This window comes from Mesorhizobium sp. NBSH29 (assembly GCF_015500055.1).
In the GTDB taxonomy this organism is placed as follows: domain Bacteria; phylum Pseudomonadota; class Alphaproteobacteria; order Rhizobiales; family Rhizobiaceae; genus Neomesorhizobium.
This window is the reverse complement of the sequence record NZ_CP045492.1, coordinates 3,510,237-3,565,365: the sequence shown is the minus strand read 5'-3', so window position 1 is coordinate 3,565,365 and position 55,129 is coordinate 3,510,237. Positions and strand designations below refer to the sequence as shown.

Sequence of the window (55,129 nt, the reverse complement as noted above, 5' to 3'; positions counted from 1 at the left end):
TCTATTCGTCTGAGTACCGGTTGCTTTTGCCAAGTGGGGAACTGCGCTATGTTCGTAGCCGTGCTGTTATCGTTCAGGATGGCAGCGAACAGCCGAGGATGATTGGTGCGGAGTGGGATGTCACTGCAGACGTCCTCTTGCGCAATGACCTTGAACGCGCCAAGGAACTGGCCGAGCGACGTAATGTCGAACTTGAAACAGCCAAGGCGCGCATCGAGCACAACGCGCTTCACGATTCGCTGACAGGCCTCCCCAACCGCCGCTATCTCGATGAGGTTCTGGAGGGCTTCAAAGCTACACCGGGAGAGGGTGTAGCGTTGCTGCACATGGACCTCGACCGCTTCAAGCAGATCAACGATACGCTCGGACATGCCGCCGGCGATGCCATGCTGGTCCACGCCGCTAACGTGCTGCGGACCAATGTGCGCGCAAATGACTTCGTGGCGCGAATCGGCGGTGATGAGTTCGTGGTATTTTGTGCGACCGGCGGTGGTTCCCACCAGATGGCCGTGCTCGCTGACCGCGTTATTCGCCAGATGTGGAAACCTGTCCTTCATGATGGGCATCTATGTCGCTTCGGCGTGAGCGTGGGCATTGCCACCGAAACAGAAGAAGTGGCCGACCCGAGACAACTTCTGGTCAATGCTGACATTGCGCTCTACCGGGCCAAGGCGCGTGGCCGCAATCGGTTCGAGTTCTTCACCGAGGCGCTGCAGGATGAAATTGTCGTCAACAAGCGGCTCGCCGACGAAATTTTGAATGGTATCGATAAGGGAGAGTTCCGCGCCCATTATCAGCCGCAGTTTGATGCCGTGACACTGGACATCATCGGCGCAGAGGCGTTGGTGCGTTGGTATCATCCCGAGAAGGGCGTGCTTATGCCCGACGTTTTCCTGAAGATCGCTGAAGAACTGAACGTCATGGCTTCAATCGATCGAATGGTCTTGGAGCAGGCCCTGCAGCAACGGAAGGTCTGGCAGGCCGCCGGCATCGACATTCCGCACCTTTCGGTCAACGTGTCGGCGCGTCGCCTGCAAGACGAGGAACTTATCACCAGCTTGCGAAAACTCGACATCGAGCCCGGCGTAATGTCATTCGAACTGGTTGAATCGATCTTCCTGGATGACAATGATGAACTGGTTACTTGGAACATCGAGCAGATCAAGGAACTTGGTATTGATATCGAAATCGATGATTTCGGTACCGGCTATGCCTCTATCGTCAGCCTTTTGAAACTGAAACCGCGCCGTCTGAAGATCGACCGGCAGTTGGTGTCGCCCATTGTCGGTTCCCCGGCCCAGAGGCGACTGGTTGAGTCCATTATCGAAATCGGAAGAACCCTCGGTATCGAAGTCGTCGCCGAGGGTGTGGAAACCATGGAACATGCACGCCTTTTGAAAGATCTTGGCTGCGATATCCTTCAGGGTTATGCCTTTGGTACCGCCATAAGCGGTGCTGCGTTGCAGGAATTCGTCAAGGCGCGCCGCTGGCGTGAAGCTTCCTAGTGGCATATCCCGGAAATCGCCCGAAAAATCCTGTGACTTGCCCATAACGTTGGGATACTTATTGATCTTGGCGCGTTGCGTTTTCAGCGGCTCGCGCCACCGCATCAATTGAACTGCGCCATGAGGTAGATATGCTTTGGAGAGGCCGCCGTCAGAGTGACAATATCGAGGATGCACGCGGTCAGGGCCGCGGCGGCGGCATGTTCGGGCGCGGCGGCGGATTGCCGGGCGGCATCCGCATCGGGCGCGGGGCATCGGGTGGCGGCATGTCGGGCATCATCATTCTCGTCGTAGTGTTTTTCGCGCTGAAGGCCTGCGGCATCGATCCGATGCAGATACTGGCGGGCGGCGACCCAAGCACGCAGGCACCGGGCGGCGGTTCGGTCACACGCACGAATTCCGGCAGTGACGATGAGATGAAGCAGTTCGTTTCAACGGTCCTCGCCGAAACGGAAGACACCTGGAAAGGCATTTTCCAGTCAGAGGGCCAGACTTATGTTGAGCCCAAACTGACGCTGTTTTCCGGCCAGATCCGGTCGGCCTGCGGTTTTGCGTCTGCGGCTTCAGGGCCTTTCTATTGCCCCGGAGATAGCAAGGTTTATCTCGACACGACCTTCTTTCAGCAGCTTGATAAGCAGTTCGGTGCATCAGGCGACTTCGCGCAGGCCTATGTCATCGCGCATGAAGTAGGTCACCATGTGCAGAACCTGATCGGCGTGTTGCCGAAATTCAACCAGATGCGCCGCACCATGGGCGAGGCTGAGGCCAACCAGATGTCTATGCGGGTTGAACTGCAGGCTGATTGCTTTGCGGGCGTCTGGGGGCATTTCACGGCGCAAAAGGGCCTGCTTGAAGAGGGGGACGTGGAAGAGGCGTTGAACGCCGCCCAGAAAATCGGCGACGATACACTGCAGCGGCGCACGCAGGGCTATGTGGTGCCCGAAAGCTTTAACCACGGGACTTCGGCGCAACGCCAAACGTGGTTTGCGCGCGGCTTCAAAACCGGCAAGCTGGCGGATTGCGATACCTTCAACAATAACATCTGAGCGTGTCGGACGCGGGCGGCGCTATTCCTGCCGCAGCTTTTCAAGGTCGAGCCTAGGATAGCCCGAAGCGGCCTTGATTACCGCACCGAGGAGGCCGGGGAAACGCGTTTCCAGATCGTCCCGGCGCAGCGAGATGAAGCGGGCGGGACCTTCGATACGGGTGCGGGTTACGCCCGCCTCGCGCAGCTTGGCGAAATGGTAGCTCAGGTTTGACTTCGAACCGTAGTGCCCAAACGTTCCGCACATGGCTTCGGCCTCGCCATCCTCCGAGAGGTGGCGCACGATCGACAGCCGCGTGGGGTCGCTCAGAGCAGCCAGGACAGCTGGCAGGTCAATCTCTTCAAGGTCTGGGTGGGCCGGTGTCATGAGTATGATTTAAGGCCGTGACGGATGGCGATCAACTGGTTCAGCAAAAGTTGAACTATTCGGCAAGGGCCGGCTCACCCTGCTTTGCGCGGATGAGGTTGACGAAGCGGCGGAACAGATAGTGCGAATCCTGGGGGCCGGGCGAGGCTTCGGGGTGGTGCTGGACTGAAAACACCGGACGGCCTTTGAGCGAAATGCCGCAGTTCGATCCATCGAACAGCGAAACATGAGTCTCTTCAATGTTTTGCGGAAGTGACTTTGCGTCAACTGCGAAGCCGTGGTTCATCGACACGATCTCCACCTTGCCGGTCGTATGGTCCTTTACCGGATGGTTGGCGCCGTGATGACCCTGATGCATTTTCTGCGTCTTGCCGCCAAGCGCCAAAGCCAGCATCTGATGGCCGAGGCAGATACCGAAAATCGGCAGATCCGTCTTCAAAAGGTCCTGGATCACGGGCACGGCATAGACCCCGGTCGCGGCCGGGTCGCCCGGTCCGTTGGAGAGGAAAATGCCGTCGGGCTTCATCGCAATGATGTCTTCGGCCTGGGTGTTTGCGGGAACGACTGTCACCTCAGCGCCAAGGCCGGTCAACAGGCGCAGGATGTTGCGCTTGATCCCATAATCGATGGCCACCACCTGCATGGTGGGTTCTGGCATTTCGCCGAACCCTTCGTTCCACACCCATGGCGCTTCGCGCCAGGTCGAGCTCTGACCGGAGGTTACGACCTTTGCAAGGTCAAGACCTTCAAGACCTGACCAGGCTTTTGCCTGGCGTTTGAGATCATCCACGTCGAACTTGCCATCGGGCGCATGGGCGATAATGGCGTTTGGCGAACCGTTTTCGCGCACCAGCGCGGTCAAGGCACGGGTGTCGACGCCTGACATCGCAACGACGCCGCGCCGCTTCAGCCACTGGTCGAGATGGCCGACCGAACGGTAGTTTGACGGGTTGGTGACATCGGCCTTGAAGACCGCACCGACCGCGCCCGCGCGGGCAGCAGGGGTCAGATCTTCGATGTCCTCATCATTGGTGCCAACATTACCGATGTGGGGGAATGTGAAGGTGACGATCTGTCCAGCATAAGACGGGTCGGTCAGAATTTCCTGGTAGCCCGTCAAGGCCGTGTTGAAACACACCTCGGCAACCGCAGCGCCAACTGCGCCCAATCCGCGTCCCTCAATCACTGTTCCGTCGGCCAGCACCAGCAGCGCGGTGGGGATTTCGGTGGACCAGGGGGCGGTCTTGTTGGCCATGTCGGGCTCCATGCCGTTCTGCCCGCCGCTAGATGCAGGCGTGCAGTGGTGCTTGCGAAAGCCATCCTTCCGCATTTCAAACCAAAGTGTGGTTGCAAGGCTGCTACATAGGCGAGTGGCCGCAAACGGTCAATTGCCGGCCTGCCTGCAGCGACGCTTTGACGTGACTTCTTGCACATCGGCCTAAACTGGTATCAGAAGTGCCAACAAGAGAAGGAGCGTTCCCCATGCGTGAGACAATTTTGGCTGCGTTGAAAACAGCGCTGAAGTCAGGTGACAAGGAGCGTAGCGGTACGCTCCGGCTGGTCAACGCCGCCATTCAGGACCGCGACATCGCCAATCGCGGCACTGGCAAGGATCCGGCAGGAGATGACGAGATCGTTTCGATCCTGACAAAGATGGTGAAACAGCGCGAGGAGTCAGCGAAGGCGTTCGACGATGGGAAGCGACCTGAACTGGCTGCCCAGGAGCGGGCCGAAATCGACATCATCCGCGGCTTTTTACCCGAGCAGATGGACGATGCTGCCCTGGAGCAGGCCGTTAAGGTGGCTCTTGCCGAAACCGGCGCAGCCAGCGTGCGCGATATGGGCAAGGTCATGGCCATGCTGAAGGAAAAGCATGGCGGTGCGATGGATTTCGGCAAGGCAAGTGGGCTGGTCAAAAAGCTGCTGAGCTAGGAACTGCGACTTTCGCTGCGGAATATTGCCGGGCGAAACAAAGTGTCAGGGAAACTTTCCCCGGTGCCAGCACGTTTATAGTTCTGGAGAACGCCCCCATGCATCGCTTGCCTATCGCCTTTGCCCTCATCGTTTCGCTTATTGCGGGAACCATCGTCGCGTGCAGTGTCGATGGGGATGCGAGCCCCTCTATTGCAAATTATGTCGTGCTCCCGTTGGGCAACGAATAAGCGGTCATTGCGTGGGAGGGGCTGCCGGAGCCGGCTTCCTTCCATACGGAATACGCAGCCAAGCGCGCTCATGGGCGTAATACAGCAAAGATTTTGTCAAAACTTCTGTCAGACCGATTGCTGCAGCCAGCTTAAAACTGCGGGTAATCAGCAGCGAAATAAGCATGGTGTCTATCGTTCCGGTGACGCGCCAACTGACCGCTTTGGCGATGCTTCGCGCATGCGTTTCCATAGATACCCCCGTTTTGACAAACGCGAACCATACGCATCGGCGTGTCGATGGTGAAAGCAAAATATTTCAATTGTGCGCCCATCGTGGATAATGGACGGGTCGCTTACCGCGCGGCTGGCTATCCGGCTGCGGGCTGAGGCTGGGTGGCGCTGCTGCGTAGTTCTGCCCCATAGGACATGGCTGCCACTGCCGCCGCGACGACCATCGCCACCACGCCAACAAGCGGAAGACTGCGAAACGAATATCCGGTGCTCAGCATCAACGCGCCGAGGGATGCGGCAATGGCGATGCCAAAATTGAAGCCGGAGGGGATGAGCGACGACGCGAGATTGGGGGCATCGGCGGTCCAGGCGAGGATGCGGGTCTGGATCGGTGTGCCTACCGCGAAGTTCAGGCCGCCCCACACGGTGATGGCGGCTATCATAGGCCATTGATAGGGGCTGACAAAATAAAGTGTGACCATCACAACCGCCTGGAGGACAAGCATGGTGATCAGCGCAGGCATCAGCTGCCGGTCTGCGAACTTTCCACCGATGAAGACGCCGGCGGTCGCGCCGATGCCGTTCAGAAGCAGCACGAAGGGGATCATTGCTGCATCAAGCCCCGTAACCTGGCTGAGCAAGGGTACGATATAGGTGTAGGGCACGAACTGGCACAACATTAACATCAACATGAGGATGAGCGAGGTCCAGACCTGCTGACGACCGAGCACTTTTACCTCGCTTTTCAGGCTGCCAGTTTTTGCCGGGCGACCCGCTGCCCGCGGCAGCAGGATGGCCATTGCCAGGATTGCCAGAACTCCCAGCCCGAACATCGTCCAGAAGGTGGCGCGCCAGCCCCACAGATGGCCGATTGCCGTGCCTGCCGGCACGCCGATAATGTTGGAGACTGTCAGTCCAGCAAGAATAAGAGCAACGGCCATACCTCGCTGATCGGAACGCACCATCCCGACCGCAACCACCATGGCGACACCAAAATACGTGCCATGAGCAATCGCAACCGTCACGCGAATGGACATCATCGAGCCAAAATCGGGCGCCAAGGCACAGGCAGCCTGTCCCACTGTAAAAGCCAGAAGCAGCGCGATGAGTAGCGTCTTACGGGGCAATCTTGCCGTGGCGAGCGTCAGCAACGGTCCACCAATGGCGATCCCTATGGCGTAGCCAGAGACCAGATAACCGGCGGTTGGAACGGAGATACCAAGTCCTTCCGCCAGTTGCGGCAAAACGCCTGCAACAACGAATTCCGTCGTGCCAAAGGCGAAAGCGGCGATGAACAGGGCGATCAGTGGGAGTGGCATGGTGATATCCGGCGTGACGTGAATTGAAGATCACAGTCCGCGCGTGCGAACAATAAAGAGTTTGCTGCCGGCGATGCAGTTTTTCTATACCGGCAGCTATCCGGCGTTGAGCCGGGAGCTTCTCAGCAGGCCGCTCTCTTCGAGAACCGGATAGGCGATCGAAGCCAGCAGCGAGTTGATCTCCTTCAGGTCGCGGATGGTGTCCAGATGGATAGAGCTGGTTTCAATCGAGCGTTCTGAGCCGTCGCGCAGCCGTTTGAAATGGCTTTGGCTCGCCTGCTTTTCGAGTTCGCGGATGCGGTCCTTTTCCTCGACCAGTTGGCGTGCCGTTTCGGTATCGCGCGAAACCAGCAAATTGAAAGCCAGGCGCGCATTGGTGAGTACCGAGGCATGAAAGCTGGTCAGTTCGCGCCACCCTTCGTCGGTGAACTCCAGACCCCGATCCAGCTTCTTTTGCACATGGGCCAGCATGTTGCGCACGATGATGTCGCCGACCTGTTCGAGCTTGACGCAGGCACCGATCAGTTCCTGGTGGCGCAATGCTTCAGACTCGCTCAACTGATGGGTGCTGATCTTGGCCAGATAGAGTTTTATCGCAGCGTGACGGCGGTCGACCCGGTCATCCAGAGCAGCCAGCGCCTGGATTTTTGCAGCATCGGCGCTTTCATAGAGCTCCATGATGGATTTCAGCATGATCTCGACCGTCTCGCAGACGCGCACCACTTCACGGGTAGCGTTGGCGAGCGCTTGAGATGGGACATCAAGGGCGCCCTCATTCAACGCGCTGAGTTCGGCATTGGCCAGGGTGCCGCTTGGATCGGCAGGCGTCGCAAGGGCAACGATCTTTTCGGACGCGCGATAGACGAGGCGGGCAAGCGGCATACCCGCCAGCAGGATGATGCAGTTGAACAAGATATGCGCATTGATGATCTGGGCGGCTTCATTGGCTCCGAGATAATCAATCGGAGGTTTTGTCCAGGTGAAGGCGATCATCAGAATTACCGACCCGGCGCCCCGCATCAAAAGATTGCCAATTGGCACGACGCGCACCGCCGGATCAGAGTTACGGGTCAGGATCGGCGCGATCACCGAGCTTCCCAGGTTCACCCCCAGAACCAGGACGATGCCCAGTTCAGGCGGGATCAAGCCGCGCGCGGCCAGTGTGACGAGCAGCAGCACGGCTGCGATACTGGAGTGGAAAAGCCATGTGACCAGAGCCGCGAGCAGGAACGCGGTCACCGGGTCGCCCGAGAAATATTCGATGATGACGGGCAATGCCGTGCTTTGACGCAGCGGCTCGGAGGCCTCACCGATCATTTCAAGAGACAGTAGAAGCAGGCCGATGCCAACAAGAATGCGGCCCATCTGCCGCCATTCGCGGCGCTCCGTCATCATGAACATGGCGGTGCCGGCGGCAAGACAGATCGGCACCAGAAGGCTCAGATCATGCGCCAGCAGCTTGACCACCAGTGCGGAGCCAATTTCGGCGCCCCGCACCGCGAGTTGTCCGGAAATGCCACTGACAATGCCCGACCCTGCAAATGATGCGACAAGAAGTGTCACAGCGGTGGAACTTTGCAGCGCAATCGAAAGGCCTGCACCGCTCAGCACTGCCATCAGAGGATTTCTCATCGTGCTGCGCAGTCTATGGCGCAGCACGTCACCATAGGCGCGCTCGACGCCTGTGCGCACCATGCGTGTTGCCCACAACAAAAGTGCGACCGCACCAGCCAGATGAAGAAGAACGACCGAGCCGCTCATGGATTAATCCGTCACGTGTTGGGGCACCGGGAACAGACCGGTGTTTTGGGGTGCGAGGAAAATCAAACTACGAATCCTTTGAATTCAATGCAAACAGCTTAGCCGAATATATACCTTTGACGACCGATGAACTGTCCTGACCGACGCGGAATCGTCGGTATTGGGAATATCGCCAGCATGCTACCGCCGTGTGTCAGAAATGCCGGGCTTCATTGCGCTGTTAAAACCTGCGATTAGCGTCGCGGGCCAAGGGCTGTGAATACCGGGTATGGCCCGGATTAGGGGTCGTCGTCGCGCAGTGCTGTGATTATATGGAGAGGAAACGAGCTTTATTATGCGCTTTGCCCCCTCTTTCCTGGATGAAATCCGCGACCGGGTGTCGATATCGTCGGTTATCGGCGCGCGCGTGACGTGGGACAAGCGCAAGACCAACGCTTCGCGCGGCGATTATTGGGCATGCTGCCCGTTCCACGGCGAAAAATCTCCCTCCTTCCACTGCGAAGACCGCAAGGGGCGCTACCACTGCTTTGGCTGTGGGGTTTCGGGCGATCATTTCAAGTTTCTCACCGAACTCGACGGGATGAACTTTCCAGAGGCGGTGGAAAAGATTGCTGATATGGCCGGCGTGCCGATGCCGGCGCGCGATGAACGTGAGGAAGTGCGCGAGAAGGAGCGCGCCTCGCTTCAGGACGTCATGGAACTGGCAACGCAGTTTTTTCAGGATCAGCTGCAATCAGCAGCAGGCGCCAAGGCGCGTTCCTATTTACGCGAGCGCGGGCTGACGCCGGCTACGCAAGAAGCCTTCCGGCTGGGCTTTGCGCCCGAAAGCCGCAATGCACTCAAGACTTATCTTGCCGGAAAAGGGATAGAGAAAACCCAGATCGAGGCCTGCGGTCTGGTGCGGCACGGCGATGACATCCCGGTCTCCTACGATTATTTCCGCGACCGTATCATGTTTCCGATCCCCAATTCGCGTGGCCGGATCATCGCTTTCGGGGGTAGGGCGCTGGCACCGGATGCGCTGGCCAAATACATGAACTCGCCTGACACTGAGCTCTTCCACAAGGGCAATGTGCTCTACAATTTCGTACGCGCACGCAGAGCACAGCAAAGAGACGGCACGGTTATTGCCGTCGAAGGCTACATGGATGTCATCGCGCTGGCGCAGGCCGGTTTTGACAATACAGTGGCTCCGCTCGGCACGGCCCTGACCGAAACCCAGCTTGATCTTTTGTGGCGGATGACCGGCGAGCCGGTGCTGTGTTTTGATGGCGACAAGGCTGGGTTGAAGGCCGCCTGGCGGGCGGCAGATATGGCGCTCCCGCTCATTCAGGCAGGCAAGACAGTGCGCTTTGCACTGTTGCCGGAGGGCAAGGACCCCGACGATCTGGTCAAGAGTGAGGGACCGGAAGCATTCCGGCAGGTTCTGGCCGACGCAAGACCTCTGGCTGATCTTTTGTGGTTGCGCGAGACATCAGGCGGCGTCTTCGAGACACCGGAAAAGCGCGCCGAGCTTGAAAAAACGTTGAGAGAGCTGGTCTCGCGCATTCGCGACGAAAGCGTGCGCTATCACTATTCGCAAGAGATGCGCGAGCGGGTGCTGGCGTTCTTTGGCAATCAGCGTGCCAAACCGCAGCGCAATGGCCAGTGGAACAACAAGGCGCCCGCTGCCGGTGGGCAATTTGCCAAGCCGGGCTCCGCGGGAGGGCGCATCGCCGTCTCGGAAAGCCTGGCAAGATCGGCGCTCGTAAAAAAGGCGAGTGGTGTGTTGCCCTTGCGAGAGACTGTCATGCTCGTTGCGCTGGTGAACCATCCTCGCCTTGTTGAAGAACATTTTGATGCGGTAGAATGCCTGGATCTCGTCCATCCGGACCTCAGGCAGCTTCTCAGCGCGCTGATTGATGTGATCGCACATGATCATGCTCATGACCGTGCAGCTGCGATCCAGGCTTTCGAGGCTGCGGGGTTGATTGAGGCTTGGGAGCGCGCGGTGCTGCTGGTGCGTAGGGGGCGGATGTGGCCGGCCCTGGAAGACGCAGCACTTGACGATGCGCGCGAGGCCTTTGCCCAGTCGCTGCACTTGCACCGCAGCGCGCGCACCCTACATACTGAACTGAAGGCGGCCGAGGTGGCGCTGGCGTCCGATCCGACCGACGAGAACTATCGTCACATGCTGGAAATCCAGACTCAGTTTCGGGACGCGCAGGCAACTGAAGCGCTGATTGAAGGCTTCGGCATTCTGTCTGGTAGGGTGAGTCGGTGATTTTAAGCAATTGATTCGCTTTTTTGGCGCGAATCGTGCGAAGCCGCTTGACCTTCCGCTGGAATGACGGAATCAGGTCGAATCGAAAAGTTAACTGGCGGGATTTTTCCCGCACCCAATACAGGGAACCGAGCACTGGTTCATGGACGGGCGAAAAACCGTCGTAACAATCAGGGTTAATCGGGTTTTAACGCAGGGCGGGTACTCGCTTCTTAGAGTGGGTAGCGAGATTCGCTTTGCCTGACCGATTACGGGAGCACCGGCTCCGCTCGAAAACTCCGGCCGCTTGGAGAAAGCAAAGAATGGCGACAAAGGAAAAGGAAGAGGTCGAGACCGAACGCGAGGCCACGACAGATGGGCCCTTGCTCGACCTTTCCGATGATGCTGTCAAGAAGATGATCAAGGTCGCCAAGAAGCGCGGCTATGTGACCATGGACGAGTTGAACGCGGTGCTGCCGTCGGAGGAAGTGACCTCCGAGCAGATCGAGGACACCATGTCCATGCTTTCGGATATGGGCATTAATGTCGTCGAGGACGACGAGGCCAACGAAGAAACCGAGAACGAGCCTTCGCAGGCCGAAGCTGAGGAAGATGCCAACGAACTGGCGGAGCGTACCGGCACCGCCGTTGCGGCCACCACCACGAAAAAAGAGCCGACCGACCGCACCGACGATCCGGTGCGGATGTATTTGCGCGAGATGGGCTCGGTGGAGCTTTTGTCGCGCGAGGGCGAAATCGCCATTGCCAAGCGCATCGAAGCCGGCCGCGAGACGATGATTGCTGGCCTGTGCGAAAGCCCGCTGACCTTCCAGGCCATTATCATCTGGCGCGAGGAGCTTAACGAGGCGCGCATTCTGCTGCGCGAGATCATCGATCTCGAAACCACTTATGCTGGCCCTGAGGCCAAGCAGGTGCCTTCCGTTGAACGGCTGACCGAAGACAAGACCAAACATGAGGATCGCGGCCGGCGCTCCAGCGCACCGCGTGAGGAAGAAGACATCACCAATGTGGGCGGCGAAGGCCAGTCCGAAGAAGACGACGATGATGATGATGAGGCCAGCCTGTCGTTGGCTGCTATGGAAGCGGAACTGCGTCCGCAGGTCATGGAAACGATTGATCTCATCGCAGATACCTACAAGAAGCTGCGTAAGCTGCAGGACCAGCAGGTCGAGAATCGTCTCGCCGCCGCTGGCACGCTGTCGCCTAGTCAGGACCGCCGCCTCAAGGAGCTGAAAGATCAGCTGATTACGGCTGTGAAGTCATTGTCGCTGAACCAGAACCGTATCGAATCTCTGGTCGAGCAGCTCTACGACATCAATAAGCGTCTTGTGCAGAACGAGGGCAAATTGCTGCGTCTGGCTGAAAGCTATGGCGTGCGCCGTGAGGACTTCCTCAAGGAGTATCAGGGCTCAGAACTTGATCCGAACTGGATGAAGTCTATTGCGAACCTTACAAGCCGTGGCTGGAAAGAATTCACCAAGCGCGAGAAAGAGGCGATCAAGGATCTGCGGGCCGAAATTCAGGGTCTCGCTACCGAGACCGCAATTTCGATCCTAGAATTCCGCAAGATCGTCAACCAGGTCCAGAAAGGCGAGCGCGAAGCAGCGATTGCCAAGAAGGAAATGGTCGAGGCCAATCTGCGCCTCGTGATCTCGATTGCCAAGAAGTACACAAACCGTGGCCTGCAATTCCTTGACCTTATTCAGGAAGGCAATATCGGCCTGATGAAGGCTGTCGATAAGTTCGAATATCGCCGTGGCTATAAGTTCTCGACCTATGCCACATGGTGGATCCGTCAGGCCATTACACGCTCGATTGCCGATCAGGCGCGCACGATCCGTATTCCGGTGCATATGATCGAGACGATCAACAAGATCGTTCGGACATCGCGCCAGATGCTGCACGAGATCGGCCGTGAGCCGACGCCGGAAGAACTGGCTGAAAAGCTAGCCATGCCGCTCGAAAAAGTGCGCAAGGTCTTGAAGATCGCAAAAGAGCCGATCTCGCTCGAAACGCCGGTTGGCGACGAGGAAGATTCGCATCTGGGCGATTTCATCGAGGACAAGATGGCTATCTTGCCCATTGATGCTGCCATTCAGGCCAATCTGCGCGAAACCACGACGCGTGTTCTGGCTTCGTTGACACCACGTGAAGAGCGCGTGCTGCGCATGCGTTTCGGCATTGGCATGAACACCGACCATACGCTTGAAGAAGTCGGCCAGCAGTTCTCGGTTACCCGCGAGCGTATCCGTCAGATCGAGGCGAAGGCCCTGCGCAAGCTGAAGCACCCGAGCCGGTCACGGAAGCTCAGAAGCTTCCTCGACAGCTGACATCACCTCTCTATGGTAGCAGGCCATGAGCTGGGACGCTTCCAACCTCTATCTGCTCTCCAACTCTTCTGCTGGGTATCCCCGGCTGAAGGGCAGAAGGCTCTTACCTGCGCCGAATGCCTCTGGCGGTTATAGCCACCGAATTGCCGCCAGTTATGTCCTGATATGACGGAGGTTGATCATATGGAGGCGGGCCCCCCCTGATGAGTTGATGGGATTCATAAGGGGGCGGTGCCACTGAAAAGGCTGAGTTTTCAGGAGGGGGCGGGGCCCAGCGACGAACCACCTTTCGGTCCGTCAAGCTATACAGACCCTTTGTAGATGCGCGAAACTCCGCAGGATTGAGCTTGTTGAGCTTGATCCAGTTCGCTGCGTCAACAGCAGCAGATTTTATTCCAGTTGCAGCGAGGTCATCCAATCGGGTGTACCCTCTCGCTTTCGCCAACCGCTGTGCATCAAGTGATCTAAACAGATTGCGGTGAAGCTCAGGTTGCTTCCAGTGGTGCTGGATACTTTGGGTTAACGCGGATTTGGACACCCGCATGTTTGTATTTGCCAAGAAGGCCATCTTTCGCAGCCGGTCCACCATAAAAAAGTCAGCCGCTGCGTTGCGGGTGAGTTGTCCAGAAGATAGCTGCGCAAAGATGGTCATGGTCGCGGAAAGCGGATTCAGCATGGGTCCTCGGCTTCCTTTCGAGATTGAACTTTCTCGGATATGCTCTTTTAGAGTGCATTTTTAAAAAATGCAACCAATGATCCAGCGGTGTGAGGTGAGACGCCGTTTTCCCATAGGGGGATAGCGAAGTGAATGCCGGGCGATGGCCCGGCATGGTATGTTGAGCGACGCCTACTTTGCACTGGCGGGAAACGCTGGCAGTTTGGCGATGTCGGTGGCGTCGTGCTGGACTACCAGTGTCGCCTTCAGCGTCTCGGCCGCCTGCTGGAGGCGCTGCATTGAAGCCAGTGTTTCAGCGCGGTCGTCGTTGAAGGGCGGGACGCCGTTGTTGGCGAACTGCTCTTCGAAATGGACGACATCACCGCTGAGGAAAACCGGCCCCATCTCTGCCAGCTGCACCAGAAGCGCGTAGCTGCCTGCGGTATGGCCGGGCATGGACAGCATGGTCACCGAGCCATCGCCGAAGACATCCTTGTCGCCGGTCACCGGCTCGACTTCTGAACCTCCTGCCAACCAGGGCTCGACGAGGCTTGCGTCCACACCAAAAGCTGGCTGTACAGCCTTTAACCCTTCGAGGTCTTCCTTGCCGATCAGCATTTTCGCCTTCGCGAAATGCGCTGCCTGGCCAATATGGTCGAAGTGGTTGTGGCTGATGCCCACCAAGCTGATGCTTTCAGGCTTCACGGCGATCTCCCCAAGCTGGTCGACAAGGGTTTTGGCCAGGGTCGGGGCGAGGGGCGCATTGGCATCCTGAGGGGCCCCGAGCAGGGCAGCCGGGAGGCCTGTATCCCAGAGCATATAGGTCGTGTCGTGACGGATAAGGTAGCAGCTGTCGGTGAGGGTACGGCTTTCGTTCCTATATCCGAACGTGTCGGAAAATAACGCCATGTCCTTGACCGAGATCGAACCACAATCGAGCCGCCAAAGCTCAACATCGGCTCCCTGCGATGCCGAAGCTGCTGCCGACATCGCGGTAGCCAACAGAAGCATTTTGTATTTCATCTTCATCTCCTCATTGGGCGCGCTCTCAGCGCCTGCGGAGCAAACATCGGCCAGGCAGCGAAGGACCGTGCGCCTGAAAGGCATGCTCATTGTGCCCGAAACGCTCGAACTGTGGTTGCGCGCGATCAGTTCGGGAGTAGGATGGGCGCATGCTTACCAACGGAAAAGAAACCGAGCGGGCATTGGCGCGGCTTTTGCTGGAGCGCCTTAAGCCGCTGGCTACACGTCTTGAGACGTTCGATCCCAGCCACGGGATGAGGATGCGCGGACGCCAATTGTTTGGCTATTGTTGCGTAAGGCGCGAGCGGCTGGCGCGAATTTCTGCTGAAAAGCCGCTCATCGGAATTGTGCTTAGCGGCGAGAAGGAATTCTGGCTGGGCGACACCGGTCAGAGTTTTGGCGCCGGCGATGTCTTTATCCTGCCGGCGGCCACCGAACTCGACGTCGTCAATTTACCTTCGGATGCAAACGGACTTTATGAATCGTTGCTGGTCGAGATCGAACAGGTGCCTGCGGCCCTGCGCAGTGTCGCCGCAACCTCACGTTCGGCGCGAGGGCTCGACCTGCGTGTAACGCTTACGCCCGAACTCGTCGATGCGCTCAGCCATGCGGCCATCCTGTTGAGTGACACCGAAAACGCGACGGCTCTTTCAGAGCATCGGCTTGCTGAGGTGCTGTTGCTTCTGGCGCGCCAGCCTGCCGCGGCTGGGCTGTTTTCGCGATCCTTGCCGGAGCGCATTTCCTGGCTGGTTGTCGCTGACCCCTCGAGACGGTGGACGGCCACGACACTCGGGCAGGAACTTGGCATGGCGGGGTCGACCTTGCGGCGCAAGCTCGAGGATCATGGCACCTCGATGCGGGAGACGCTGTCTGCGGCGCGGATGCAGGTTGCGCATGCCCTGCTTTCCACCGGAGACGCAACCATAACCGATGCCGTCGCTGCTGCTGGCTATGCTTCGCGCTCGCACTTTGCGCGCCGCTTCCAGGCAATTTACGGGCTTCCGCCTGCAGAGGTGCGCCCGGCGCAATCGACCCGCGGCTGATATTGCCTTTTAGCATTCAAATGGGCAGGCTCTGCGGGTGACCTTCGAGAGGGCTCGTCATGTCGATTGAATTTCTGCTCACCACGCTCATCATTGTTGCTTCGCCGGGCACGGGTGTCGTCTACACGCTTGCCGCCGGGCTTTCGCGTGGTGGCAGAGCCAGTGTGCTTGCCGCGTTTGCCTGTACGCTGGGCATCGTGCCGCATCTGATTGCTGCGCTCACCGGGCTTGCGGCGCTGCTGCATGCAAGCGCCACCGCCTTTGACGTGGTCAAATATGCGGGTGTTGCCTACCTCCTCTACATGGCCTGGCAGACGCTGCGCGAGCATGGTGCGCTGAAGGTCGACGACAAGCCCGACAGCCGCAGCATCCGACAGGTGCTGGTCGATGGCATTCTGATCAATGTATTAAACCCGAAACTCTCGATCTTCTTCGTCGCGTTCCTGCCGCAGTTTATCGCGCCCGGCGAACCAAATGTGCTTGTGCGGATGCTGGAACTCTCGGGCATCTTCATGCTCGCAACCTTTGTTATCTTCTCGCTTTACGGCCTGTGTGCGGCAGCGACGCGCGACCGGGTCGTTTCAAGCCCGCGCGTGATGGCGTGGCTGCGCCGCAGCTTTGCGGCAGCCTTCGTCGGGCTGAGCGCCAAGCTTGCTTACACCCAGCAGTAGGATCCGTTTCCTGGCGACGCGACAACACCGTCTGACGATCACAACCCGCGGGCAGGGACTTTACGAGTTCACGCAGGAGGCTGCGGCTTTTGTGCACGAGTCTTACATGGAGGTAGGGCTGCTTACGATGTTCGTGCGGCACACCTCATGCTCGCTCACCATCCAGGAAAACGCGGACCCCGATGTCTTGCACGATCTCAATGCGTTTTTTCGCCGACTGGTGCCGCCAGCGGATGATGCGTCGATGGGCTATCTGGTGCACCGTGCCGAAGGGCCCGACGACATGCCGGCCCACATCAGGGCAGCGCTGACACAGACTTCGATCGGTATTCCGGTCGCTGGCGGTGCGTTGTTGCTCGGTACCTGGCAGGGCATCTATCTGTTCGAACACCGCGAACGGCAGCATCGACGCGAGGTGGTACTACACCTCAGTGCCTAAGTTTCGGAGGTTAGTCCTGTTCGCTATCGGGCAACGACACGTAGATCAGCACCGCAATGATGGTGATGAAGAAGCGGAAGGCATCCGGCACGCCGTTCCAGGTTTTCGACATCCACATGCCGAACCACTCGCCGCCTACCGACATGAAGCCGACCTGCCAGACGAGGAAACCGAGCGTCAGGCCGGCAATGGCCAATGTCTTGGAGCGGTTGAAATCGCGGTCACTCGCCCCGACACGGCCCAGCATCGCAAAAGCGCCGACCCAGCAGAGAATGGCGACTGCGGTTTCGGCTAGGATGACCAAGATATAGGCAATGTTGTGCACCGCTGGGCTGGCGATCGAGCGATATTTGATAGTTGCATCGGGGAAGATCGTGTCCATCATCAGAACGTGCTGGACGAAGGCGAAGTTTGTGCCGTAGTCGGTGATATTTCCGAAGGCCACGAGGCTGGAGAACAGCGCGATAGCGGCCACGAGTGCTGTCTTGCTCAGGCGGGTAATAATCATGTCGGCAAATCCTTTCGCGCCCCGTTGGATGACAGTGTCGGCGTTCTCCGGTTAAGATTGGCTTAGCTGACAAACCTCCGCGGCTCGGCGCGGAACACCATGGGGTTAGACATGTCATTTCTGAAAAGACTTTTCGGTGGAGGCGCAAGTGCCGGCGACAGTCAGCCGGCTGTTGCGGCCCAGACCGAGCACAAGGGTTTTACCGTCCGCGCCACGCCTTTCAAAAACGGCGGTGAGTTCCAGACTTGCGGCGTGATCTCCAAGGAAATCGACGGCGTGGTGAAAGAACAGAAATTCATTCGCGCCGACAAGTTTTCCTCGATCGACGACGCCAGTTCGGTTGCCCTGAGAAAAGGCGTGCAGATGATCAATGAGCAGGGCGAGCGGCTGTTCGAGTAAATGCGTTTGTTGAGACTTTGATTTGCAGCGGCGAATTTCCGGGCAGGCGCAATTACCTGACATTATTGAGAATTGACGCTGCGGGTCGCAATTCAGCAGGATGCACAAGCGCTGTTGGCCAGCGCTGAGCGCATCGTGCTGCGCTTGGGTGATCAGCCCAGCTGCAGATCTCGGTTCTGATGTTCCGGAAATCAGCGACGTGGCTGCCTAGCACGTAAAAAAACCGGCCGGGCAGAAATGCCCGGCCGGTCCAGTTGACACTTCGATAGTTACTGCGCGCTAGCTACAGGAGCTACCAGGGCCGTGATGCGACGGATCGCGACACGACGGTTTTCGCGCTCGCGCACCTGAGTGTTCACCTTCAGGTACTGTTCGCCATAACCCTGTGGTGCCAGGTTTTCAGGCTGGATACCAAACACGTTGGTAAGCGCTTCCGCAACTGCTGTGGCGCGGCGGTCAGACAAGGCCAGATTAGCTTCATCCGAGCCGACTGCATCCGTGTGACCTTCGATAAGGAAGGTTTCAGCAGGATTTTTCTTCAGCATCTTTTCCATAGCGCCGGCCACGCCCTCAAGCTTTGCCACTTCTGCCTCGGAAACCTCGGCGGAACCGAATGCAAAGTTGATCGTGTCCATATCGACGCGGCGAACCTTGTCACGGATACGGGCAGATCGTTTCACCTCGTCAACCGAATAGATGCGCTCGACGCGTTCTACTGGAGGCTGGTTGAGGAACGTGTAGTACCGGTCCACGTCCTGGACGCTTTCGGCGTCAAGAATGTATTCCTCATACGGGATGGTCAGACGCATCGGAGGCAGGTCAAGTCCTGGATCACGCCAGTCGAGCACCTCGTCGTAACGCTCTTCATCAACGTAATAGAGGACGTATTCCCGGTCGTCGGGGGCCACTCGCGAACGACGGACGATGTCGCCATAACGGTTGCGCACTGTGATGACGCGGCTGCCGTCAGCGCGCACGATCACTTCACGCGTCCGACCCCGTGGAAGCTCTTCGTAATAGACCTCCTCGGATCCATGCCGAAGCCGCTCGCGATCGTCGCTCTGAACGATGATCTGATTGTTGATCTGGATGATCGTGCGATCGCCAACTTCGCGCACCACTTGGACATCCTGTGGCCGCTCGCGGCGCGTCGTTTCAGGGGCGACTTCAAGCCGCTTGCCCTCCTCGGCTGCAACGGGCTGCACCTCAACTGGCTTCATGTCCTTCTGCGCAGCTGTATCATCTGCTGGCGGAGGGCCAGCTGGTTCGGCTGGTGCGACTGCTTCTGCCGGAGCCTCGCCCTGCGGACGCTGACGACCACCTTTTGACTGCTTCTGGCTATCAAGCAGCGGTGCCTGGCCTTCTGGAGCCGGCGTTGAGCCTTCAGGCACCACCGGCTGGTCGGCAGCTGGCGCGGCACCTTCTGCTGGAGCTGTAGTCACAGGTGCTGCAGGATCCACCGGTGCGGCTTCGGGTGCAGCAGGATCGGCTGATACAGCAGGATCGGCTGGTACAGCAGGATCGGCTGGTACAGCAGGATCTGCGGGTGCAACAGGTGCGGCGGGGGCGACAGCTTCAGGCGTTGCAGGATCAGCGGGAACCACTGGCGCTGCCTCAGGTGTTGCCGGCTCTTCGACGGCTGGTGCTGCCGGCTCTGGAGCGGGTGCTACTTCGGGCTCTACTGCCGTAGGCGCTTCTGGGACAGGCTCGACGGCTGGCGCCTCGCGCACTGCCGGCACTTCGGGCACACTCTCTTCAGCCTTAGGCTCAACAGCTGGAACTTCTGGCTCTGGCATTGCCTCGGGGGCAGGTGCCGCTTCTGGCTGAGCTTCCGGGGCTGGTTCTGGAGTCGGTGCTGCCTCAGGCGCAGGCGCGGGCTCAGGCGCTGCCTCGGGAGCAGGTTCAGGTGCAGGTGCAGGTTCGGGAGCTGGCTCGGCCTTTGGTTCCTCGGCGGCGGGCGCTGCCTCCTCGAGCTTTTTCTTCAGCAGAAGCTCTTCTTCGGTCAAAGGCGGTTCTGCCTGGGCGAGAAGGTAAGGTACATCTGTCGATGGCAGCAATTCGATTGCGGGAGCCGCGAACGGCGCGGACGCCATCAGCAGGCCGAGTGCCGTGCCTGCAAGAATCCGGGATTGGCGTTTCATCAATACATACTCCTGTCGTAGGGGGTCCCAACTCGCTTAAAACTGCTTGCGGGGGTGATTGGTTCCATCGATGGCTCGATTCAGCACATAGGCCACCTCAATTCAGGCGCAACCGTGTCGTGTTTGAACAATGTGGGAAGCCAAGCTTGACCGGACCGTCCGGCAGCGTCACACCACCTCCATGCAAGCACCGTTCTGGAAAACCAAGACGCTGGATGAGATGAGCGGCCCCGAATGGGAGTCGCTTTGCGATGGCTGTGGCAAATGCTGCATGTCCAAGCTGGAAGACGAAGATAGCGGCGCAATTTACTATACTACTGTTGCCTGTCGCCTGTTCGAGGAGGGCTCCTGCCGCTGTAGCGACTATCCCAATCGGCTTGCCACGGTTGACGACTGCGTAAAGCTCACCCCTGCCAATGTGCAGACAATCAGCTGGCTCCCCTATAGCTGCGCCTACCGACTTGTTGCCGAGGGACAGGACCTCTACTGGTGGCATCCGCTGGTTTCGGGGGATCCTGACAGCGTGCATGCAGCCGGAATTTCAGTGCGCGGACGGGTGACCGCCTCCGAGCGGGACATGGGAAGCCCCGAGGACTATTTTGATCACATGATCGAAGATGAGTTGTAGCCGGTGATATGCTGACGCTCGGGTGAATGCGCCTATAGTTCGGTCGCTAGAGTGATACCGGCACAAGCGGCAGTGTTCTGAATGTGCTCGCGCATCGACACCGTTGCGGCTGCAGCATCATGGGAACGCAGTGCAGCGATGATACGCCGGTGTTCGTTGATGGAGGCTTTCATACGCTCTGGTTCGGTGACCGGGATGGGTTGCATCTGCGTTTGCGTAAGCTGTCCCCGGACGAAGTGGTAAAAGTCCGCAAGCATCGTGTTGGGGCAGGCGGCAGCGATATTTCCGTGAAACTCCATGTCTGCCTCGACATTGGCCAACAGGTCGCCTTCTGCCCAGCTCGAGGCCATTACATCGGTGGCCGCATCGAGTGCATCATGCTGGGCCGCGTCCATCACAGCGGCTGACAGTCCCACGATGGTGCTCTCCAGCATCAAACGCGTTTCATATACATTTGCAAGCTGGTAGACGCCGGCATACGGCCAGCGCGCCATGTGTCGCGAAGCGGGTAGCCCCAGCTCCGTCACAAAGGTTCCGCGCCCGGGTTCCGTGCGCAGCATTCCAAGCGTCTCCAGTGTGAGCAATGCCTCTCGCAGCGATGCGCGGCTTAGCCCCAGCGTTTGTGAAAACTCCCGCTGGGAAGGCATCTTTTGACCGGGTGCGAGCACGCCAGAGGTGATCATCTCCTGGATTTTCCGTGCAGCTGATTGAGGCACCGGTGTGCGCGAAAGCATATTAAGTCCCCGGTCGACGGTAATGTGACAGCTTTGAAGACCACTTTTGCGACTGACCCGCAAGCAGGCTTGCATTCGCAGATGACCCATGGTTGGTTACGGTGTCAACTGGTCAGACCGGTCTAACCGCAAAAGAAGTCCAGCAAAAATGGGGAACTCCAAATGAAAATTGCAACAATCTTCAAAGCCCTGTCCATGGCAGGCGTCCTGGCACTTTCACCGCTTGCCGCCGCCCAGGCGGAGACAATCAATGTGGGCGCCAATATCGGCAATGTGCCCTGGGAATTCGAAAATGCAGAAGGCAAGATTGTCGGATTTGAAATTGATCTGATGAGTGAAGTCGGCAAACGGCTGGGAATGGATGTTAAGTTCACCAACATTCCATTCGCGGGCCTCTTTGCCGCTGTTCAGTCGGGCCAGATCGATGCTGCCGTGTCATCGATCACCATCACCAAGAAGCGACTTGAATCCGTTACCTTCGCCCAGCCCTATTACGACAGTGACCAGTCTCTGACGGTGAAGGCAGACAGCGGCATCGAAAACCTTGCTGGAATGGAAGGCAAGATTGTTGGTGTCGATACCGGCTCGACCGGCGACATCTGGGTCACCGAGCATCAGGGCGAGACGAAGATCGCCACCGTCAACAAGTATGAGGGCTTGCAGCCCGCAATGCTTGATCTCCAGGCCGGGCGTATCGCTGGCTACATCTCGGATATCCCGGCCTTGCTTTACTACGTGAAGGACAAGCCGCAGTTCAAGGTGGTCGAGCGCATCAAGACCACTGAACAGTACTCAGTGATGTTCGCCAAGGATGCTCCGCTGGCCGGCAAGGTCAATGAAGCGATCACGGCGATGAAGCAGGACGGCACGCTCGCCACGATCCACGAAAATTGGTTCGGCGCAAAGCCTGATGACGGCCTTGCCACCTCGACTGTGCTGGATATGCCAAAACTCTAGCCTTTGAACGGGTGCATCTTTCGCAACAGGTGCGCCCGTTCTTCCCAAACGGAGTTCCGTGAAGCGCTCAATGCGGCTTCCCTCCCTTCGGCGCGAGGCCTGAATTCATGTCCATGCTTGATACATTCCTGAACTACAGAGTGTTTGTCGATACATTGCCGCTAATCCTTAGCGGCCTGTCGACGACGCTTCTGCTTGGCATCACCTGCATCGTGATCGGATTCGTCGCGGGTATCGTGCTGGCAATCCTCAGGCTCTACGCGCCGCAGCCGCTAAAATTCATCACGGTTGCCTATATCGACGTTTTCCGTTCAATCCCTGTGCTGGTGCTGCTCTTTATCGTCTATTACGCGCTGCCGTTCGCAGGCATACGCCTGACCTCTTTCACGGCTGCCGCGTCAGCCATTTCGATGATTTCCGCGGCCTATTCGGCCGAGATCATCCGTGCCGGCATCGAGGCGATTCCGCGCGGGCAGTTCGAGGCGGCACGGGCGCTGGGGCTGCATTTTTATTCCACCATGGCAAAGGTTATCCTGCCTCAGGCCATCAAGATCGTCGTGCCGCCGCTTACATCCAACGCCATCAACGTGGTGAAGGACACCGCGCTGGCGTCGGTGGTGGCCATGCCGGACTTGCTCAAGCAGGCCAACCAAGCTCAGGCGCTGGCTGCAAACCCCACCCCGCTCATCACGGCGGCGATCATCTATCTTTTGATCCTGCTTCCTCTGGTCCGGCTCGTCGGCGTGCTCGAAAAGCACATGGCGCGCACCGTTCGCTGACACTCACATTCGAGGTTCCACCATGGCGCTAGATATTGACTTCGTACGCTCCCAGTTTCCGGCGCTTGCTTCCGGCTGGGCCTTTCTAGACAATGCCGGCGGATCGCAGGTTTTGAAGTCGGTAGCTGATCGGGTATCGGACTATCTTCTGACGACAAGCGTCCAGACTGGAGCCTCTTACGAAACTTCGCAAAGGGCCGGTGACCGGGTGGCAGAGGCGCGCGCGCGGATGGCCATGCTGGTGGGTGCGCGGCAGCCGGAAGAAATCGTGTTCGGCCATTCCACCACCGTGTTGATGCGTTTTCTGGCGACCGCTATGGCCAGTCAGTTTCAGCCCGGCGATGAGATAATCGTCACCGATTTCGACCATGAATCAAATATCGGACCGTGGCTGACCCTGCAGGAGCGGGGCGTGGTCTTTAAATTCTGGCCGATTGACCGTGACACGCTGAAGCCTGATCTGGACACGCTTGAGAGACTGATGGGGCCGCGCACGAAACTGGTCTGCGTGACACATGCGTCGAATATTCTCGGCACCATCAATCCCATTCGCGCGATTTCCGACTTCGTTCATGAGCGCGGCGCCAAGCTGTGTGTCGATGGCGTTGCATTTGCACCGCACCGGGCTCTGGACGTCGTCGCTCTGGGTGCCGACTTCTACGTCTTCTCGCTCTACAAGACCTATGGGCCGCATCTTGGCGTGCTTTACGGTAGAAGCGATCTGCTGCTCGAACTCGATGGGCTCTATCACTACTTTTATGGCAAGGAGAAAATCTCCGCCAAGATGGAGCCTGGAAACCCCAATTACGAGTTAGCTTGGGGTAGTGGTGGGATTTCGGATTATCTTGAACAGCTCGGCCGGGGCGAAGGCCGCCCGGCGATCGAGCGGGCTTTTGACGATATTGCAGCCCACGAAGCAGAAATCGGCGAACAGTTTCTTGCCTGGCTGCGTGGGCGCAACGATGTCACCATCCTGGGCGAGCGATCCTCGGACGCGACCCTGCGGGTGCCCACCATTTCTTTTACCGTCCAGGGCAAGGCGCCGGCTGACATTATCGCCCATGTTGACCCCGAAAAGATCGGCATCCGCCATGGTGATTTTCATTCACGGCGCCTGATAGAGGCTCTGGATCTGGCCCCAGCCGGCGTCATCCGTGTGTCGATGGTGCATTACAATACGGCTGAGGAAGTCTCACGGGTCATCGCGGCACTCGACAGGGCTATCGCTGCATAGTTTCCGGGAGGGGCTGGATGAACCCTGGATGAATGCCCGATTGGCGGAACGTTCAGCTTTGTTCACGCATTGTTAGCCCATCGCATCAGCGACGCGGGATCGTGGATCCCTAACCCTGGAGAATACCCATGTTTCACACCCTCAAGGCTGCCGCTGTCTCGGCACTTATCGGCTTTTCAGCGCTGACGGCGATGCCGGTGGCCGCCCAAGCCCAGGAAGACGGCATCTACCTGCAGTTCGGCAATGGCCATCGCGGCGGCGCTCAGGTGGAAGTCTATTCGGATGATGACAATGTTGAATATCGCGGTGGTCGCCGCCATCGTGAGGAGCGCCGCGACTGGCGTGAGGATCGCCGCGGCAATGGCTGGCGCCATGCCTGCTCGCCCGACCGTGCGCTCGACAAGGCAGAACGTATGGGCCTGCGCCGCGTGCGCATCGTGGATGTGAACCGCCGCACCATTAGCGTTGCCGGTCGCAGCTATCGCGGTCGTCAGGTGGTGACCTTCGCACGTGCACCGCGCTGCCCTGTCGTCGGCTGATACTCTTGATCAGAACCGCATAAAAAAAGGCCGGAACGGTTCGTTCCGGCCTTTTTCGTTTCCAAATTGCGCTGCTTAGCGCAAAGGGCGTTCAGTTGATCTCGAACGTCACGTTGACCTGGATGCGGTAGGCATTTTCGCCGGCCTGCACCGGGACTGAATCGGCTGCACCCCCACGCATCTCATACTTCTGCATCATCGGCATGGGCGGCTGCGCATAGGAGGTTTCGGAAATCTCCAGCACTTTTCCAAGCTTCACGCCGGCAGCCTCGGTCAGTTCGCGCGCCTTGGCTACCGCATCGGCTACGGCCAGCTTGCGGGCTTCGCTCTTGACTGAAGACGCGTCTTCGTTGGTGAACGAGATGCCACCGCCTTGGTTGATCCCCAGCGAGACAGCCTTGTCGAGAATTTCGCCTGTCTTGGCCAGATCGCGCACCCGAACCGAAAGCGTGTTGGTGACCTGATAAGCGACAAGCTTTGCTTCCTGCGAGCCATCGGGTTTTGGCGTATAGTCATAGCGCGGATTGATCTGGATACCGGCGGTCTGCAAATCGCGCTCGGCAATGCCGGCAGTCTGCATGGCGGCGATGACAGAGGCCATGGCATCATTGTTGGATGTCAGGGCTTCGCGTGCAGTGGCCGCCTCGCGCATGACCGAAAGCGACAGCAGCGCCATGTCGGGCGCGATAGAGCTTTCGCCTTCGCCCACCACCATGATGCGCGGCGGCGGCGGCTGGTCGGCGGCAGTTGCAAGTGCGGGTGCGGCAACAGAAAGCGCCAGCGCCAAGGGCAGGAAAGTGCGGTTCATTTCGTTCTCCGTGTTGGAACGGTCCCTTACCACCCACCGTTGCGGCGACATTGTGGCGAAAGCGACAGCGCCATCTTGTGTCCGCGGAAAAAAGCAACTATCCCACCCCTCAGGTGGGGCCTGTAGCTCAATGGTTAGAGCCGGCGGCTCATAACCGCTTGGTTGGGGGTTCGAGTCCCTCCGGGCCCACCATTTCGTCTTCGGACGTTGTTTTTCCATCGTTTTTTCCTCGATTTGTCTCACCGGAATTCCGGCTCGATGAAAGTGGGACATTATTGCGGGCCACGTAGGTTTTGCGGCGCTCGAAACCGGCATCGATGATGCGCTTGGATTGGGCGGCTTTCGTGTAGTGCTGCGCCATCTTGGAATCAGACCAGCCAAAGATCGCCATCAACTGATGTTCAGTCGCGCCGGCCTCGGCGAGGATCGTCGCGGACGCCTTTCGGAGGCCATGCGACGAGCATTCTGGCAAATCAGCATCATTGCACCACTGACGCATCTTGTTGCCGAACCCGTTCCCGCTGAACGCCTTGCCATATTCGGTGATAAGGAAAGTCGGCTGATCATGCGTGACCGCGTCCAGGGCCTCGCCAAGCTCGTCTGTGACAGGCAGGCTGAGGGACTGCGCATATTTTCCGGAACCCTTCTCCGGCATGAACTCAATGCGGTCGCCGACCAAGTTGCGCCAGCCGAGCTTGACGAGGTCCGACCGGCGGACGCCCAAATTCAGCATCAGTTCCATTGCAAGCCGGGCCATTGAGCCCAGCGGATAGGCTGCGCGATAGTGCGCCAGTTCCGCTTCACTCTAGGTATGGAAACCGGGAGATTTATGGATTTTGGTGACGCCGTTCGCGGGATTGAAGGTGGCCAGTTCGGCACTGATGGCCCAATTGAACAGAGCCTTCAGGTACTTCACCAGCTTGTCAGCCGCGCCGGGCGTGACGCTACGCTTCATCTGACTGGCTTCGATGTCAGATTTGCGAATCTTTTTGAAGGGCAGTTCGCCCACATTGCTGCAATAGCGATTGAGAACGCTCTTCTTGTCTTTCTGCGTGGCCGGAGACTGGCTTTGAAACGCCTTGGACCGATAATATGTCTCGACAAGCCAGCGAACGGAGCCGGGTTCCAGTCGTGAAATCGGAACGGTCTTTTCACCACGATCGCCAGCCAGCACGCGGTGATATTCCTCGGTAAACGCCTGGGTGACGCTGCCCGCCTCGTCCAGATAGACGGACGTCATGCGATATTTCGGCAATCCTGGCAGGCGGAGATAGAAGCGCTCGTTGCCGTGCCGGTCGATATCCCGCGAGCAATATTTGAAGGGGACGCGCTGGCTACCCAACCGCGTGATCAAACGGGTTTTCGCCATCGTCTTCGTCTCCGCTCAAGCCCTGTTCTTTGATGTCGTACCAGGACGCCCGGATTTCCTCCGTATCCCAACGGCGCAACGCGCCGATCTTCACGCCTTTCGGCATAAGTCCACGCAGAACCCAGTCGTCAAAGGTGTCTGTCGAGACGTCTAGAAGTTCCGCCGCACGGACGCGGCTGACCGCGACCTTGTAAATGGGGCGTGGGGCCAGCGCTTCAGCTTGCTGCTTCATGTGCCGCTCCTCACGCTCTGGAGGCGCTATCAGCGAGCGCCAAGGCCTTCTGCTTGGGCTCAACCATGTTTGCCGCAAGATACTTATCCACGGCGTTTTCCGGCAGGAACAAGCTTCCGCCAATCCGGACATGACGGATTTCCTGTTTGGCTATGAGGTTCCGGATGCGTGCGACCGGCCATCCAGAGCGGTCAGCGAGTTGTTTGGGGGACAGGAGTTGCGCCTGCATTGGAAATTCACCTCCAACTGATGATAGAATGATATGAAGGACGGCGGGAGGCTTTCAGAGATGGATTTTTTGAGCAGTCTCATTGGTACTTCCGTTGTTGTGGTCGTCGCCATCAATCAGCCAGACAAAAATTTGTGGCCTTTGATGGCTGCAAGATTTTTCAGAACGTTCAAAACTCAAGGGCGATGACGACTTCCAGCTGCAACCTATAATTCTTGCTGAACGGTGCTGTCTAGATCATACCTCGCTGGAAGAAGCCGACAAAAGACGAGATACTGGCAAACCGGCGTGAAATTGCCGAAAAGCTCTTTCTGCAAAAATGACAATTGGATGAGATTGAAGCTGGAAAGGCAAATCCGACGCTCGCGACGTTAAAACGATTGGCAGGCTGTTCGGTTTGGAGGTTGGCTTTGTCCCTCGAAGCCCCGATGGTCTTCCGAGATAGCCCCCCCCCCCCGGACTAAGCTGAAAATCGTCTTCGCGGCGTATGCAAATGGCCTACTTTGTCGGGCGTAGCGAATCAATGGACCGCCAGGCCGTGTCTGAAGGACGGCGGCATTCCCAAAATCGCCAGCCATTTACGTGGTTGCCTGTGATGCTGTAGGCGGCTTCGGAGGGGCTATTCTGCACTCTGCCATTCTCGTCAACCCAAACACCGCCCTTGATCGCTCCTGTATATGTCTGTCCTTTATACGTTGCACGGAATTGCGTCCCTTCGGGGAACTCAGCACCCTTGAAAACCAGGGCTCCAAGGTTCTCGGTGACGTTTTCGGAACTCTTTTGTTCGCCGAGACTCAACAACTGTCTGAGGACGTCATTGTACGTCATTTCCTCTGTTTCACGCCGAATGGTGAGGGCCTTGTAGACTTCAAAGTCCACGTCGATAGTAGCCATTATTGCCTCCTGTTTTCACGTTAAGCAAAAATAGTAGTTTTATGAGGAAGAATCAAGGCTGCTCTTTGCCTCGATGCTCTGAAGCTATGTCTGGTTTTACGAGGTTTCACCGCAAGCCGGTCGCGCGCGCTGCGACCGGGGCTACAACTCAATATTTGGGTTATGTCGGCGGAGATGGTTGGTGCTATTGAGTTAGATGTTCATGGCCGCGAGTTTGGCACGGTCTGCGATCAAAGCCGCTACGTGATTTAACGTCGCAGAATCTGCGGCAAGTGGGGACATATTTTCTGATAATCGGGGAATCGCGTCCCCTGTGGCATCAGTTAGTTCTTTCACCCGACGGCGTACTAAGAGTAAGCCGACGCCTGTCTCCTTCGAGAAAGCCTGCCAACCATCAGCGTCCATATCGGCAAGCGTTGCGCGCTTGCCGATCCGCATAGCCATTTTCGGTGAAAGATCTGGATAGGTCACCGTGGAGAGCAGGTCGTACAACGGAGCCATTCTCGGCCCCTGGTCGTCATATAGAATTGAGAAGTTCTTTCCGTGGGCGTCTGCGTTTCCGACAATGAGGTTGAAAATCACAGCGTCTAAGAGCTTGGCGATGTCCGTGCTCGGCCGCTCTGAGACCCGACGCAACAGCTCGAAGCAATCCTTAAAGGTCGGCCCGCCCTCGCTGGCATACTTCGTTTCGGGTGGCACACCAAGTGCTTGGCAGAAGTCCTCTTGGTGGATGCGGCGAACCAGACCTTCGGCATCTCGATAGCGATCATAACGCTCGACCAAAAGAAATGGGCGCCCATTCGCCGATCTGGGTTCGACAGGCGCAACATCAAGGCCGATCGCTGCTGCGAGCATCATCACAAAGGCTTCGTTCTCAGTTGTCCCTGGAAAGCGCGCGATTGGCGGCTTCAGAATATGCGTTGTTGCCTGGCCCGACACTGGAAGCGCCAGCTGGCCGTCTATCAGAATAAGCGGCACCTTGGATTGCGCGCCGGCTAGCGAAAGCCTGAGGCCTTCTTGACCGGCCAATAGCGGCCGCGTCGGAAGTGCGTCCAGTATCCGAACAATTCCGGCCTCATCAAGAGGCGCCTGATGCTGGTCCTTCATCGGTCCTGCTGTTATCGGCTCCTGATCTTCCGGCAACAGCTGAAGCGCGCCGGCGACGTCGCCGCCCAGGCGATCAAGAAGCGCGAAGTCGTTTGCAGGCGAAACCCCCAATGCTTGCGCCGCAACAAGGCGTTGGCTCTCCTCGGGCAACAGGCCGCCGAAAAATGGTCGGCATTCACGGCGAGAGAAACGCGTCGGGCGCTTTGGGAGGGAGGCAGAAAGCGGAAGAGCCTTTTCGTCATCAAGCCAAGCTTCGGTGTAGGCAAAGCCGATATCGCCATGTCTGTCTTGGGTGAATTGTCCGACAATGCGACCATCCCACCAGACATTGAGAACCCTTACCGTCATTTTCTACGTTCCCCAGGAGCCAAAATATCGATCGAACAACCGAGCGTTTGCAGAACCTGCAAGACTTTTCCGATCTGTGCTGTCGGCTTGCCTGCTTCGAGATCGACGATAAACCGAAGGCCTACACCCGAAACGCCGGCAAGCTCATCCTGCCGCAAGTTTTGCTCCTTGCGTGTGCTGCGGACCAGGGTGCCAATATCGGCTGGACTTCTAACTTGTTTTGCCATTTTATTTCCCGATCGGGAAAATAGCAGCATACCAGCCGCCTTGTCGAGAAAAATTTCCCGAGCGGGAAAATCAATGCGGAAAGGTGGTCATTGATGAAAAAATTTCCCGAGCGGGAAGACCATTCGACTCTCAACTGGCAAACTGACCCTCGGCAGATTGGGAGTTGTCGCCCCGCCAATTGGAAGTCGCAACGATACCGATCAAGCGCCTTGCAAACCAACTAGACCATCGGGTTCCGATCCAGCTTCCCCCGATACACCGGATGCCTGTGCGAAACAATCGCGTCAACCAACGCTGGCGGCTTCGACCCTGCCAGCAGCAGTATCTTTCCTGTCTTCATTTCCAGGATCTGATCAGCGGTCAAGAGCTTCTGGCGTTGCTCGGCTGTCGAGGTCTTGCGGCTCTCGCCGAACTTTGCGGCTGTTTGCTTTGTGCGCGTCAACACCGTCTGATCGCCGAGCGCGTTCGCGGCCCAATTGGCGGTTTCGAATTCGGCGCGACCGAGGCCGAAAATGCGGGTGGTGACGCAGGAGCCCAGGATGCTGGCGGTGTCGCCCTTGCCATAGACGCTTTCGATCTGGCCCTTGTCCTGGGTGATGAACAGCGCCTCGACGCCGCAGCCGGCGGCGACGTTGGCGATGTTGATCAGCTTTTCCATCCGGCCGAGACGGACAAACTCGTCCAGCACCAAAAGCACGTTCTTTTTCGGCTTCTTGGCACCCTCCAGGCGCACGGCCATGCCGAGAATGATGTTTGTTAGCAGCCTGAGAAAGACGGCCTGGGCGTCCACCTGGTCGAGTGGTACGACCATGAAGTGGTCGGCGCGGCCCTCGAACATGTTTTCGAGTGAGCATGTGGAGGTGCTGAGGAAACTACGCAGTTCGTCGGAGCGTGCCCAATCGAATGCCTTCTTAATGGTCGTTTTGATCGCGCCGCGCTCGTTCTCGCCGGCTGCGAGGAAAGTTGCAGCGGCGGCGGCCGGGCGGGTGCCGAAGGTTTCCGGCGCGCTGGCCCATTCCGTCAGTGTCTTTTCAAAGCCGGCGGAAAACAACAGGTCCATGACGGTGATGAGGTTGCGATCGGCTTCCACGCGCTTGGTCATGACGACCTCGATCACAGCGGCAATCATGGATTTCGCCATTTCGGCAAAGTGCGAGCCGTTTCCGCCTTCCGGTCGAACAAGCCCCTCGGCAATGACTTCGATGTCGCGGACCAGGTGCGCTTGCCGGATATAGTCGAGCGGATTGAAGTTGTCCTTCGACGGCTCGATGACGCCGAATGGATTGAGAACCACGACCTGACGGCCGAGCGATCGGCGATAGCGACGCGTTACGGCGAAGTTCTCGCCCTTGATGTCGAGGACTGCGACTGGCCCGTCATGGTCGATGATGGCGGGAATGACGACGGACACGCCTTTTCCGGCGCGGGTGCCGGCAATGGCGACATGGTGGCCGGCGCGCCATCCGGTCTTCGGGTTGGGGCGATAGCGCAGCATTGCCCTGCCGGAAAGACCGAGTGGCAAGCCGGTATCGTTGTGCCGGAGCTGGCGCAGTTCGCTCCGGTTCATCCACCGAGCGCGCCATGGGCCTTGTTTGGAAATCCGGTTGGACGATGCCGGCGCGTTGATCATGATCGCCCGCAGAATGAGAAACAGCGGCACAGGCAGACCGATGGCAAGGCTGGTTTGCAGACCCAGCTTTTGGGCCTCGGTGAAGCGATCCCAAGTCGATACCATACCCCGTATGCTGTCGATTCCGGAATAGCCTGCATTTCGCCAAGCTTTGAAGCTGTCGAGCAGAACGCCTGCCGCAATAGTGGGGTCGGTAAGGGCGAGAGCAGACGCGGCAAGGAGGGCAGCCCCCACAGCTAAGCCCGACGCGCTGCGGATGCGGCCCTGGGTGTCTCCCGCCAAGGTCAACAGCGCAAACCCGCAGAACATGACCTGAATCGCGGCGCGGGAATTTTGGTAGCTGGGTGGCCAGAACAGCGGCGCGGTTTCCATCAGCAGGAAACTGGCTGCCACGACGGCAATGGAAAGGGCATAGCGGTAGGGCTGAATGATCAAATTCATGGATCGAAACTCCGGACGGGAATGAAAATTAATTGCGGCCGCGACTTGGCGCAGGCGGTCGGCCTGTCATGTGTGCGGCGCGACCGCCTCCAGCATCGCTTCGGCTTGCTCCAGCAGGGCGAATGCTTCCGCCAGCTCGGTCGAGGTCGTGTCGCTGGAATGATTGCCGGAGGCGAGCCAGGCGTTCATGAAGGTAGCCTGTGACGCGATGAGCGATTTCAGCGATCCTTCCAAAGCCGCTTGCCGGTTTTCGATCATGTCGGTCGAGCGTTTCTCCAGCGCCTCGAATTGCGCGGTCCCGCTTTGCAAGGTGTTCATCAACGTCTCGACGTAACCCAGCAATTCGCGCTCCAGCGGCGACAGGGTCTCGGGCATCGGTGGTCTGGTGGTTCCGGTCATCGGTCAATCTCCCTGGACGATCTTCAGGCATGGTGTTTTGTCCGTCCCGGTCTGGCAGGTGATCAGCTGAAGGCGGTTGACGTCCCAGGTCAGGACTTTGCCGTTGCTGGTCGTCTGGTTGATCTGCAAGCCCATCTGCCAGAGGCTGGCGCTCTGGGCGCGGTCGATCATCAGCCCCGCCCATAACCAGCTCGCGGTGAAGCTCAACAGGACGATCAGCAGTGCCAACGCGCCCATGGTCAGGAAGAATGGCTGCACCATCGACCGGAGCCGGTTCACGTCCGCCTCGGTCGTCGCCAGTGCCTCGCTCAAGTGCTGTCGGTTCGCGTCCGTGAAGCTGCGGATATCGGTCTCGATTGTAGCTTGCGCGCGCTTCAAGGCTTCGCTCCAATCGGTCTCGAAGCTCATCGGGAGCGATGGCGTCGAGCCGGCTTCCGGAGCGGCTGGGCTCGCCAGCCGATCTTTCAAGCGCTCGCTCAAGGGTATTCTCTCGGGTCCAGTTTTCACGGAACAGGTCTCCTTTCAGACGCCAGCGCTCGTCCGTCTCCGGATCGCGCACGGTGATGTAGTTTTTGCCGGCGCGCGGCAGGTCGAAACCCGCCGCCGTCAGGGCTTCGGTCATGCTCGGGCGGTCACGGATTTGGCCGGTCTCGATGCGCTGGACGATCCAGTCATGGATCAGCTCGCGGGCATCGCCGCGCCTGACGCTTTCGATGAGACTGACGGTCTCGCGGGAGCGCTCCGGTGCCATCGGATCGTTCCAGCCGCGTTCCTTGTTCAGAACATCGCGCAAGGCGTCGTATTGCTTCTGGTAGCCGGGTGGCGCGATATTGAGGCTGCGCCCGCTCACAAGCTCCATGCGTGGCGTCACGAAATGCAGCTCGACGCGGCCCTCGTGGGTATGGCGTACCCAAAGCATATCGCGCTGGTCGGCTTCGAGACCGGCAAAGGCAAGGTTTTCGAAGGCGTCCATCACCTGCCGTTGTTGGCCAGGGCTCGGAGCGTCCTCTGCGGTGAAGGCGATGACGCCGGCGCGATAGGTCCACTGGTGCGGGCAGGCGTCGATCAGCGCGCGCATGCGGTCTGCGTCGCCGCGCAGCACCTCCGGCAGAGGCTCGCGGGCAAACAGCATGACGTCGCCGCGCTCATCGCGGATCGCGTTGCGGTTCTGGTCGTAGGCGACGACGTCGCGCTCGACCAGGTAGTCAACCGGTCCCGATCCGCCGCCCTGACCGTTTCGGAAAAACTTGATCAGCACGGCGCGCCATCCTTTGCCGTGAACTGATCAAGCGTTTCCGAAAGCGCGCGCTCGATGGCGACCAGGCGGGCGGCAACCGTGATTGCGTCGATGGCGGACAACTGGCCCTGAACTTGGGCCGTGTTCAGCCATCGCGCGATCTGGTTGAGGTTGCCGCCGATCCGCGCGACGGCGCGCACCAGCTCCGGGTCCACCTTGGGGACCGGACGGCGGCGGCGCGCCTCGGTGAGGCCAAGCGCTTCCCGCATCAGCGTGGCAAAGGGCAAGCCAACCCGCGCCGCGCGTGCGGTCAGCGCCTGCTTTTCCGATGCTGTGCAGCGGAAAACCACGACGGCATTGAGGTCACCTTTGGGCGATCGCCGCGTGCTCTTGGTGGGTTTTGAAGGGGAGGCTTGCTTCCCCTCACAAGGCTCCCTGTCAGACGGCTCGCCGTATGACAGGGGTCGCCTTGCTCCCTTCAAATCGCCAGCCGTCATGACGCCCTCCGGACTGTGGTCTGCCGGGCGGTTTCATCGGCGATGTGGTCACGGCGGTGGCTGAAGAAAGCGATCCAATCGAGCGCGCTCGGGCTTGCTTCATCCGGTGGCCAATAGCTGGGCAGGGCATAGCCTGCTTTCCCGGTTTTCACCGTCCGCATGCCCAAAGCGTCGATCGATGGAAAACCGTGACGACGCAACCAATCGCGCCATTGCTCGACCTGATCCGCTTTGGTCTCGGCCACGAAAACGAGCGGGACGGCTCGCCGCGTCTCGACGCGCGGCGGGGCGTCCTCGCGCGGGTTAGGTTTATTTATTTTTTCTTTCTCTAAGTTTGGTGGACATATTTGTCCCCCTTTGCCGGACAAATCTGACCGCCTTTCCGGACGAATTTGACCGCCTTTGTCAGGGTAAAGGGTGACAACTTTGTCCGTCTTTTCGGGGCGTCCGATGCGCGTAAAATCGATGCCGCTGAGGGACGATATTCTGTGTTGTGCCCGACGCCATTTCCGCGCTGGACCTCGAACCATCCTTTGACCTCAAGTTCACGGACGGCGCGCTGAATGGTTTTGACGCTCTTGCCGGTCGCGTCGGCAATCGTTTGATAGGACGGCCACGCCTTTTCGGTGTGGCCGTTCAAATGTGTGGTGATGATGTAGAGCGCCACAGACCGCGCGCTGTCGCTCAAACCCTTGTCGCAGCTCAACTGCTGAAGCCATTGCAGCTTCAGGTCCCGAAATGGCCGCATCCCGCTCATGCGCGCCTCCCTGGCCGCAATGCAACCGGGAAAGAAGGGGCGGAAACGGCCGGAAAAAGTGGGACGGCGGCTTTACTAAGCCATTGATTTTTATAAAATGGGGTCTTCGTCCCACACGGGGTTAAGCTGCTGATTTTCCTGGAATTCGGCAGGCCCTCCGGGCCCACCATTTGACTGAGCACGCAACGACTGTAGGGCTGGGAAGCCGGGCTGCTCGCCAGTATCCGTCTCGCACAAACGTTGCAGGTTCTTTCAGCTGGCCACTTTAGCCACCGTGCTTCTACCAAAATCCACCCGAGTTTTTCAGACGATTGGTAATGTGCGGCGGTTCCTTGCGGTTGCTGTTCTCGGACAAATCCATGAACTTGGAGCCCTCCAGTTGGAACAAGGACTGACGCATGGACACCCGAAGCCAGCATCCTGCACATATACTGACGAGCGCGCTTGAACGTCCGGCATTCACGCTGATGATCGTTTGCCAGATGCTGGTCGGCCTGGGGTTGGCGTTCGCGCTCGTGCTGAAGGTCTATATGCTGATTTTTACCAATCAGGTTTGCGTGGCAGACGGCACGACGCTCGGCAATATGATCCGTTGTGCGCAGACGCTGGAGCTGATGGCGCAGTTTTTGATCCTGGTTGCGGGCTTCCGGTTTGCGGCGCTGATGTTCACGATGGAACCATATCAGTTGCTGGGGTCGCTGCTTTTGGCGCTGACGGGTGTCTTCCTGTTGTTCCTGTCTGAACTGAGTATTGCGACGGCTACATGGTATTTTTCGCTGATTATATTGGTCCTGTTTGGTGCAATCAGCGGCGTTTTTATAGCGCTGCGGATCTGGGGAGCCTCTGATCGCGTGCAAGAAAGCGGCGCAGACCCCAAAAAATAAGACGAATGGGTACACTGGCGCACTGGCGGAGATCGGGGATAGGCACCTCATCCGCCAATCTCTCCCGACCCCCGTCGGTAGTCCTGTTGGACTTGATTGGGAGATCTTAATTGGGAGGAATACATGAAAAAATTACTTTTGGGGTCACTGTCCATGCTTGCGCTGGCCGCCGCCACGGCGACCACCGCATCGGCTGACGATAAATCCGGCGTTCTCAAAATTGGCGTTCTGGCAACGCTTGAAGGAACCTACACCGCGCTCGGCGAAGATGGCGTTCGCGGCATCAAGACAGCCCTTATCGGAGCCGGCAACAAGGCAGCCGGCCGGGAAATCGAGTTGATCATCCAGTCCACGGATACCACGCCCGATAGCGCCTTGCGCGGTGCGCGCAAGCTGGTTGAGCAGGACGGTGTCTCCATTGTCATCGGTCCGCTTTCAGGGTCGGAAGGTATCGCTATCCGCGACTATTCCAAAACCCAGCCGCAGACGACATTCATCAATGGCGCTTCCGGCGCCATGGAAACTACCTATGTGGAGCCTTCTGAGAACTTCTTCCGTTTCAACACGGATGGTGCGCAGTGGTCGGTTGGCCTCGGCAACTACATCTACAATGAGAAAGGCTACAAGAAAATCGCCACGGTGGGTGAAGACTATTCGTTCATCTACACGCAGGTTTTCGGCCTTGTCACCGAATTCTGCGCCGCTGGCGGCGAAGTCTCCGAGCGCCTGTGGGTACCGCTTGGCACCAAGGATTTTGGTTCGATCATCGCCGCCTTGCCGGATGATGTGGATGCCATCTATCTCGGCCTCGGCGGCGGCGATGCCGTCAACTTCCTGAACCAGTATCAGCAGGCCGGCGGCGACGCCCATCTGATCGGTGGCTCGATCATGGTTGATGGAACGGTTCTGTCTTCCAAAGGTTCGGCCAAGCAGGCCCTGATCGGTACCCCGTCATCAGGTCCGCAGGCTGATACCTGGGACGACCCGAAGTGGCAGGCTTATGTGAAGGCCTATCAGGATGCGTTCCCGCCCGAACAGCGTTTTCCGTCGCCTTCTCTTTTGGGTACCGGATATTACAACGCGACAAATGCAATGTTGCAGTGTGTCGGTGAAGTGGGTGGTGACCTGTCTGACGGACAGGCTGCGTTCCGCACCTGCCTGACCAATCTCAAGCTTGATGCCCCCAACGGAACCATCACACTTGATGCGAACCGCCAGGCAATCGGTAAGAACTTCATCTCCGAAGTTGTTGAACTGCCCGACGGTAACCTGGCGACCAAAATGGTTGCCATCGTGGAAAATGTGAATCAGACTCTGGGTATTGATCCGGCAGCCTTTGCCAAGATCGGTTTGCCGAGCCGTGACACTCCGGCCTGTAAATCCTCTTACTGATCTGACATTCGCTCCGGGCGTCGCAGTTTGCGACGCCCGGTTTTTCCCTGAAGATCTTCGGTTCAAGCCATGACACTCATCACGTTTCCGACGCGAGTGCACTTTGCCGACGATATTGTGGAGGTGGCGCTGCATTCAGAGTTGCAGCAGTTTGGGTGTACCTCCGCTCTCCTGATTTGCGAAGCCTCTTTGGTTGACTCTGAATTTTTCGAGCGGGTCATGGGTGGCCTGACGCCATCGTTCCAACCCAGTTTCCTTTACCTTGAAGAAGGAGCGGTGCTCTCCGAAACGGGGAGGAGTCTGCCCGGATTGTACGATACGTCGACCCTTGATGCTGTGATTGCGTTCGGCAGCGCCCGGGCACTTGAGATGGGCCGCAAGGCAAGGCGCTCGCTGCAGGATGCGACCGGCCGCCGCCCGGTTCTTTACGCGCTGCCAGGGGTCGAGGGCTTGCCGGATCCGTGCATGAGAAACATTGAAACCTGGCGTCAGGGATTGCCTTCAGTCCTGATTTTTGACCCCGCACTCATCCGGTTGGCAACGCCCAGGCAGGCCATTTCCTCGGCGACTGTAAGCCTGGTGCGGTGTATTGAAAGTTACCTCAGCGATGCCTTCAATCCCCCTGCCGACGGGATGGCGCTGGATGGACTGATCCGCGCCATTTCGGTCTTGGGCGCCCCGGAATTTGGCAGCGATATAATCTGGCGGCGAGATCTGATGGCCGCTTGCCTGAATGCGGCGATCGCTCAGGAGAAAGGTGTCGGTCCGACGCAACGTCTCTCTGCAGCACTGGCGTCGGAATGCGATACAGTGAATATTGCCGATGCGCAGCGGCTTCTGTTGCCCGGGGTCATTAAAGTAACCGAGCACGACAAAAGGAAAGAAGCGATGCTGAAGCGCATCATAGCTCCGGACGCACCAAACCTGAACCAGGCGCTCAGGCAGGTCCTGGAGCATATCCCGCTTCCATCCCGGCTTTCGGATATGGGCGCTGACCCGCGACATCTGCATCAAGCCCTGAAGGCTATTGCGGGCCGCGATGATATAACCGAAACCGCAGCGGCGACCGCACTCGAAAACGTATTTTGAAGGACATTTCCATGAAACCAATGCTGATCGGTGGCGAATGGGTCACCACGTCTCACGGTATCGAGAACATCAATCCCTCGGATATTCACGACATTGTTGATGTCTACGCCCAGGCTGGGAGGGCCGAGACGCAACAGGCTATTGCTGCTGCAGCAGCGGCAGCTCCGAAATGGGCTCTGAGCGGACCGCAGGAGAGGCACGATATTCTTCACCGCGCCGGTGACGAAATTCTGGCGCGGAAGCAGGAGCTTGGGGAGCTTCTGGCCCGCGAGGAGGGTAAGGTGTTGCCCGAAGCGATCGGCGAGGTCGCGCGAGCAGGGCAGATATTCCTGTTCTTCGCAGCTGAGGCATTGCGTCAGCGGGGCGACGTTGTGGCGTCGGTGCGTCCAGGGGTCGGCGTCGAAGTCACCCGCGAACCCGTCGGCGTGGTTGGCATCATCGCCCCCTGGAACTTCCCGATTGCAATCCCCGCCTGGAAGATCGCGCCTGCCCTTTGCTATGGCAACACTGTCGTGTTCAAGCCGGCAGAACTGGTGCCGGGTTCTGCTTGGGCCCTAGCTGATATTTTGCACCGCGCCGGCGTGCCGGCAGGCGTGTTCAACATGGTCGTGGGTCCGGGCTCCGTGGTTGGACAAACCATGCTGGATGATCCGCGCATCGACGCGATCAGCTTCACCGGTTCGCAGGCTACCGGCGCGCGAGTGGCCAGTGCCAGTTTGCCGTTCCTGCGCAAGATTCAGCTGGAGATGGGTGGAAAGAATCCGCTGGTAGTTCTCGATGATGCCGATCTGGATAATGCCGTATTCTGTGCTGTCAACGGCGCATTCTTCTCGACCGGTCAGCGTTGCACCGCATCGTCACGTTTGATTGTCACAGAAGCAATTCACGACAGGTTTGTGAGTGCGGTTGCAGACCGGCTGGCTGCATTGCGGATAGGGCACGCAATGAACGCTGAGACGGACATTGGTCCGGTGGTTGATGCCACCCAGTTGGCGCAAAATCAGGACTACATCGCGATCGCACGGTCACAGGGTGCACATTTGCGGGCTGGCGGGGACCTTGTCCGCCGTGAGACGGAAGGTTACTTTTTGGCCCCTGCATTGCTGACCGAAACCGTCCCCGATATGCGGATCAACCGCGAGGAGGTCTTTGGACCTGTCGCATCGGTCATCAGGGTGAGGGACTATGAGGAGGCTCTGTCTGTTGCCAATGACACTGAGTTCGGTCTGAGTGCGGGCATCTGCACGACAAGCCTGAAATATGCTAGCGATTTCAAGCGCAAGGCGCAGGTTGGCATGGTCATGGTCAACGTCCCGACAGCGGGCGTCGACTATCATGTGCCGTTCGGCGGGCGTAAGTCATCAAGCTATGGGGCACGTGAGCAGGGTAGCTATGCAGCTGAGTTTTTCACCATCGTAAAGACTGCCTATACCGCCGCCTATTGAATGTCCGGAGATGGTGGCCAACCTGCACTGGGGCGGGCCGGATTGGAGCACCCTATATCTGTGCGCCACGACCTCGCTCTATTCAGTTCAGACCAAAACACACGGGCAGCAGGAGGTTTTCATGGCCAGCCAAGGCCGCACCGAGAGGCCCTCGATGTCAGCGCCCTCGGCGGCACCGGTAGTGTTTCCACTGATCATCAAGCACCGGCTTGATTTCCGGATTGACCCGTCCCGCACGGCCCTTCAACATCTGCAGAACGAACGGGCCCTAGTGCGCGATACCTGGGGCGTCAAGCCGGCCCAGGGTCTTGAACCGAGAGCCGGCGATCTGGTGGTGGAGAAAATGAGTATGAGCGCCTGGGAAACGTCGCGGCTGGAATCCTACCTTAACCATGGAGGCCGCGACACCATCATCAACTGCGGCAGCTGGACCAATATGAGCGTTGAACACACCGCTCGCACCGGCGCTGACAAGGGTTTTCACATGATTGTTCCAGAGGATGCATGTTCGACCATGAACGCTGACTGGCATCTGGCTTCCATCAACTATGCAATGCAAAATGTGACAACAGTGACCCGGACGGATGCGGTGATAACCGCGCTGAGCTAAACTTCCATTCTCGCCAGAGGCGTTGGAAATTGTCCGGTTGCGGCCATCTATGTGGTGACCTAAACCCTGAGATCAACGGTGTCCGGTCACATAATTCAAGCAGGAGATGACGATGAAGTTTCTACGATTTGGTGAGCGTGGTTCTGAAAAGCCTGGCGTTCTGGATGCCGACGGCCGGGTTCGTGACCTTTCGGGGATGGTTGACGATTTGAGCGGCGACGTCCTCACTCGGCTTTCATCACTCGGCGTCACAGCAGAATCTTTGCCGCTGGTTGACGGTGAACCACGCATCGGCGCCTGCGTCGCGGGAACCGGGAAATTCATCTGCATTGGCCTTAATTATTCCGACCATGCAGCAGAATCCGGTCTTCCAGTGCCACCTGAACCAGTGATATTCATGAAGGCAACCAGCGCTATTTGCGGACCAAATGACCCGATCATTATCCCCCGCAATTCGAAAAAAACCGACTGGGAGGTAGAGCTGGGAGTGGTGATCGGGAAGCCCGCGAAATACGTGTCGGAGGCCGAGGCTCTCGACCATGTTGCAGGTTACTGTGTCATCAACGACGTTTCTGAACGGGAATTCCAGACGGAACGGGCCGGCCAGTGGACCAAAGGAAAGTCATGCGATAATTTTGGTCAGATGGGCCCCTTGCTGGTGACCCCAGACGAAATATCGGACCCTCAAAAGCTCGGCATGTGGCTCGACGTGAATGGTCAGCGCAGACAGGATGGCTCCAGCTCGACCATGGTTTACAGCGTCGCTCATATCATCAGCTATCTCAGCCAGTTTTTCACGTTGCATCCTGGCGACGTCATTTCTACGGGCACCCCCCCTGGTGTGGGCATGGGCATGAAGCCTCAGCAATTCCTCAAGGCCGGCGATGTTGTGGAGCTTGGGATTCAAGGCCTTGGTACCCAGCGACAGGACGTGATTGCCGACGAATAGGCCCGTCACACGGGGTCCAGATGGGACTGCTTGATCTCAAAGGTTCTCTTTCAGGAGAATTTCGATGCGGATTTTCTCCTGAGAAGCCAAGGGGGTGCGCTGATCAATGCGCGCCTTCAGAATTCTGATCGCGCTTCTGACCAGATGCCCGGAATTTTGGGCGATTACAGCATCTATGGCGCCGCTCTGCAGGGCAGATTCTGTAAACGGGGTACGCTCGTGGACGATTTTCACCAAGGGCATTTGTGCGACCCTGGATATTTCCCCGACAGGGATACGTGCCTCAGCACTCATGACGTAAAGGCCCAATATATCTGGATGGTTGGCAAATACGTTCTCGAAAATGCGCCGGGTTTTTTCTGTATCACCGCGGGTTTCGACTGAAGGCAGGGTTTGTAGTCCGGAATATTCCCGATTGATCACTTCATCGAAACCAAGTCTGCGTTCAATGCTGTCGCGCGCCTGCATGGTCTCGGAAACAACGATAATCTTGCCCTTTCGGCCTGCCAGAAACCGCCCGATCAACTGGGCTGCTGTGGCGCCGGCAGCGTGGTTGTTGATCCCGACGAAGTCATTGCTGCCGGCCTTGGGTTGGCCGGCAATAAACTGGACAACCTCAATGCCGCGCTCCAGCAGGCGGTTGATCGCATCGCGAACCTGGGGCGATTCCGGTGCCATAATGGCGATGCCTTGCGTCGTTGCTGTGTCGAGCCCGCCGAGATAGGCTGCCAGTTTGTAGGGGTCCTCGACGGGCAAACGGATGGCTGCGACATCTGCCATTTCATCTGCAAATGGCTTTCTCGCTTCCTCGATATGCCGGACCAGGACTTCTAGAAACTGATCGCCATGATCGGGGAGCAGAAAGCGAAACTGGTAGCTCTTTTTCCGGGCAAGGTTGACCGCCGACAGGTTGCGAACGAACCCGATTTTCTCAATTGCCTCGTTTACCTTGATGACCGTGCGCGGCTTTACGCCCGGGCGACTGTTGAGAACGCGGTCAATGGTCGCGAGGCTGACGCCGGCTTCTGCCGCCAGATCTTTTGCTGTGGGTCTCATCAACGTCGCATGTTCCATCTCATCGGAATCGCCATGAAGTGCTCAGTTGATTTGTCCAACAAAACAAACAGGAAATCAACTTTTGAGGTGCGCACCTCAAAAAGACCTTGCAATGAGGGGCGCACCTCAATACGGTTCAGGGCAGGAGAGGGCCCGTCATTTTGGCGGGCGTTTAAAAAAGGGAGGAACACAGTCATGAAAAACAGGATGATGAATTCTGCTTCCGCCATTGGTCTGCTTGTTGGAGCAGGCCTTGCCGGGGCAACGCTTACCGCAACGTCGGCGCACGCTGCGGATCTGACGCTATGCTGGGCAGCCTGGGACCCGGCCAACGCTCTTGTCGAGATGAGCAAGGATTTCGAGGCTCAGTCCGGACACAAGATGAGCTTTGAATTTGTTCCATGGCCCAATTTTGCCGACCGCATGCTCAATGAGTTGAATTCGGGCGGCAAGCTTTGTGATCTTCTGATTGGCGACAGCCAGTGGATTGGTGGCGCTGCCGAGAACGGTCAGTACGTCAAGTTGAATGACTTCTTCGACAAGGAAGGCATCAAGATGGATGATTTCCTGCCCGCAACCGTCACCGGCTATGCGGAGTGGCCGAAGAACTCGCCCAACTATTATGCCTTGCCCGCCTACGCAGACGTTGTGGGCTGGACCTACCGCAAGGACTGGTTCTCGCGTCCGGAACTGCAAGCTGAATTCAAGGAAAAATACGGCCGCGATCTCGACGTTCCCAAAACGCTTGCGGAGCTCAAGGATATTGGAACATTTTTCCAGGGTCGCGATATCGACGGCAAGACTGTGTATGGGGCGGCGATATACACCGAGCGTGGGTCGGAAGGCATCACCATGGGCGTGACCAACGCGCTCTATAATTATGGATTCAAGTATGAGAACCCCGACAAGCCTTACGATCTCGAAGGCTTCGTAAATTCTGCAGGCGCCGTCGAAGCTCTGGAATATTACAAGGCCTTGTATGATTGCTGCACGCCTCCTGGTGCGTCTGATGCCTACATGTCCCAGAATATCGATGCCTATAAATCAGGGCAGGTAGCCATGCAGATGAACTTCGCCTTCATCTGGCCAGGCGTGGAAAACGACCCGAATGTCGGCGGTGGCAAATCAGGCTATTTTGCCAATCCTGCAGGCCCTGCCGGCCAGTTCGCGCAGCTCGGCGGTCAGGGCATCTCCGTTGTCGCCAACTCTGACAACAAGGATGCAGCGCTTGAGTACATCAAGTGGTTTTCTCAAAAGGATGTCCAGCAGAAGTGGTGGGACGTGGGCGGTGCATCAGCCATGCGTTCGGTTGTCGAAGCCCCAAGCTTTGCCAGCAGCCAGCCGTATGCCCAGACATTCCTCGACTCGATGGCGATCGTGAAAGACTTCTGGGCCGAGCCATCCTACGCTTCCCTGCTGCTGCCGATGCAAGAGCGCGTCCACAACTACGTAGTTGCAGGCAAGGGCACAGCCAAGGAAGCCCTCGATGGGCTGGTCAAGGATTGGGATGAAGTCTTTGAAGATGAAGGCAAAAAGTAAGCCTTAGCCCCGTTGCTCCTCCCGCTGGCGGCAAGGCCGGATCGACATTGTCCGGCCTTGCCTTCGGGAACCAGGTAAAGCGCATGTCAGAATCTTTCATCGACCGTGCAGCCCGGGCTGCGCCGCCCGTCTTTGCGCAAAAGGTAAAGGGTCTGTCCGACAGGGCGATAGCCTGGATATTTGTCGCACCGACAATTTTCATTTTGCTGGCGATCAACATTTTCCCGCTGATATGGACCATCTATCTGAGCTTCACCAATTTTCGGGTGAACCGTCCGAATAATCCGGTCGAGTGGGTCGGACTGCAGAATTACCAGCGCATTCTGGGTGATGCGGATGTGTGGATCACAATGCAGGCTACTGCCCATTTTCTGATCTGGACGATCGTCTGCCAGGTTTTGATCGGCTTTACCCTTGCCTACCTGATCAACAAGAAATTCCGAGGAAATGATCTCTGGACCACCATCATCGTACTGCCAATGATGCTGTCGCCGGCAGTTGTCGGCAACTTCTGGACCTTCCTGTATCAACCGCAAATCGGTTTGTTCAACTACATCGTCGGTTCAGTCACAGGCGCTGACCCTTCCAGCTTTTCAATGATCGGTGAGGTATCGCTCGCGCCGTGGGCGATCGTCATTGTCGACACCTGGATGTGGACGCCATTTGTCATGCTGATCTGTCTCGCAGGGCTGCGATCGATTCCAGAGAGCATCTATGAGGCTGCCGAGTGCGACCGCGCCAGTAAATGGCGCCAGTTCTGGACGATCACCATTCCCATGATCCTTCCATTCCTGATGCTAGCGGTCCTTTTCCGCGGCATAGAGAACTTCAAGATGTTTGATCTGGTCGTGCAATTGACCGGGGGCGGGCCTGGCAACACCACCACGCTGACCTCCATCGATCTCAAGCGCGAAGCTTTCGAGAAATGGCGAACCGGCTACTCATCTGCCTACGCGGTCATTCTCTTCGTCACCGTGTTCGGATTGGCATCCATCTATGTGAAGGCGCTTAACAAGGTGAAACAGCGATGAGCTTTTCAGTCACCGAGCCGTCCCTGCGGCAAAAATGGTTCGCCGGCGTCATGGTCGTTGGGTATGCACTGATTACCATGCTGCCACTGCTTTGGATCGTTGCAACAGGCTTCAAATCGTCTGCCGATTCCATCGCCTACCCGCCAAAGATCCTTTTTGAGCCGACGGTCGAGGGCTATGTGAATGTTTTCACCACCCAGACCCGGCTCAGCACGCAGCTGGCCAGTGAGCCGCGGGAAAACCTGCCCTGGTATGAGCAGCTCGTGCGCGAGAAGGGCAATACGATTGTCGGCCAGTCGCGCTACACCGAGCGGTTTTTCAATTCCGTCATCATCGGGTTTGGCTCGACGTTTTTTGCAATCGTTCTGGGAACAGCTGCAGCCTACGCCTTCTCAAGATTCAAGGTTCCTCTCAAAGACGATCTGCTGTTTTTCATTCTTTCGACCAGGATGATGCCGCCCATTGCGGTCGCCATCCCAATCTTCCTGATGTTCAGGAATCTGGGGCTCAACGACACCCACGCTGGCATGATCCTGCTTTATACCGCGATCAATCTTTCGCTGGCCGTGTGGCTGATCAACGGGTTCATCGATGAGATACCGATTGAATATGAAGAAGCCGCGCTGATCGATGGCTACACAAGGTTCCAGGCGTTTTACAAAGTCGTTCTGCCACAAGCCGCAACCGGCATCGCCTCAACGGCCATCTTCTGCCTGATCTTCTCATGGAATGAATATGCGCTGGCCGTTCTTTTGACTTCTGGAACAGCCCAGACCGCACCGCCCTTCATTCCCACCATCATAGGCGTTGGCGGCCAGGACTGGCCGGCGGTTGCTGCAGGCGCAACCATCTTCCTGGTGCCGGTGATGGTCTTCACGATCCTTCTGCGCAAGCATCTTCTGCGCGGGATCACGTTTGGCGCGGTGCGCAAATGACAGATTTTTTCAAAGGGTTAATCCACTTCAGACGTGGCTCCTGGGAGATGCTGGCGTCGATTTTAATCGCTCTGGGGGTGTCCATGCTGATGCAGCCTTTCGTGCTGTCGCTGTTCACCTATTCCTTCATCACCACACTGGTCGGGACGGTGATGTTCATCATCGTCAGCCATTTTCCGGAGTAATCCATGGCGCAGATAATGATCAGGAATGTGCGCAAGGATTTCGGGACGTTTACCGCAGTGCAGTCTTCGACATTCACCGTCGAGGACGGTGAGTTTTTCATGCTCCTCGGTCCTTCTGGATGCGGAAAAACTACGACATTGCGGATGATGGCCGGGCTTGAACTTCCCACCAGCGGCGAAATTTTTATCGACGGTGAAGAGGTGGGCATGAAGCCCGCCAGCCAGCGGGATATCGCATTTGTTTTTCAGATGTTTGCGCTCTATCCGCACATGAATGTCGGCAAGAACATTTCGTACCCACTTTTGAGCCAGGGGATGCCGCGAGACCAGGTCAGGAAGAAGGTCGCAGAGGTGGCAGAGATATTGGGGATCTCGGGAATTCTCAACCGCCCTGTCGGCGGGTTGTCTGGTGGTGACCGCCAGCGGGTAGCGCTCGGTCGGGCCATTGTGCGCAATCCCAAGGCCTTCTTCATGGATGAGCCTCTCGGGGCGCTGGATGCCGAATTCCGCGAGCACATGTCGGAAGAACTGCGCGCGCTGCATGACCGGATGGGCGCGACAACGGTTTATGTGACCCATGATCAGCTCGAAGCCATGCAGATGGGCGACAAGATCGTGGTCATGAACCACGGCGTGGTCGAACAATTTGGCAAGCCACAGGAGATCTATGACTGGCCTTCGACCATGTTCGTCGCCAGCTTCCTGGGGTCGCCCGCCATGAACTTTCTGCACTTCGAGGGCGCGCTTGAGGGCAACCACAGCAGCGTCGTGATGCATGGGACCGACTTTCAGATACCCCCTTCACTTGAAGGTGCGAGGGGCAGGCTCGCTCTCGGTGTCCGGCCCGAACATGTGCGGTTCTCCGATACCAGTAGATACAAGGGGGAAGTCCTCGCGACCGAGTATCTGGGCACCACGCAGATTGTCACACTGGCGACGCCGAACGGAACGATAAAGTCACGCGCGAGCGCGGCCCAGCCGATAAAAGTTGGTGAAACGCCGGGGCTCGAATTTGATGCCCGCACAATATCGATCTTCAATGTCGAGACGGGCAGAGCTTTGGTGTCGCTGGCCAATCAGGAGGTCTTGCGCCATGGCTGAGGTGGTTCTGAATAACGTCACCAAGCGCTTCGGTGCCGATGTCGCGCTTGACAATGTGAGCATGACGATTCCCGATGGCTCCTTTGTCGTCCTTCTGGGACCAACCGGCGCAGGCAAGACCACTACCCTGCGGATGATATCCGGTCTCGACAATCCGGACTCTGGCGCAGTGACGATCGATGGACGCGCGATGGCCGGGCTCACGCCTGCGCAGCGCAACGTAGCCATGGTCTTTCAGCAGTACTCCCTGTATCCGCACCTGACTGTGCGCGAAAACCTCGCCTTTCCGCTCAAGTCACCCCTTCTCAAGACGCCTGCCGCAGAGATCGCCCGCAAGATCAAGGAAGTGGCCGAAGTCCTGCAGATATCGCATAAGCTCGAAAACAAGGCGACGGCCCTGTCAGGCGGTGAGATGCAGCGTGTGTCGATCGGCCGTGCGCTGGTCAGAAGCCCGAACATCTATTTAATGGATGAACCCCTGAGTTCACTCGACGCCAAACTGCGCGCCGATTTGCGCATCGAGTTGAAGCGCATTCAGTCAAGCACCGGCGCTACGCTTTTATACGTCACTCATGATCAGATTGAGGCGATGACGATGGCAACGCATGTCGGCGTTCTCGACCAGGGAAAGCTTGTGCAGTTTGGCAGCCCTCGGGAAATTTATGAAAACCCGGTCAGCATCTACGCCGCAAGCAGGCTCGGCCAGCCCCGAGTCAATATCCTACCAGCTTCGCTGTTCGGTGGGGCACCGGTCAATGCGGACAAGATCGGCCTGCGGCCTGAACACATCATGCAAGGCGCGGGGGAAGACAGCCGCGTGATCCGGGTAGAGCGTCTGGGCGATCAGACGCGACTGCATCTCACGTTCAAGAACCACGATCTGGTGACGGTGACCGACGCACACACACATTTGAGCGAAGGGGACACCGTGAAAATACGACCCGAAAAGCCGTTCTATTTCGACGCGCAAGGTGGCCGGATTGCCTAGAGCTGTTTTGCGCTGCTGCAACGAAATTGCCTTTCATTTTTGCCTGAAATAACTCGCTGAGGACTGTTCCATGACCCAGTTTATGAACCAGAAGGAAAGCATCGTCACTGATGCCGTCGATGGGATTATCGCGACATCCGCAGGCAAACTTGCTCGACTGAATGGGTATCCGCACATCCGGGTCGTGGTACGAAACGATTGGGACAAGTCCAAGGTGGCACTTGTCTCGGGTGGCGGTTCCGGCCACGAACCCGCTCATGCGGGATTTGTCGGGGCGGGAATGCTGACCGCCGCGGTGTGTGGCGATGTGTTTGCCTCACCCTCTGTTGACGCAGTGCTGGCTGGTATCCTGGCGGTTACCGGACCTGCCGGATGTCTTCTCATCGTCAAGAACTATACTGGCGACCGATTGAATTTCGGCCTGGCAGCCGAGCGCGCCAAGGCGTTTGGCCTCAATGTCAGTATGGTCGTTGTTGATGATGATGTTGCGCTGCCGGACCTGCCTCAAGCCCGCGGCGTGGCCGGAACCCTGTTTGTGCACAAGATTGCCGGAGCGTTGGCAGAGTGTGGCGCCACCCTTGCCGAGATTACCGCGCGCGTCGAGACTGTGATTGCAGGCACCAAAACCATCGGTATGTCGCTGGATACCTGCACGGTTCCGGGCTCCCCGAAAGAAGCCCGCATCCCCGAGGGCATGGCTGAACTGGGCCTCGGAATCCATGGTGAGGCCGGTGTCGAGCAAATTCCATACACCAGTGCGAGGCAGGCAATGGGTGCCGTCGTTGCCAAGCTCGCCCCGCATCTTGCTGACGGCAATCATGTTGCGTTGCTCAACAATCTAGGCGGCGCGTCCGTTCTGGAGATGGCGGTGCTGGCCAACGAACTGGTCAAATCGGAAATCGGCGGGAAGCTGAAATGGGTGGTCGGTCCGGCTGCGATGATGACATCGCTGGATATGCGCGGCTTTTCGGTGTCGGTCTATCCAGCGACGGCTGAGGATCTGGAAGCGTTGTCGCATCCAACCCCGCTTTCGGCGTGGCCGGGGATTTCGGAGATATCCCCACTAACGGTGGTCAATCTGCCGGATGGACTGGCACCCATCAAACCGCTGCCATCTGAACACAAGGAAACGCGGGCGTTTCTGGTCAAATGCTGCGAAATCCTGATTGCTGCAGAACGCGATCTCAATATGCTGGACGCTAAATCCGGAGACGGAGATACCGGCTCAACCCTTGCCGGCGCTGCCCGCGCCCTGATTGCCTCCATGGACACACTTCCATTGGCTGATCATACGCAGCTCTACCGGGCTATCGGGCAGGAACTTAGCCAGACGATGGGTGGATCATCCGGCGTGTTGCTGGCAATCTTTTTTGCTGCCGCCGGCGACGCTGCCTCAACCGGGCTCTCCATGACCGGTGCGCTGAAGGCCGGGCTGGCGCGTATGCAGGAAATCGGCGGCGCCAACCTTGGCGACCGAACGATGGTAGATGCGCTTCATCCTGCCCTGGACGGGTTAGAAGAAAGCCTGGCAAAGGCTGCGCGGGCAGCGCGCGCAGGTGCAGACCACACCGCAACTTTGGTCAAGGCCAATGCGGGCCGGGCAGCCTATATCAACGCGCAGCAGCTTGAGGGCCACATCGATCCCGGTGCGGAGGCGGTAGCACGGCTGTTTGAGCAATTGGACGGCGGCTGAAACGGTAACATTTCTGGTTGGTCGCGCATCCTCGGCCAGTTTTAACTGGTGAACTGCAGTTTCAGATTTTGGCCAAGTCAGCAGGCTTGCGCACCCTTGAAAACCGCCAGTTGCGCGGCGAAGGCGCGTTGGTAGGCGGGGCGGGATGCGGCGCGGGTGGTGTAGGGGGAGAGGTTTGGGAATTCCTCCAGGATGCCCGATGATTTCAGTCTGAGCAGCGCCGATACCATCACAAGGTCGGCTGCGCTGAAGTCGCCATCCAGCCAGTCGGCGTTGCCGAGGTGGCGTGAAAGGATTGTCAAGTGTGCCCGCACCCGCTCATCTACCAAAGGCTGGCGCTGTGCAAACCAGTCTTTGTCTGATTCAGAATACTGGGCAGTTTCGCGCTCGACGATCACCGGCTCTATGGTGCCGGCTGCCGTAAACATCCATGTCATTGCGCGGGCGCGGGCGTTTTGATCCTGTGGCAAAAGTCCGGCGTGGCGCTGGGCAATGTGCAGGATGATGGCGCCGGATTCAAACAGGGCGAGATCGCCTTCCTCATAGGTCGGGATCTGGCCGAAGGGCTGCAGCGCCAGATGCGCCGGCTGCTTCATCTCGGAAAAGGTCAGCAGGCGTACCTGATAGGGCTGTTCCACTTCCTCAAGCGCCCAGCGCACACGCATGTCGCGCGCTAGCCCCCTGCCGCGGTCAGGCGCGTTTTTGAAGGCTGTGATGGTGGGGATCATAAGAGGGCTCCGCAGGGTGGGTCTGTCGACACTCAGAACGAATGGCTCCGACAGTTTCCGACAAATTGCGCCTGCGTGCGCAATGGGCAGATGGCTGGGCGTCTCTCAACGTTCAGCCATCTTAGCTGTATCACATTCCTGCAAACACGCTTTTCACCGCGTCGGCGGTCTCGGACACGACTGTGTCTGCCTCCTCGCGGGTCAGGCATAGTGGCGGGGCGAAGCCCAGAATGTCGCCTTGCGGCATGGCGCGACCGATGACGCCGCGTTCGGCAAGTGCTGCCGATATCTGCGGGCCGATCTTTTGCGAGGCTTCGAAGAATTTTCGGTCGTCGCGGTCGGCGACGAATTCTATTGCAGCCATCAGGCCATCACCGCGCACATCGCCGACATGTTTGTGGGTGCCTACGGCTTTGGCGAGTTCGGCGCGGAAATAGGCGCCGGTTTCGCCCGCGTTCGTCACCAGATCCATCTCGTCGATCAGTTCAAGATTGGCAATGCCGGCCGCAACGCAGATCGGGTGCGCCGAATAGGTCCAGCCATGGCCGAGCGCACCGAGCTTGTCAGAACCCTCTACCAGCACTTTCCAGACGCGGTCTGCGACGATGACGCCCGACAGTGGCGCATAGGCCGAGGTAAGACCCTTGGCGATGGTGATCAGGTCAGGCTCGATGCCATAGTGATCGGAGCCGAACATGGTGCCAAGCCGGCCAAAGCCGGTCACCACTTCGTCGGCGACGAGAAGCACGTCATATTTCTTAAGCACCGCTTGGATTTTCTGCCAGTAGCCGGCGGGGGGCGGCACGATGCCACCGGTGCCGAGGATAGGCTCGCCGATAAAAGCGGCAATCGTGTCTGGGCCCTCAGAAAGGATCATTTCCTCGAGCTTGTCGGCACAATGCTGGGAGAATTGCTCCTCGCTCATCGAGCGGTCTTCACGACGGAAATAGTAGGGCGCCTCGGTGTGCAGGATCGGCGCGCGCGGCAGGTCGAACGCGTTGTGGAACAATTCCAGCCCTGTCAGCGAACCGGTCATCACACCCGAGCCGTGGTAACCGCGCCAGCGCGAGATGATCTTCTTCTTATCCGGACGGCCGAGAACATTGTTGTAATACCAAATCAGCTTGATGTTGGTCTCGTTGGCGTCGGAACCCGAAAGGCCAAAATAGACGCGCGACATGCCCTTTGGGGCGCGGTCAATGATCATCTTGGAAAGCGTGATCGAGGCTTCCGTGCCGTGGCCGACGTAAGAATGGTAGTAGGCGAGATTGCTGGCCTGCGCGGCGATTGCATCGGCAATCTTCTGGCGGCCATAGCCGACATTGACGCAGTAGAGCCCGGCAAAGGCATCGAGGCTTTTGCGGCCATTATTGTCCCAGACGGTGACGCCTTCGCCACCGGCCATGATCCGGGTCGGCGTTTCGCCGCGCGCGTGCATGCCCATATGGGTCGAGGGATGGAAAAAGTGATCGCGATCCCAGGCGGCGAGTTCGTTGGACTGATCGAGCATTTTTTATCTCCTTGGGTCTGGCCGGGTTTGCCTAAGCGGCATCCAGGCACAGATATTTGAGGTCGGTGAAAGCTTCGAGGCCGTGGCGCGAGCCTTCGCGGCCCATGCCGGACTGCTTGACGCCACCGAAAGGAATGGGCGCGCCGGTGATCTTGACGCGGTTGATCGCGACCATGCCGTAGTCGAGTGCCCGACCCATGCGTTGCTGGCGTGCCCCGTTTTCGGTGACAATATAGGCAACCAGCCCATATTCGGTGTCGTTGGCACGGGCGATGATTTCCGCCTCGCTGTCGAAGGGCGATACGGCGGCGACCGGGCCAAAAGTTTCCTCACGCATGATCAACGCATCGTCGGGTACGTCGCTCAGAAGGGTGGGCTGGTAGAACAACGGGCCGGCTTTGTGGCGACTGCCACCAGTCAGGCAGCGCGCACCTTTTTGTAGCGCGTCGGCCACTTGCTCCTCGACCTTTTCGACGGCGCGCTCATGCATCAACGGGCCTATGTCAGTGTCGGAGGCCAGGCCGTCGCCGGAGCGCAGCGCACCGATGCGTTTGGCGTAGGTGGCGCAGAAACGGTCGTAGATCGGGCGCTCGACATAGATGCGGTTGGCGGCGAGGCAATCTTGGCCGGAGGTGGCAAATTTGGCGTCGATGGCGATGGACACGGCTTTTTCGAGGTCGGCATCGGCGAACACAATCAGCGGTGCGTGGCCACCCAGTTCCATCACCAGCCGCTTCATGGTGGGTGCGCATTGGGCGGCGATCAGCCTGCCGATTTCCGTAGAGCCGGTGAAGCTCATGGCGCGGATACGCCTGTCCTGGCACATGGTGCCGACGATGGTCGATGCCTCACCTGTAACAACGTTGAAGACACCGGCAGGCAGCCCGGCGCGTTCACCCAGTTCCGCCAGTGCGAGCGCTGAAAGCGGTGTGTGAGAGGACGGATGCGCAACTATGGTGCAGCCGGCGGCAAGGGCCGCAGCGGCCTTGCGGGTCAGCATGGCGGCAGGAAAGTTCCACGGCGTGACGATGCCGACAACACCCAGCGGCTCGCGTCGAACCATCATCTCCGCATCCGGCAGGTGGCTGGTGACGCTTTCGGCGTTGAGGCGCTTTGCTTCCTCGGCATACCACTCAACAAAGGAAGCAGCGTAGTCGATTTCTCCGAGCGATTCAGCCAAGGGTTTGCCCTGTTCCAGCGTCATCAAGAGCGCCAGATCTTGCTTGGCAGCGAGGATGAGGTTGAACCAGTCACGCAGGATTTTCGACCGGGCTTGAGGCAACAACGCTTTCCAGGCGGGCAGGACGCGTGATGCGGCATCGATTGCGTGGCCGGTCTCTTCGGCACAGAGCGATGCGACGAAAGCGAGGGTAGCGCCGGTGGCAGGATCGGTCACCTCAAAACTGTTCCCAGCCGTGCTCGCCGTCCAATGTCCATCCACGTAGGAGAGTTCACGCAGCAGTCTGCGGTCTGTCAGGCGGTTGAGCGCTTCATGGCGCTGTGGTCGGGCAAAATGCGCAGACATGGTTGGTCTCCCGTTGAGGGCGGATACCGGAAGACTAGCCGGCTCGCGCGGATAGGGAGGCTGTTTGGATGGCTGGAAAGAGAGAGATTGTCTCTATTGGGAGGGAAAACCGGTTAGAATCTCTGTGGCCTAACTCGGTTCGGGCAGAAGATCGGCGACCGGCAGCGAGACCTCATCCTTCACCGTACGAGTGACGATGTAGGTGAAATAGCGATCGATGCCGATCTCGCGCTCCAGCAAGCCGTCGACCAGCCGCTGGTAGGCGTCAATGTCTCGGGCCATGACCTTCACCACATAATCGACGCCGCCGCCTACCGACCAGCAGGCGACGATTTCCGGGGTTTTGCGGATAGCGCTTTCGAAGCGATCAAAATCCGCCTGACGGTGGCTGGCCAGGGTCACTTCCATCAGCACAGTGGCAACGGGCGCGATGGTGCGGATGGCGATCCGGGCATGGTAGCCGGAGACGATCCCTGCCTTTTCCAGCTTGCGCAGCCGCATCCAGCAGGGCGTAGGTGAGAGGCCAACTTTTTCCGCGAGCGCAAGCTTGGTGATGCGCCCGTCAATTTGAATGGCGTCGAGGATTTTCAGGTCGATTGCGTCAAGCTTGTGGGCGTTCATGGCATTCCATTGTGCATCCTGAATACATGATGGCGCATTATTTTGATTGTCAATTGCACTGATTTTGATCTCTAATGCATCATGACATTTTGGCAACCCGACCCGGCGCTGATCCGACGCCCGGCCTATCTTTCCCTCGCCGACCAGTTTGCGCGCGCTATCCATGACGGGCGCCTGGCCAATGGTGCCAGGCTGCCCACCCACCGGAGGCTGGCGGATGATCTGGGGCTTTCGGTGCAGACGGTCAGCCGCGCCTATGAGGAGTTGATCCGGCGTGGACTGATCTCGGGCGAGATCGGGCGGGGTAGCTTTGTCCAGACCCAACGCCGTGAACCAGAACCGCCCTATCTGCCGGAGCGCCCGGGCGAGGTGGTGGATCTCTCGATCCTGAAGCCGGTGTGTGAGCCGATGCATCTGGACCGCCTCAAGGCAGCGCTTGGGTGGCTTGCCGAAAACCTGCCGGCGAGTTCTGGTCTGTCGTTTCGGCCCAACATGGTGTTTCCGCGCCATCGTGCGGTGGCGGTGGAATGGCTGAAGCTTTGCGGGCTCGATGTGTCTCCACAAAATGTTAGCGTCACCAATGGCGCAACGGCGGGGATGACGGTGGCGCTGATGAGCGTGGCGCCGCCCGGCTCGACGGTCGCCACCGAAGCGATCGGCCACCACACGCTGGTGCCTCTAGCGCGCTATCTCGGCTTCAACCTGGAAGGCCTGCAGATAGATGAGAACGGGCTGATACCAGAAGCGCTGGATAACGCGTGCCGGCATTCGGACATTCGCGCCGTTTTCGTGCAGCCCTCTGTGATCAATCCAACGGCAACGCTGATGGATGCGGCGCGGCGTGAACAGATTGCGGCGGTTGCCCGAAAACACGATATTGCGATTATCGAAAATGACGTCCTGGGTCCACTGATCGAGGACAGGCCGCCTCCGGTCGCCCTATTTGCACCCGAGCGG

The 55,129-nt window shown here is 58.3% G+C and carries 58 protein-coding genes and 1 tRNA gene (2 of these 59 only partly in view); 30 read left to right on the top strand and 29 right to left on the bottom strand.

What is annotated here, in order from left to right; translation table 11 throughout:
- Positions 1-1,505: the 3' portion of a bifunctional diguanylate cyclase/phosphodiesterase gene (locus GA830_RS17565; protein ID WP_195165026.1), read on the top strand. The gene continues 1,069 nt to the left of window position 1, outside the view; the window shows 1,505 of its 2,574 coding nt (coding positions 1,070-2,574); its start codon lies beyond the left edge, outside the window; the stop codon is at positions 1,503-1,505.
- Positions 1,506-1,636: 131 nt separating this feature from the next.
- Entirely contained in the window at positions 1,637-2,551 is a 915-nt protein-coding gene (gene ypfJ / locus GA830_RS17560) for a KPN_02809 family neutral zinc metallopeptidase (protein ID WP_195163051.1), read from the top strand.
- A 21-nt stretch (positions 2,552-2,572) separates the two neighbouring features.
- On the opposite strand, the gene GA830_RS17555 is transcribed toward ypfJ, so the two are convergent.
- Entirely contained in the window at positions 2,573-2,917 is a 345-nt protein-coding gene (locus tag GA830_RS17555; protein ID WP_195163050.1) for an ArsR/SmtB family transcription factor, read from the bottom strand.
- A gap of 55 nt (positions 2,918-2,972) precedes the next feature.
- Positions 2,973-4,172 carry a glutamine-hydrolyzing carbamoyl-phosphate synthase small subunit gene (carA, locus tag GA830_RS17550; RefSeq protein WP_195163049.1) on the bottom strand — a complete coding sequence of 400 codons (1,200 nt, stop codon included), beginning with the start codon at positions 4,170-4,172 and terminating at the stop codon, positions 2,973-2,975.
- A 227-nt stretch (positions 4,173-4,399) separates the two neighbouring features.
- On the opposite strand from carA, the gene GA830_RS17545 reads away from it, so the two are divergent.
- Entirely contained in the window at positions 4,400-4,849 is a 450-nt protein-coding gene (locus GA830_RS17545) for a GatB/YqeY domain-containing protein (RefSeq protein ID WP_195163048.1), read from the top strand.
- 234 nt (positions 4,850-5,083) lie between these two features.
- Here GA830_RS17545 and GA830_RS17540 read toward each other — a convergent pair whose 3' ends face one another.
- The 3 genes from GA830_RS17540 to GA830_RS17530 form a co-directional block, all read right to left on the bottom strand.
- The gene (locus GA830_RS17540; protein ID WP_195163047.1) at positions 5,084-5,311 is read right to left on the bottom strand and encodes a DUF2061 domain-containing protein; all 228 of its coding nucleotides are present in this window, start codon (positions 5,309-5,311) and stop codon (positions 5,084-5,086) included.
- A 118-nt stretch (positions 5,312-5,429) separates the two neighbouring features.
- Entirely contained in the window at positions 5,430-6,611 is a 1,182-nt protein-coding gene (locus GA830_RS17535) for an MFS transporter (RefSeq protein ID WP_195163046.1), read from the bottom strand.
- A gap of 96 nt (positions 6,612-6,707) precedes the next feature.
- The gene (locus GA830_RS17530; RefSeq protein ID WP_195163045.1) at positions 6,708-8,372 is read right to left on the bottom strand and encodes a Na/Pi cotransporter family protein; all 1,665 of its coding nucleotides are present in this window, start codon (positions 8,370-8,372) and stop codon (positions 6,708-6,710) included.
- A gap of 334 nt (positions 8,373-8,706) precedes the next feature.
- Here GA830_RS17530 and dnaG point away from each other — a divergent pair, with 334 nt between their 5' ends.
- Together dnaG and rpoD are read left to right on the top strand one after the other, a co-directional pair.
- Positions 8,707-10,635, top strand: a complete 1,929-nt coding sequence (gene dnaG / locus GA830_RS17525; RefSeq protein WP_195163044.1) for a DNA primase — start codon at positions 8,707-8,709, stop codon at positions 10,633-10,635.
- 302 nt (positions 10,636-10,937) lie between these two features.
- Positions 10,938-12,965, top strand: a complete 2,028-nt coding sequence (rpoD, locus tag GA830_RS17520; protein WP_195163043.1) for an RNA polymerase sigma factor RpoD — start codon at positions 10,938-10,940, stop codon at positions 12,963-12,965.
- An 847-nt stretch (positions 12,966-13,812) separates the two neighbouring features.
- Here rpoD and GA830_RS17515 read toward each other — a convergent pair.
- Positions 13,813-14,643 carry an N-acyl homoserine lactonase family protein gene (locus GA830_RS17515; RefSeq protein ID WP_195163042.1) on the bottom strand — a complete coding sequence of 277 codons (831 nt, stop codon included), beginning with the start codon at positions 14,641-14,643 and terminating at the stop codon, positions 13,813-13,815.
- A gap of 149 nt (positions 14,644-14,792) precedes the next feature.
- Between GA830_RS17515 and GA830_RS17510 the strand changes: the two genes are divergently transcribed.
- The 3 genes from GA830_RS17510 to GA830_RS17500 are packed head-to-tail and all read left to right on the top strand — an operon-like array spanning position 14,793 to position 16,796.
- On the top strand, positions 14,793-15,686 hold the full coding sequence (locus tag GA830_RS17510; RefSeq protein ID WP_195163041.1) for a helix-turn-helix domain-containing protein: 894 nt from the start codon (positions 14,793-14,795) through the stop codon (positions 15,684-15,686).
- A gap of 59 nt (positions 15,687-15,745) precedes the next feature.
- Entirely contained in the window at positions 15,746-16,357 is a 612-nt protein-coding gene (locus GA830_RS17505) for a LysE family translocator (protein ID WP_195163040.1), read from the top strand.
- 10 nt (positions 16,358-16,367) lie between these two features.
- Positions 16,368-16,796 (top strand): secondary thiamine-phosphate synthase enzyme YjbQ, encoded by a 429-nt coding sequence (locus GA830_RS17500; RefSeq protein WP_374939329.1) that lies wholly within the window; start codon positions 16,368-16,370, stop codon positions 16,794-16,796.
- 10 nt (positions 16,797-16,806) lie between these two features.
- Here the strand turns inward: GA830_RS17500 and GA830_RS17495 are convergent, their stop codons facing one another.
- Positions 16,807-17,304, bottom strand: a complete 498-nt coding sequence (locus GA830_RS17495; RefSeq protein WP_195163039.1) for a DUF2165 family protein — start codon at positions 17,302-17,304, stop codon at positions 16,807-16,809.
- Positions 17,305-17,415: 111 nt separating this feature from the next.
- Here GA830_RS17495 and GA830_RS17490 point away from each other — a divergent pair, with 111 nt between their 5' ends.
- Positions 17,416-17,703 carry an HlyU family transcriptional regulator gene (locus GA830_RS17490; RefSeq protein WP_195163038.1) on the top strand — a complete coding sequence of 96 codons (288 nt, stop codon included), beginning with the start codon at positions 17,416-17,418 and terminating at the stop codon, positions 17,701-17,703.
- 269 nt (positions 17,704-17,972) lie between these two features.
- On the opposite strand, the gene GA830_RS17485 is transcribed toward GA830_RS17490, so the two are convergent.
- Positions 17,973-19,844 carry an OmpA family protein gene (locus GA830_RS17485; protein ID WP_195163037.1) on the bottom strand — a complete coding sequence of 624 codons (1,872 nt, stop codon included), beginning with the start codon at positions 19,842-19,844 and terminating at the stop codon, positions 17,973-17,975.
- A gap of 181 nt (positions 19,845-20,025) precedes the next feature.
- Between GA830_RS17485 and GA830_RS17480 the strand changes: the two genes are divergently transcribed.
- On the top strand, positions 20,026-20,472 hold the full coding sequence (locus GA830_RS17480) for a YcgN family cysteine cluster protein (RefSeq protein ID WP_195165024.1): 447 nt from the start codon (positions 20,026-20,028) through the stop codon (positions 20,470-20,472).
- 32 nt (positions 20,473-20,504) lie between these two features.
- On the opposite strand, the gene GA830_RS17475 is transcribed toward GA830_RS17480, so the two are convergent.
- Complete coding sequence (locus GA830_RS17475; protein WP_195163036.1) at positions 20,505-21,206, bottom strand: FadR/GntR family transcriptional regulator; 702 nt, start codon at positions 21,204-21,206, stop codon at positions 20,505-20,507.
- Between the two features lie 162 nt (positions 21,207-21,368).
- Between GA830_RS17475 and GA830_RS17470 the strand changes: the two genes are divergently transcribed.
- The 4 genes from GA830_RS17470 to GA830_RS17455 all read left to right on the top strand — a co-directional run bounded on the left by GA830_RS17470 (position 21,369) and on the right by GA830_RS17455 (position 24,715).
- Positions 21,369-22,163, top strand: coding sequence for a transporter substrate-binding domain-containing protein (locus GA830_RS17470; RefSeq protein WP_195163035.1), 795 nt, complete (start codon positions 21,369-21,371; stop codon positions 22,161-22,163).
- Positions 22,164-22,270: 107 nt separating this feature from the next.
- Entirely contained in the window at positions 22,271-22,942 is a 672-nt protein-coding gene (locus GA830_RS17465) for an amino acid ABC transporter permease (RefSeq protein ID WP_195163034.1), read from the top strand.
- A gap of 22 nt (positions 22,943-22,964) precedes the next feature.
- Positions 22,965-24,176: a cysteine desulfurase-like protein gene (locus GA830_RS17460; protein ID WP_195163033.1), complete on the top strand. Its 1,212-nt coding sequence runs from the start codon at positions 22,965-22,967 to the stop codon at positions 24,174-24,176.
- Positions 24,177-24,304: 128 nt separating this feature from the next.
- A complete protein-coding gene (locus GA830_RS17455; protein WP_195163032.1) occupies positions 24,305-24,715 on the top strand; it encodes a hypothetical protein in 411 nt (136 codons plus the stop codon).
- Between the two features lie 91 nt (positions 24,716-24,806).
- Here the strand turns inward: GA830_RS17455 and GA830_RS17450 are convergent, their stop codons facing one another.
- Positions 24,807-25,523: an SIMPL domain-containing protein gene (locus tag GA830_RS17450; protein ID WP_195163031.1), complete on the bottom strand. Its 717-nt coding sequence runs from the start codon at positions 25,521-25,523 to the stop codon at positions 24,807-24,809.
- Between the two features lie 116 nt (positions 25,524-25,639).
- On the opposite strand from GA830_RS17450, the gene GA830_RS17445 reads away from it, so the two are divergent.
- Positions 25,640-25,715 (top strand) — tRNA-Ile (locus GA830_RS17445).
- Here the strand turns inward: GA830_RS17445 and GA830_RS20455 are convergent.
- The 10 genes from GA830_RS20455 to GA830_RS20055 form a co-directional block, all read right to left on the bottom strand.
- On the bottom strand, positions 25,672-26,256 hold the full coding sequence (locus GA830_RS20455) for a tyrosine-type recombinase/integrase (protein WP_374939328.1): 585 nt from the start codon (positions 26,254-26,256) through the stop codon (positions 25,672-25,674). The genes GA830_RS17445 and GA830_RS20455 overlap by 44 nt on opposite strands.
- 72 nt (positions 26,257-26,328) lie before the next feature.
- Positions 26,329-26,892: a hypothetical protein gene (locus GA830_RS17435; RefSeq protein WP_195163030.1), complete on the bottom strand. Its 564-nt coding sequence runs from the start codon at positions 26,890-26,892 to the stop codon at positions 26,329-26,331.
- Positions 26,858-27,124: a helix-turn-helix transcriptional regulator gene (locus tag GA830_RS17430; protein WP_195163029.1), complete on the bottom strand. Its 267-nt coding sequence runs from the start codon at positions 27,122-27,124 to the stop codon at positions 26,858-26,860. Before GA830_RS17430 ends, GA830_RS17435 begins: the two co-directional genes overlap by 35 nt.
- A 10-nt stretch (positions 27,125-27,134) precedes the next feature.
- On the bottom strand, positions 27,135-27,353 hold the full coding sequence (locus tag GA830_RS17425) for a helix-turn-helix domain-containing protein (RefSeq protein WP_195163028.1): 219 nt from the start codon (positions 27,351-27,353) through the stop codon (positions 27,135-27,137).
- Between the two features lie 498 nt (positions 27,354-27,851).
- Positions 27,852-28,247, bottom strand: coding sequence for a DUF2924 domain-containing protein (locus GA830_RS17420; protein WP_195163027.1), 396 nt, complete (start codon positions 28,245-28,247; stop codon positions 27,852-27,854).
- 192 nt (positions 28,248-28,439) lie between these two features.
- Positions 28,440-29,702, bottom strand: coding sequence for a type II toxin-antitoxin system HipA family toxin (locus GA830_RS17415; RefSeq protein ID WP_195163026.1), 1,263 nt, complete (start codon positions 29,700-29,702; stop codon positions 28,440-28,442).
- Positions 29,699-29,929 (bottom strand): type II toxin-antitoxin system Y4mF family antitoxin, encoded by a 231-nt coding sequence (locus tag GA830_RS17410; RefSeq protein WP_195163025.1) that lies wholly within the window; start codon positions 29,927-29,929, stop codon positions 29,699-29,701. The genes GA830_RS17415 and GA830_RS17410 overlap by 4 nt, the downstream gene beginning before the upstream one ends.
- 221 nt (positions 29,930-30,150) lie before the next feature.
- The gene (locus tag GA830_RS17405; RefSeq protein WP_195163024.1) at positions 30,151-32,001 is read right to left on the bottom strand and encodes a type IV secretory system conjugative DNA transfer family protein; all 1,851 of its coding nucleotides are present in this window, start codon (positions 31,999-32,001) and stop codon (positions 30,151-30,153) included.
- A 66-nt stretch (positions 32,002-32,067) separates the two neighbouring features.
- Positions 32,068-32,376, bottom strand: coding sequence for a hypothetical protein (locus GA830_RS20060; protein WP_258045706.1), 309 nt, complete (start codon positions 32,374-32,376; stop codon positions 32,068-32,070).
- A 27-nt stretch (positions 32,377-32,403) separates the two neighbouring features.
- Positions 32,404-32,880, bottom strand: coding sequence for a hypothetical protein (locus GA830_RS20055; RefSeq protein ID WP_258045705.1), 477 nt, complete (start codon positions 32,878-32,880; stop codon positions 32,404-32,406).
- A gap of 160 nt (positions 32,881-33,040) precedes the next feature.
- Between GA830_RS20055 and GA830_RS20450 the strand changes: the two genes are divergently transcribed.
- Positions 33,041-33,685, top strand: coding sequence for a hypothetical protein (locus tag GA830_RS20450; protein ID WP_374939284.1), 645 nt, complete (start codon positions 33,041-33,043; stop codon positions 33,683-33,685).
- Here GA830_RS20450 and GA830_RS19870 read toward each other — a convergent pair.
- Genes GA830_RS19870 through GA830_RS20040 form a run of 3 tightly spaced genes read right to left on the bottom strand, consistent with a single transcriptional unit; the run spans position 33,652 to position 34,891 of the window.
- Positions 33,652-34,134 carry a MobC family plasmid mobilization relaxosome protein gene (locus tag GA830_RS19870; protein WP_210330839.1) on the bottom strand — a complete coding sequence of 161 codons (483 nt, stop codon included), beginning with the start codon at positions 34,132-34,134 and terminating at the stop codon, positions 33,652-33,654. The genes GA830_RS20450 and GA830_RS19870 overlap by 34 nt on opposite strands.
- On the bottom strand, positions 34,131-34,502 hold the full coding sequence (locus tag GA830_RS20045; protein WP_258045494.1) for a hypothetical protein: 372 nt from the start codon (positions 34,500-34,502) through the stop codon (positions 34,131-34,133). Before GA830_RS20045 ends, GA830_RS19870 begins: the two co-directional genes overlap by 4 nt.
- On the bottom strand, positions 34,463-34,891 hold the full coding sequence (locus GA830_RS20040) for a helix-turn-helix domain-containing protein (protein WP_258045493.1): 429 nt from the start codon (positions 34,889-34,891) through the stop codon (positions 34,463-34,465). Before GA830_RS20040 ends, GA830_RS20045 begins: the two co-directional genes overlap by 40 nt.
- 398 nt (positions 34,892-35,289) lie before the next feature.
- Between GA830_RS20040 and GA830_RS17385 the strand changes: the two genes are divergently transcribed.
- From GA830_RS17385 to GA830_RS17360, 6 genes are all read left to right on the top strand, one after another.
- Complete coding sequence (locus GA830_RS17385) at positions 35,290-35,775, top strand: hypothetical protein (RefSeq protein WP_195163022.1); 486 nt, start codon at positions 35,290-35,292, stop codon at positions 35,773-35,775.
- Positions 35,776-35,898: 123 nt separating this feature from the next.
- On the top strand, positions 35,899-37,167 hold the full coding sequence (locus GA830_RS17380) for an ABC transporter substrate-binding protein (RefSeq protein WP_195163021.1): 1,269 nt from the start codon (positions 35,899-35,901) through the stop codon (positions 37,165-37,167).
- Between the two features lie 69 nt (positions 37,168-37,236).
- Positions 37,237-38,256 (top strand): iron-containing alcohol dehydrogenase, encoded by a 1,020-nt coding sequence (locus GA830_RS17375; protein WP_195163020.1) that lies wholly within the window; start codon positions 37,237-37,239, stop codon positions 38,254-38,256.
- An 11-nt stretch (positions 38,257-38,267) separates the two neighbouring features.
- Positions 38,268-39,701 carry an aldehyde dehydrogenase family protein gene (locus GA830_RS17370; protein ID WP_195163019.1) on the top strand — a complete coding sequence of 478 codons (1,434 nt, stop codon included), beginning with the start codon at positions 38,268-38,270 and terminating at the stop codon, positions 39,699-39,701.
- A gap of 121 nt (positions 39,702-39,822) precedes the next feature.
- A complete protein-coding gene (locus tag GA830_RS17365; protein ID WP_258045492.1) occupies positions 39,823-40,311 on the top strand; it encodes a cysteine hydrolase in 489 nt (162 codons plus the stop codon).
- Positions 40,312-40,423: 112 nt separating this feature from the next.
- Positions 40,424-41,260 (top strand): fumarylacetoacetate hydrolase family protein, encoded by an 837-nt coding sequence (locus tag GA830_RS17360; protein ID WP_195163017.1) that lies wholly within the window; start codon positions 40,424-40,426, stop codon positions 41,258-41,260.
- Positions 41,261-41,296: 36 nt separating this feature from the next.
- Here GA830_RS17360 and GA830_RS17355 read toward each other — a convergent pair whose 3' ends face one another.
- Complete coding sequence (locus GA830_RS17355) at positions 41,297-42,316, bottom strand: LacI family DNA-binding transcriptional regulator (protein WP_195163016.1); 1,020 nt, start codon at positions 42,314-42,316, stop codon at positions 41,297-41,299.
- Positions 42,316-42,546, bottom strand: a complete 231-nt coding sequence (locus GA830_RS17350; RefSeq protein ID WP_195163015.1) for a hypothetical protein — start codon at positions 42,544-42,546, stop codon at positions 42,316-42,318. Before GA830_RS17350 ends, GA830_RS17355 begins: the two co-directional genes overlap by 1 nt.
- Between GA830_RS17350 and GA830_RS17345 the strand changes: the two genes are divergently transcribed.
- The 7 genes from GA830_RS17345 to GA830_RS17315 all read left to right on the top strand — a co-directional run bounded on the left by GA830_RS17345 (position 42,512) and on the right by GA830_RS17315 (position 49,788).
- A complete protein-coding gene (locus GA830_RS17345) occupies positions 42,512-43,855 on the top strand; it encodes an ABC transporter substrate-binding protein (protein WP_195163014.1) in 1,344 nt (447 codons plus the stop codon). The genes GA830_RS17350 and GA830_RS17345 overlap by 35 nt on opposite strands.
- Positions 43,856-43,938: 83 nt before the next feature.
- Positions 43,939-44,886: a carbohydrate ABC transporter permease gene (locus GA830_RS17340; RefSeq protein ID WP_195163013.1), complete on the top strand. Its 948-nt coding sequence runs from the start codon at positions 43,939-43,941 to the stop codon at positions 44,884-44,886.
- Positions 44,883-45,821 (top strand): carbohydrate ABC transporter permease, encoded by a 939-nt coding sequence (locus tag GA830_RS17335; protein ID WP_195163012.1) that lies wholly within the window; start codon positions 44,883-44,885, stop codon positions 45,819-45,821. The genes GA830_RS17340 and GA830_RS17335 overlap by 4 nt, the downstream gene beginning before the upstream one ends.
- A complete protein-coding gene (locus GA830_RS17330; RefSeq protein ID WP_195163011.1) occupies positions 45,818-46,006 on the top strand; it encodes a hypothetical protein in 189 nt (62 codons plus the stop codon). Before GA830_RS17335 ends, GA830_RS17330 begins: the two co-directional genes overlap by 4 nt.
- 3 nt (positions 46,007-46,009) lie before the next feature.
- Positions 46,010-47,107 (top strand): ABC transporter ATP-binding protein, encoded by a 1,098-nt coding sequence (locus GA830_RS17325; protein ID WP_195163010.1) that lies wholly within the window; start codon positions 46,010-46,012, stop codon positions 47,105-47,107.
- Entirely contained in the window at positions 47,100-48,095 is a 996-nt protein-coding gene (locus tag GA830_RS17320) for an ABC transporter ATP-binding protein (RefSeq protein WP_195163009.1), read from the top strand. Before GA830_RS17325 ends, GA830_RS17320 begins: the two co-directional genes overlap by 8 nt.
- Before the next feature lie 70 nt (positions 48,096-48,165).
- Positions 48,166-49,788, top strand: a complete 1,623-nt coding sequence (locus GA830_RS17315) for a dihydroxyacetone kinase subunit DhaK (RefSeq protein ID WP_195163008.1) — start codon at positions 48,166-48,168, stop codon at positions 49,786-49,788.
- 77 nt (positions 49,789-49,865) lie between these two features.
- On the opposite strand, the gene GA830_RS17310 is transcribed toward GA830_RS17315, so the two are convergent.
- From GA830_RS17310 to GA830_RS17295, 4 genes are all read right to left on the bottom strand, one after another.
- On the bottom strand, positions 49,866-50,516 hold the full coding sequence (locus GA830_RS17310; RefSeq protein WP_195163007.1) for a glutathione S-transferase family protein: 651 nt from the start codon (positions 50,514-50,516) through the stop codon (positions 49,866-49,868).
- 130 nt (positions 50,517-50,646) lie between these two features.
- A complete protein-coding gene (locus GA830_RS17305; RefSeq protein ID WP_195163006.1) occupies positions 50,647-52,026 on the bottom strand; it encodes an aspartate aminotransferase family protein in 1,380 nt (459 codons plus the stop codon).
- A 31-nt stretch (positions 52,027-52,057) separates the two neighbouring features.
- Positions 52,058-53,551: an NAD-dependent succinate-semialdehyde dehydrogenase gene (locus tag GA830_RS17300; protein ID WP_195163005.1), complete on the bottom strand. Its 1,494-nt coding sequence runs from the start codon at positions 53,549-53,551 to the stop codon at positions 52,058-52,060.
- A 129-nt stretch (positions 53,552-53,680) separates the two neighbouring features.
- Positions 53,681-54,172 (bottom strand): Lrp/AsnC family transcriptional regulator, encoded by a 492-nt coding sequence (locus GA830_RS17295; RefSeq protein ID WP_195163004.1) that lies wholly within the window; start codon positions 54,170-54,172, stop codon positions 53,681-53,683.
- A gap of 81 nt (positions 54,173-54,253) precedes the next feature.
- On the opposite strand from GA830_RS17295, the gene ehuR reads away from it, so the two are divergent.
- A protein-coding gene (gene ehuR / locus GA830_RS17290) for a MocR-like ectoine utilization transcription factor EhuR (RefSeq protein WP_195163003.1) crosses the window boundary here: on the top strand, positions 54,254-55,129 show its 5' portion. The gene runs 510 nt beyond the window's last position; 876 of the gene's 1,386 nt are visible here — the first part of the coding sequence; the start codon lies at positions 54,254-54,256; the stop codon falls past the right edge of the window.

Excerpts from the sequence above, each read along its gene's own strand:
- ypfJ (WP_195163051.1), top strand. The coding sequence starts at position 1,637 with ATGCTTTGGAGAGGCCGCCGTCAGAGTGACAATATCGAGGATGCACGC.
- GA830_RS17555 (WP_195163050.1), bottom strand. The coding sequence starts at position 2,917 with ATGACACCGGCCCACCCAGACCTTGAAGAGATTGACCTGCCAGCTGTC.
- carA (WP_195163049.1), bottom strand. The coding sequence starts at position 4,172 with ATGGCCAACAAGACCGCCCCCTGGTCCACCGAAATCCCCACCGCGCTG.
- GA830_RS17545 (WP_195163048.1), top strand. The coding sequence starts at position 4,400 with ATGCGTGAGACAATTTTGGCTGCGTTGAAAACAGCGCTGAAGTCAGGT.
- GA830_RS17540 (WP_195163047.1), bottom strand. The coding sequence starts at position 5,311 with ATGGAAACGCATGCGCGAAGCATCGCCAAAGCGGTCAGTTGGCGCGTC.
- GA830_RS17535 (WP_195163046.1), bottom strand. The coding sequence starts at position 6,611 with ATGCCACTCCCACTGATCGCCCTGTTCATCGCCGCTTTCGCCTTTGGC.
- GA830_RS17530 (WP_195163045.1), bottom strand. The coding sequence starts at position 8,372 with ATGAGCGGCTCGGTCGTTCTTCTTCATCTGGCTGGTGCGGTCGCACTT.
- dnaG (WP_195163044.1), top strand. The coding sequence starts at position 8,707 with ATGCGCTTTGCCCCCTCTTTCCTGGATGAAATCCGCGACCGGGTGTCG.
- rpoD (WP_195163043.1), top strand. The coding sequence starts at position 10,938 with ATGGCGACAAAGGAAAAGGAAGAGGTCGAGACCGAACGCGAGGCCACG.
- GA830_RS17515 (WP_195163042.1), bottom strand. The coding sequence starts at position 14,643 with ATGAAATACAAAATGCTTCTGTTGGCTACCGCGATGTCGGCAGCAGCT.
- GA830_RS17510 (WP_195163041.1), top strand. The coding sequence starts at position 14,793 with ATGCTTACCAACGGAAAAGAAACCGAGCGGGCATTGGCGCGGCTTTTG.
- GA830_RS17505 (WP_195163040.1), top strand. The coding sequence starts at position 15,746 with ATGTCGATTGAATTTCTGCTCACCACGCTCATCATTGTTGCTTCGCCG.
- GA830_RS17495 (WP_195163039.1), bottom strand. The coding sequence starts at position 17,304 with ATGATTATTACCCGCCTGAGCAAGACAGCACTCGTGGCCGCTATCGCG.
- GA830_RS17490 (WP_195163038.1), top strand. The coding sequence starts at position 17,416 with ATGTCATTTCTGAAAAGACTTTTCGGTGGAGGCGCAAGTGCCGGCGAC.
- GA830_RS17485 (WP_195163037.1), bottom strand. The coding sequence starts at position 19,844 with ATGAAACGCCAATCCCGGATTCTTGCAGGCACGGCACTCGGCCTGCTG.
- GA830_RS17480 (WP_195165024.1), top strand. The coding sequence starts at position 20,026 with ATGCAAGCACCGTTCTGGAAAACCAAGACGCTGGATGAGATGAGCGGC.
- GA830_RS17475 (WP_195163036.1), bottom strand. The coding sequence starts at position 21,206 with ATGCTTTCGCGCACACCGGTGCCTCAATCAGCTGCACGGAAAATCCAG.
- GA830_RS17470 (WP_195163035.1), top strand. The coding sequence starts at position 21,369 with ATGAAAATTGCAACAATCTTCAAAGCCCTGTCCATGGCAGGCGTCCTG.
- GA830_RS17465 (WP_195163034.1), top strand. The coding sequence starts at position 22,271 with ATGTCCATGCTTGATACATTCCTGAACTACAGAGTGTTTGTCGATACA.
- GA830_RS17460 (WP_195163033.1), top strand. The coding sequence starts at position 22,965 with ATGGCGCTAGATATTGACTTCGTACGCTCCCAGTTTCCGGCGCTTGCT.
- GA830_RS17455 (WP_195163032.1), top strand. The coding sequence starts at position 24,305 with ATGTTTCACACCCTCAAGGCTGCCGCTGTCTCGGCACTTATCGGCTTT.
- GA830_RS17450 (WP_195163031.1), bottom strand. The coding sequence starts at position 25,523 with ATGAACCGCACTTTCCTGCCCTTGGCGCTGGCGCTTTCTGTTGCCGCA.
- GA830_RS20455 (WP_374939328.1), bottom strand. The coding sequence starts at position 26,256 with ATGCTGAATTTGGGCGTCCGCCGGTCGGACCTCGTCAAGCTCGGCTGG.
- GA830_RS17435 (WP_195163030.1), bottom strand. The coding sequence starts at position 26,892 with ATGGCGAAAACCCGTTTGATCACGCGGTTGGGTAGCCAGCGCGTCCCC.
- GA830_RS17430 (WP_195163029.1), bottom strand. The coding sequence starts at position 27,124 with ATGAAGCAGCAAGCTGAAGCGCTGGCCCCACGCCCCATTTACAAGGTC.
- GA830_RS17425 (WP_195163028.1), bottom strand. The coding sequence starts at position 27,353 with ATGCAGGCGCAACTCCTGTCCCCCAAACAACTCGCTGACCGCTCTGGA.
- GA830_RS17420 (WP_195163027.1), bottom strand. The coding sequence starts at position 28,247 with ATGGCTACTATCGACGTGGACTTTGAAGTCTACAAGGCCCTCACCATT.
- GA830_RS17415 (WP_195163026.1), bottom strand. The coding sequence starts at position 29,702 with ATGACGGTAAGGGTTCTCAATGTCTGGTGGGATGGTCGCATTGTCGGA.
- GA830_RS17410 (WP_195163025.1), bottom strand. The coding sequence starts at position 29,929 with ATGGCAAAACAAGTTAGAAGTCCAGCCGATATTGGCACCCTGGTCCGC.
- GA830_RS17405 (WP_195163024.1), bottom strand. The coding sequence starts at position 32,001 with ATGAATTTGATCATTCAGCCCTACCGCTATGCCCTTTCCATTGCCGTC.
- GA830_RS20060 (WP_258045706.1), bottom strand. The coding sequence starts at position 32,376 with ATGCCCGAGACCCTGTCGCCGCTGGAGCGCGAATTGCTGGGTTACGTC.
- GA830_RS19870 (WP_210330839.1), bottom strand. The coding sequence starts at position 34,134 with ATGACGGCTGGCGATTTGAAGGGAGCAAGGCGACCCCTGTCATACGGC.
- GA830_RS20040 (WP_258045493.1), bottom strand. The coding sequence starts at position 34,891 with ATGAGCGGGATGCGGCCATTTCGGGACCTGAAGCTGCAATGGCTTCAG.
- GA830_RS17385 (WP_195163022.1), top strand. The coding sequence starts at position 35,290 with ATGGACACCCGAAGCCAGCATCCTGCACATATACTGACGAGCGCGCTT.
- GA830_RS17380 (WP_195163021.1), top strand. The coding sequence starts at position 35,899 with ATGAAAAAATTACTTTTGGGGTCACTGTCCATGCTTGCGCTGGCCGCC.
- GA830_RS17375 (WP_195163020.1), top strand. The coding sequence starts at position 37,237 with ATGACACTCATCACGTTTCCGACGCGAGTGCACTTTGCCGACGATATT.
- GA830_RS17370 (WP_195163019.1), top strand. The coding sequence starts at position 38,268 with ATGAAACCAATGCTGATCGGTGGCGAATGGGTCACCACGTCTCACGGT.
- GA830_RS17365 (WP_258045492.1), top strand. The coding sequence starts at position 39,823 with ATGGCCAGCCAAGGCCGCACCGAGAGGCCCTCGATGTCAGCGCCCTCG.
- GA830_RS17360 (WP_195163017.1), top strand. The coding sequence starts at position 40,424 with ATGAAGTTTCTACGATTTGGTGAGCGTGGTTCTGAAAAGCCTGGCGTT.
- GA830_RS17355 (WP_195163016.1), bottom strand. The coding sequence starts at position 42,316 with ATGAGACCCACAGCAAAAGATCTGGCGGCAGAAGCCGGCGTCAGCCTC.
- GA830_RS17345 (WP_195163014.1), top strand. The coding sequence starts at position 42,512 with ATGAAAAACAGGATGATGAATTCTGCTTCCGCCATTGGTCTGCTTGTT.
- GA830_RS17350 (WP_195163015.1), bottom strand. The coding sequence starts at position 42,546 with ATGGCGGAAGCAGAATTCATCATCCTGTTTTTCATGACTGTGTTCCTC.
- GA830_RS17340 (WP_195163013.1), top strand. The coding sequence starts at position 43,939 with ATGTCAGAATCTTTCATCGACCGTGCAGCCCGGGCTGCGCCGCCCGTC.
- GA830_RS17335 (WP_195163012.1), top strand. The coding sequence starts at position 44,883 with ATGAGCTTTTCAGTCACCGAGCCGTCCCTGCGGCAAAAATGGTTCGCC.
- GA830_RS17330 (WP_195163011.1), top strand. The coding sequence starts at position 45,818 with ATGACAGATTTTTTCAAAGGGTTAATCCACTTCAGACGTGGCTCCTGG.
- GA830_RS17325 (WP_195163010.1), top strand. The coding sequence starts at position 46,010 with ATGGCGCAGATAATGATCAGGAATGTGCGCAAGGATTTCGGGACGTTT.
- GA830_RS17320 (WP_195163009.1), top strand. The coding sequence starts at position 47,100 with ATGGCTGAGGTGGTTCTGAATAACGTCACCAAGCGCTTCGGTGCCGAT.
- GA830_RS17315 (WP_195163008.1), top strand. The coding sequence starts at position 48,166 with ATGACCCAGTTTATGAACCAGAAGGAAAGCATCGTCACTGATGCCGTC.
- GA830_RS17310 (WP_195163007.1), bottom strand. The coding sequence starts at position 50,516 with ATGATCCCCACCATCACAGCCTTCAAAAACGCGCCTGACCGCGGCAGG.
- GA830_RS17305 (WP_195163006.1), bottom strand. The coding sequence starts at position 52,026 with ATGCTCGATCAGTCCAACGAACTCGCCGCCTGGGATCGCGATCACTTT.
- GA830_RS17300 (WP_195163005.1), bottom strand. The coding sequence starts at position 53,551 with ATGTCTGCGCATTTTGCCCGACCACAGCGCCATGAAGCGCTCAACCGC.
- GA830_RS17295 (WP_195163004.1), bottom strand. The coding sequence starts at position 54,172 with ATGAACGCCCACAAGCTTGACGCAATCGACCTGAAAATCCTCGACGCC.